We start from the raw sequence: 57671 nt of genomic DNA, 5'->3' as shown, positions 1-57671 counted from the left end.
ATCGGCCAATTGCGCCAACACCGCACGCAACAAAGGCCCGGCGCCCAGGTCCAGGCTGCGCTGAGCCTCTTCGCCCAACGCATCCAGTTCCTCGACGGTCTCCAGGTTGGTCTGCCACAGCACCTGCGCGGCGTCAGCCTGTTGCGGCGCCCGATACGCCGCGTGCCAACCGGCCAGGCCTTCGACAAACCCGGTGCGCAAGGCGTCGTGATGCGCCATCAGTGCCTGCAACGCCGCCACCAGGGCGGCCACCTGCAAAGGCTGGTGCGGTTGCAGCACCACGGACTGGTTCCAGTGGTGACGTTGGGGAATGTCATCGGCAAAAAATGCCTGCTGGATCGGCAGCAGCAACAACGCGCCGGTCTGTGCCGACTGGTCCAGCACCACCGCGCCCTCGCCTTCGCGCGCCACGGCCGCCAGGCTCTGCACGGTCTGGTGCTGGAACAAATCCTTGGGCGTGAAGCGCACACCGGCCTGGCGGGCGCGGCTGACCACCTGGATCGAAATGATCGAGTCGCCGCCCAGTTCGAAGAAGTTGTCATGCAGGCCGACCTGCGGCAGGCGCAGCACGTCGGACCAGATCGCGGCGATCTTCTGTTCCAGCTCGCTCTGGGGCGCCACGTAGACTTGCTGCATCTGGCTCACGTCAGGCAACGGCAAGCCCTTGCGGTCGAGCTTGCCGTTGGGCGTCAACGGCATCTGGGCCAGGAACATCAAGTGCGTCGGTACCATGTAGTCCGGCAAACGGGTTTTCAAGGCGCGGCGCAAGGCCTCTCGGCCGTTGGACTGGGCCACGGCATCGTCCAGCAAGGTCGGGTCCAGCGGCACAATATAGGCCACCAGTTGCTTGCCGGTCGGGCCTTCCTGGGCCACCACCACGGTTTCGCCCACACTCTCCTGCTCACGCAGGCGCGCTTCGATTTCGCCCAGCTCGATACGGAAACCACGGATTTTCACCTGATGGTCGACACGCCCCAAGTAATCCACCACCCCATCGGGACGGCCACGGGTCAGGTCGCCGCTGCGGTACACGCGGCTGCCGGGCTTGCCGAACGGGTCTGGGACAAAACGTTCGGCGGTCAACGCCGGACGCTCCAGGTAGCCGCGCGCGACGCCTTCGCCCCCCAGGTACAACTCGCCAGCCACGCCGATGGGTTGCAGGTTCAGTTGACTGTCCAGCACGTAGCCACTGCGGTTGCCGAGCAAGGTGCCGATGGGCGCATACACCGCGCCGCATGGGTCGCCTCTGCGCGCCTTCCACAGCAATGGCGTGACCACGGTTTCCGTCGGGCCGTAGCCGTTGAACAGGTAGGTCGGGCGCAGTGCGCGCCAGGCCAGGTCGTAGCTGGCCTGGGCCACCGCATCGCCGCCGAAGCAATACACGCGCACCGCCGGAGGGTTGCCGTCGCGCTCGGCGTGTTCGGCCAATTGCTGCAGGTACACCGGCGGGAACACCGCCATGGTGACGTTGTGCCGGTGCATCTGCTGGTAGGTGTACTCGGGCAGCCACAGGCTGTCGTCACGGATCAGCACGCTGGCACCGTTGATCAACGGGTGCATCCAGCCTTCGTGGGAGCCGTCGAAGGCGAACGACATGAAGTGCAGTTCACAGTCGGACGGCGACGTTTCATAACGTTCGCCAGTGGCGATGATGTGCGCCACCAACGGGCCGTGGGACACCGCCACGCCTTTAGGCATGCCGGTGGAACCGGAGGTGTAGATCACGTAGGCGAGGTTGTCGCCGTCCAGTGCAACCTGCGGCGCTGCATCGCTGTAATCGGACCACGCCGCTGCATCATCGACCGCCAGCGCTTGCAGGCCTTCCGGAATCGGCAGCCGCTGCTGCACCGCCGAATGCGTCAGCAATAATTGCGAGCGGCTGTCCTGCATCATGTACAGCAGGCGGTCGCGCGGGTATTCGATGTCCAACGGTACGTACACGCCGCCTGCCTTCATGACGGCAAGGAACGCCACCATGATCTCGGCACTGCGCGGCATGGCGATGGCCACCCGCACTTCCGGGCCGACACCCCGGGCGATCAGCGCATGAGCCAGGCGGTTGGCGCGGCTGTCCAACTGGCCATAGGTCAGTTGCTCATCGCCGAACTTGACCGCCACCGCCTCCGGGGTTTCCCGGGCGCGGTCGGCCACCCGCTGGTGTACCAGGCGCTGGGCCGAGAAGCCGGAATCGGTGCAGTCCCACAATTGAAGAATCTGCTGCTGCTCGGCAGCGTCCAGCAACGGCAACTGGCTGAGCGGTTGTTGCGGGTTGGCGACCATGCCCTGCAACAGGTTCTGCCAATGACGGGCCATGCGCTGCACGGTGGCGGCTTCGAACAAGTCCTGGGCATACCCCAAGGTGGCCCAGATGCCTTCGGTGGATTCCTGGATATCCAGGTCCAGGTCAAAATGCGCGGTCTTGCTCTCCCACTCCAGGCCTTCGACCCGCAAGTGCGGCAGTTGGTGCTGGACCTGCGCCTGGCCGACGTCGGTCTGGTGGTTGAACATCACCTGGAACAGCGGGTTGTGGCTCAGGCTGCGCTCCGGTTGCAGGGCTTCCACCAGTTGCTCGAACGGCAGGTCCTGATGGGCCTGGGCATCCAGGGCGCGTTGACGGGTGTGTTGCAGCAACTGCTCGACGCTCATCTGGCCGTGCAGGTCGGCCTTGAGCACCTGGGTATTGACGAAGAAACCGATCAGGCGTTCGGTCTCGCTGCGGTTGCGGTTGGCAATCGGCACGCCGACACGGATTTCTTCCTGGCCGCTGTAGCGGTGCAACAGGGTCTGGAACGACGCCAGCAGCAGCATGAACACGGTGACGCCTTGCTGCTGCGCCAGGGCCTTGAGTTCAAGGGTCAAGGTGGGCGCCAGCTCCATGGCCAGGCGCGCACCGCGATGGCTTTGCACCGCCGGGCGCTGATGATCGAACGGCAATTCCAGCACGCTTTGCTCACCGCCCAGCACGTCGCGCCAATAGGCCAGCTGGCGTTGTTTCTCGCCGGCGTCCATCCAGTGGCGTTGCCATACCGCGTAATCGGCGTACTGGATCGGCAGCGCCGGCAGTTGCACGTCCTGGCCCTGGCTGTAACCGGCATACAGCTGCACCAGTTCCTCGACCATCAATTGCATCGACCAACCATCGGAAACGATGTGGTGCTGCACCAGAACCAGCACATGCTCCTCTTCAGCCACGCGCATCAAGGTAACGCGCAACAGCGGGCCCTGCAGCAGATCGAACGGCTGGGCAATCAGCGCTTCCACCTGCGCCTGCAAAGGCTGCTCACCGGCATCGACCACCGTCATCGGCAGCGACATCTGCGGCTCAATCACCTGCACCGCGCCGGCATGTTCCTGGCGGATACGGGTGCGCAGGCTTTCATGGCGCGCCAGCAAGGTGTCGAAACTGCGTTGCAACGCCGGCAGGTCCAATGTGCCTTTCAAACGCAGGGCGCTGGGGATGTGGTAGGCGGCGCTGTGTGGCTCCAACTGCCAGAGAAACCATTGGCGTTCCTGGGCATAGGACAGCGGCAGCAATTGCTCGCGCCCTACGGGCAACAGGGCCGGCGCCTGGGGCGTCAAAGTCTGCGGGGCTTGCAACAGCGCGACAAAACCCTCCAGGCGCGGGCATTCGAACAGCGCCTTGAGCGGCACCTCCAGGCTCAGCGTCTGGCGAATCCGCGACACCACTTGCATCGCCAACAACGAATGCCCGCCCAGCTCAAAGAAATGCTGGTTCAGGCCGACCTGCTCCACCCCGAGAATGTCCGCCCAGATCGCCGCAACTTGTTGTTGCAGCGGCGTGACCGGTGCCAACCAATCCTGCTGCACCGCGCTGACACCCGGTTTGGGCAGCGCCTGGCGGTCCAGCTTGCCGTTGGGGTTCAGCGGCATGCGCGCAAGGAAAATCAACTGCGCCGGCACCATGTAATCCGGCAAATGCTCGCGCAACGTCGCCATCAGCTGTGCACTGGCCGCAGCGTGCTGGCTGTCGTCGAGCGGCTGCGCCGGCACCAGGTACGCCAGCAGTTGGTTGTCGGCAGCCAGCAACAGCGCTTCGCGCACGCTGTCCTGGGCGAGCAGCAAGGCTTCGATTTCACCCAGCTCGATACGGAAGCCACGGATCTTGACCTGATGGTCGACGCGCCCCACGTACTCCACCACGCCGTCAGCGCGGTAACGTGCCAGGTCGCCACTGCGATACAGACGCTCCCCGGTGGTGCTGAACGGGTCGGCGACAAAGCGCTCGGCGGTCAGGCCAGGGCGCTGCAAATAGGCACGGGCCAAGCCACTGGCGCTGGCGATGTACAGCTCACCCACGGCCCCTGCGGGCAGCAGGTTCAAATCGCGGTCCAGCACATACAAGCCACGCCCGGGCAGTGCACGGCCGATAGGGCTGGCGCCGACACCGGCGACGGCACTGACGTCCGTACAATCGAGCACACTCGACACCACGGTGGCCTCGGTCGGCCCATAGGTGTTGAGCAAGCGCACATGCCCAAGCCCGGCGCGTTGCCACAACAGCGGGCCATCCAGCGGCATGGCTTCACCGCCGATATGGATCTGTCGCAAGGCACCATAAGGGCGCGGGCCGGCGGCCAGGCAATCCTGCAGGAACAGCTTCCAGTAAGCGGTGGGCAAGTCGGCCAGGGTAATGCCTTGGGCGACGATCTGTTGGTACAGCTCGGCGCCGTCCCACAACTGCGGCCCACGCAAAACCACGCTGGCGCCCAGGGTCAGGGCCGGGTACAACTGCTCGACGAACCCGTCGAAGTTCAGGGTGGCAAACTGCAGCACGCGGTCCTGCGGGACCAGGCCCGAATACTGCGCCGCAATCCCGGCGAACTCGCTCAAGGCTGCATGGCTGATGGCAACGCCCTTGGGTTTGCCGGTGGAACCGGAGGTGTAGATGACATACGCCAGGCTCTGGGGCTCGAACGCCCGTTGCGGGTTGTCTTCGCTGCACTGCGCCCACGGCGCGTCAACCTGATCGATCTCCAGGGTCGCAAGCCCCGATGGCAATGGCAGCCGATCGCGCAGGTGCGATTGGGTCAGCACCCATTGCACGCCGCTGTCTTCGAGCATGTGCGCCAGGCGTTCGCGGGGGTACTGCGGGTCCAGCGGCACGTAGGCACCGCCGGCCTTGAGTACCGCGAGCAAGCTCACCACCATGGCAAAGGAGCGCTCGACGGCAATCCCCACCCGCGCTTCCAGGCCGACACCCTGGGCCATCAAGTAATGCGCAAGGCGATTGGCCTGGCTGTTCAGCTCGCCGTAGCTCATCACCTGGTCGTCCAGCACCAACGCCGGATGCTCGGGTTGGCGCAGCGCCTGGGCCTCGAACAACTGATGCACCGCGTGCAGGGTGCCGACCGTGGCCGGGCTGTTCCACGCCTGCAACAGCGCGTGGGCCTGCGGTGCGCTCAACATGGCGAGGTCTGCCAGGCGGCTGTGAGGCGCGCTGACGATGCCCTGCAACAGGTGCTGCCAGTGCTGCGCCAGTCGTTCCATGGTACTGCTGTCGAACAGGTCGGTGGCGTAGGTCAACGCCGCCCACAAGCCTTCGGCGGATTCATGGGTGTCCAGGCTCAAGTCGAAGTGGGTGGTCTGGTTGTCCCAGTCCAGCTCCACCACGCGCAGGCCCGGCAATTGCTGGCCATCGCGACTGCCCTTGGCGTCGGTCTGGTGGTTGAACATCACCTGGAACAGCGGGTTGTGACTGAGGCTGCGCTCTGGTTGCAACGCCACCACCAACTGTTCAAAGGGCAGGTCCTGGTGGGCCTGGGCTTCCAGCGAGCGGCGCTTGGTCTGTTGCAGCAACTGGGCAAAGCTCATCTGCCCGTCGAGGTCGGCCTTGAGCACCTGGGTGTTGACGAAGAAGCCGATCAACCGCTCGGTCTCGACCCGGTTACGGTTGGCAGTCGGCACGCCGATGCGGATATCCGACTGCCCGCTGTAGCGGTACAACAGGGTCTGGAACGAGGCCAGCAACAGCATGAACGGGGTCACGCCCTCTTGCTGCGCCAAACGCTTGAGCCCGGCCACCAATGCCGGTTGCAGGTGCACCTGCAAGCTGGCGCCGCGATGACTTTGCTGCGCCGGGCGTGGGCGGTCCAGCGGCAATTCCAGTACCGGCTGCTCACCGCCAAGCAAGGCCTGCCAGTAATCCAGCTGGCGCGCCTTCTCCCCCGCTTCCATCCAGCCGCGTTGCCACAAGGCGTAGTCGGCGTATTGAATCGGCAACTCGGGCAATTGCAGCTCGCGCCCCGCGCTGAAGGCGGCATAGAGCTGCACCAGCTCCTCGACCATCACCTGCATCGACCAACCATCGGAGACAATGTGGTGCTGCACCATCACCAGCACGTGCTCGTCTTCAGCCACTTGCAGCAAGGTCACACGCAACAGCGGTGCCTGGTGCAAATCGAACGGCCGCGCGACTTCCGCTTCCACCCGCGCCATCAACTGCGACGCTTCAATGCGCGCTTGATGAATGTCGACTCGCGCCTCAGGCAGCACCACCTGCAGCAGGCGTTCACCGTCCTCGACCAATTGGGTACGCAGGCTCTCGTGGCGGACCAACAGGCTGTCGAAACTGCGCTGCAACGCGGCCAAGTCCAGCTGCCCGTGCAGGCGCAAGGCGCCGGGGATGTGGTAGGTGGCGCTGCCCGGGTCCAGTTGCCAGAGGAACCATTGGCGCTCCTGGGCGTAGGACAGCGGCAGTGCCTCGGTATCGTGGCGTGTAGGGGCAATCGGTAATTGAGCGAAACTCATTCCACGGCCTTGCAGGCGCTGGTAGAACTGCTGGCGCTGCTCCAGAGGCAAGCGAAGAAAGCGCGACACCAGGTCGATATTAGGGTTGGAAAGCATGGTTCAAATCGCCTCTAGTTCGCTCAAAAAGTCACGAAGATCATCAAAATCTTCCGCGCTGCCGGCGCGGAAGGTGGCTGCGGCCTGTACATAGGCGCGCAGCGATTCGGTCTGGAACAGTTCCATCAGCGGCACCTCCAGGCCCAGTTCGGCCTGGACCCGCGACGTGATCTGGATCGCCAACAGGGAATGGCCGCCGACTTCGAAGAAGTTGTCGTTCAGGCCCACTTGCGGCAGGCGCAGCACATCCGCCCAGATCGCAGCGATCTGTTGCTCCAGCTCGGTTTCCGGGGCCACGTACTGTTGCTGCATCAGGCTCGCGTCCGGCTCGGGAAGGCCTTTGCGGTCCAGCTTGCCGTTGGGCGTCAATGGCATCTGGGCCAGGAACATGAAGTGCGCGGGCACCATGTAGTCCGGCAGGCTGGCTTTCAGGGCGCGGCGCAGTGCATCGCGGAACTCGCCTTCGTTGGCCAGGTTGGCGTCTGCCGGCACCACATAGGCCACCAGTTGCTTGCCGGTCGGGCCTTCCTGGGCCACCACCACGGTTTCGCCGACGCTGTCCTGTTCGCGCAGGCGCGCTTCGATTTCGCCCAGCTCGATGCGGAAACCACGGATTTTCACCTGATGGTCAACACGCCCCAGGTAATCCACCACCCCATCGGGACGGCCACGGGTCAGGTCGCCGCTGCGGTACACGCGGCTGCCGGGTTTGCCGAACGGGTCTGGGACAAAACGCTCGGCGGTCAACGCCGGACGCTCCAGGTAACCCCGCGCGACACCTTCACCGCCCAGGTACAACTCGCCAGCCACGCCGATGGGTTGCAGGTTCAGTTGACTGTCCAGCACGTAGCCACTGCGATTGCCGAGCAAGGTGCCGATCGGCGCATACACCGCGCCGCATGGGTCGCCTCTGCGCGCCTTCCACAGCAATGGCGTGACCACGGTTTCCGTCGGGCCGTAGCCGTTGAACAGGTAGGTCGGGCGCAGTGCGCGCCAGGCCAGGTCGTAGCTGGCCTGGGCCACCGCATCGCCGCCGAAGCAATACACGCGCACCGCCGGTGGGTTGCCGTCGCGCTCGGCGTGTTCGGCCAATTGCTGCAGGTACACAGGCGGGAACACCGCCATGGTGACGTTGTGCCGGTGCATCTGCTGGTAGGTGTACTCGGGCAGCCACAGGCTGTCGTCACGGATCAACACGCTGGCGCCGTTGATCAACGGGTGCATCCAGCCCTCGTGGGAGCCGTCGAAGGCGAACGACATGAAGTGCAGTTCACAGTCGGCCGGCGACGTTTCATAACGTTCGCCAGTGGCGATGATGTGCGCCACCAACGGGCCGTGGGACACCGCCACGCCTTTAGGCATGCCGGTGGAACCGGAGGTGTAGATCACGTAGGCGAGGTTGTCGCCGTCCAGTGCAACCTCCGGCGCCGCATCGCTGTAACCCGCCCAATCTTCGGTGCGATCAATCGCCAGGGTCTCCAGGCCTTCGGGAATCGGCAGTTGCTGCAAGCCGCGGGTGTGGCTCAACAGCAGCTGGGCGCGACTGTCTTGCATCATGTACAGCAGGCGATCACGCGGGTACTCGATGTCCAGCGGCACGTACACACCGCCCGCCTTCATGACCGCAAGGAACGCCACCATGATCTCGGCGCTGCGCGGCATGGCGATGGCCACCCGCACTTCCGGACCGACGCCCCGGGCAATCAGGGCATGGGCCAAACGGTTGGCCTGGCGGTTGAGTTCAGCGTAGCTCAGTGTTTGTGTATCGAACTTCACTGCCACCGCCTGCGGGTTTTCCCGGGCGCGGTCGGCGACCAACTCGTGCACCAGGCGCTGGGCCGAGAAGCCTGCATCAGTGCAGTTCCACAATTGCAGGATGTGCTGCTGCTCGTCCTGGCCCAGCAGGTTCAAGTGGCTGATGCTCTGCTGCTGATCGGTAACCATCGCCTGCAGCAGGTTCTGCCAATGCCCGGCCATGCGCTCGATGGTGGCGGGGGCAAACAGGTCGGTGGCGTAACTCAAGGAAGCGCGCAACGCCGTGTGGCTTTCCTCCACATCCAGCGCCAGGTCGAACTGGGCGACACCTTCATCCCAGCTCAAGACTTCCACATGCAGGTCGGTGAGGCGTTGCAGATGGCTGTCGGCAGACGTCATGCGGTGGTTGAACAGCACTTGGAACAGCGGGCTCAGGCTCAGGCTGCGCTCCGGTTGCAGGGCTTCCACCAGTTGCTCGAACGGCAGGTCCTGATGGGCCTGGGCATCCAGGGAACGCTGGCGCACCTGGTCGAGCAACTGCTGCACACTCATCTGCCCATGGATATCAGCCTTGAGCACCTGGGTATTGACGAAGAAACCAATCAGCCCTTCAGTCTCAAGGCGGTTGCGGTTGGCGATCGGTACGCCAACACGCACGTCTTCCTGGCCACTGTAGCGGTGCAGCAATGCCTGGTAGGACGCCAGCAAGACCATCGGCAACGTCACGCCAGCGGCCTGCGCCAGGTTGCGCAAACCGGCCAGCAGTTCAGGTGCCAACTCGATGCCATGGCGTGCGCCGCGATGGCTTGGCAGCGCCGGGCGCAGGTGGTCGAACGGCAACTCCAGTACTGGTTGCTGCCCCCCTAGCTGCTCACGCCAGTAGGCCAGTTGACGGGCTTTCTCACCGGCTTCCATCCAGTTGCGCTGCCACACGGCATAGTCGGCGTACTGGATCGGCAACGCCGGCAGGTCGGGCATTTCGCCTGTGCTGAAGGCGGCATACAGCTGCACCAACTCTTCGACCATCAGTTGCATCGACCAGCCGTCCGAGACGATGTGGTGCTGCACCAGCACCAGCACATGCTCGTCTTCGGCCAGGCGCAGCAACTTGGCCCGCAGCAGCGGCCCGCGCAGCAGGTCGAACGGGCGGGCCACCTCATAGGCCACCCGCGCCTTGAGGTCGGCGAACTCACAGTCGGCGCGCTCGACGTCAATCAGGCCCGAGTCTTCAATGACCTGCACGGTACCCGCAGCCGTTTGGCGCAGGTGGGTGCGCAGGCTTTCATGGCGCGCCAGCAAGGTGTCGAAGCTGCGTTGCAACGCCGCCAGGTCAAGCGCGCCTTGCAAGCGTAGCGCGCTGGGGATGTGGTACGCCGCGCTGTCGGGATCCAGTTGCCAGAGGAACCATTGACGCTCCTGGGCATAGGACAGGGGCAACGGTTGCAGACGGTCGGCCTGGCATATCGCCGGCACCTGTGCGTCCTCCTCGCCCAGGGCCGCCACGAAATCGCCGAGCGCCGGGTGTTCGAACAGGGCCTTGAGGGCAACGTCCAGCGCAAGCGCCTGGCGTACCCGCGAGATCACCCGGGTGGCCAGCAATGAGTGACCGCCCAGTTCGAAGAAGTGGTCATCGAGCCCCACTTGCGGTACGTCCAGCACCTCGGCCCAGATCGCTGCGACCTGCTGCTCACGCAGGGTCACAGGCGCCACATAGCCTTTGAGCAACACGGTTGCATCCGCCTTGGGCAAGGCCTTGCGGTCGAGCTTGCCGTTGGGGGTCAGGGGCAAGCTGTCGAGAAAGACCCAGTGCGCCGGCACCATGTAGTCCGGCAGGCGCTCGCGCAAGGCGGCCTTGTACGCGTGCGGCTCCTCGGGGGTGGCGGTAACCAGATAGGCGATCAGATGATCGTTATCGGCCAGTACCACAGCCTCGCGCACGCCCGGCTGTTCACGCAGGCAGGCTTCGATTTCACCCAGTTCGATGCGGAAACCGCGCACCTTAACCTGATGGTCGACCCGACCGATGTACTCCACCACGCCGTCGGCGCGGTAACGGGCCAGATCACCGGTGCGGTACAAGCGTTCGCCCGGCGCACCGAATGGGTTGGGCACAAAACGTTCGGCGGTGAGCGCCGGCCGTGCGTGGTAACCACGGGCCAGGCCGACACCGCCGATCAACAGCTCCCCCGCCGCGCCCTGCGGGCAGGGCGTGAGGCCGGCATTGAGGATAAACAACGACGTGTTGGCGATCGGCCGCCCGACAAAAGGCTGGGCCTCCAGCAAACGGTGCGCCGCCGACCAGATGGTGGTTTCGGTCGGCCCATAGAGGTTCCACACCGGGCCTTGCAGGTCGAGCAGGCGCTGGGCCAGGTCGGCCGGCAGTGCCTCGCCGCCACACAGGCATTGGATACCGCGCAGCAACGACACCCGTGGGCTGTCGAGCAGCATGCGCCAGGTCGATGGCGTGGCTTGCAGCACACTGGCGGATTGAGCCTGGACCCGATCAAGAATGGCATCCGGGTCCAGCGCCATCGCCTGGCCGCTCAACAGCACGGTGGCGCCAACGCTCAGCGGTACGTAAAGCTCCAGGGCAAAGATGTCGAACGAGAAGGTGGTCAGTGACAACACCCGCGCCTCGGCGCCGATGTGCAGGGTCTGCGCCATGCCGTGGGTAAAGCTGCACAGTGCCTCGTGCCGCACCATCACGCCCTTGGGCTGGCCGGTGGAGCCGGAGGTGTAAATGACGTAGGCCAGGTGTTGCGGCGTGACCGCAACCTGCGGGTTGTGCGCGTCACCTTCGGCATCGTTGACCAGCAGCACCTGCAAGCCTTCGGGCTGGGCCAGCCGACCGATCAGGTGCGGCTGGGTCAACAGCACACGGGCGCGGCTGTCGTCGAGCATGAAGGCCAGTCGCTCCGCCGGGAACTGCGGGTCCAGCGGCACATAGGCGCCACCGGCCTTGAGGGTCGCCAGCAACCCCACCACCATCTCCAACGAACGCTCGACGTGCACGGCCACCAGCACATCCGGCCCCACGCCCGCCGCGATCAAGCGATGGGCCAGGCGGTTGGCGCGCCTGTTGAGCTCGGCGTAGCTGAGGTGTTCACCCTCAAAATGCAGCGCGATCGCATCCGGGTGGGCAAGCGCTCGCGCTTCGAACAGTTCATGGACACAGCGTTCGCTCGGGAACTCCACAGGGCTGTTGTTCCAGTCGTGTACCACTTGTTGCCATTGCCCTGCACTGAGCATCGGCAATTCGTCCAGGGCCTGGGCGGCATCCTGTACCACGGCGCGCAACAGGTTTTGCCAATGCTCGGCCAGACGCTGTGCGGTCGCCGTCTCGAACAGGTCGGTGGCGTAGGTCAGCGAAGCCCAGAGACCATCGGCCGACTCTTCGGTTTCCAGGTTCAGGTCGAACTGGGTGGTGTGACCGGCCCAATCCACCGGTTGCAGGTGCAGGCCGGGCAACGCCAGCGGGGCTGTGCGCAGGTTGTCCTGGTGGTTGAACATCACCTGGAACAACGGGTTGTGGCTCAGGCTGCGTTCCGGTTGCAGGGCCTCTACCAATTGTTCAAAGGGCAGGTCCTGATGGGCCTGGGCTTCCAGGGCTCGCTGCTTGATCTGGCCAAGCAACTGCTCGAAGGTCATTTGCCCGTGCACATCGGCTTGCAGCACCTGGGTGTTGACGAAGAAGCCGATCAGGCGTTCGGTTTCCAGACGGTTGCGGTTGGCAATCGGCACTCCCACACGGATCTCGGACTGGCCACTGTAGCGGTGCAGCACGGTCTGGAACGATGCCAGCAGCAGCACGAACAAGGTCACGTCCTGGCGCTGGGCCAGGGCCTTGAGGCTGGCCACCAGCGTGGCGTCGAGGTGGATTTTGCGGCGGGCGCCACGCTGGCTTTGCACGGCCGGGCGCGGGTGGTCCAGCGGCAGTTCGAGCACGGCATGTTCGCTGCCCAGGCGCGCGCGCCAGTAATCGAGCTGGCGTTGCTTCTCTCCGGCCGCCATCCAGTCGCGTTGCCATTGTGCATAGTCGGCGTATTGGATCGGCAGCGCGGGCAGTTGAGCGCGGCCCTGATAGAGCGTCATCCACTCATCGACCATCACCTGCAGCGACCAGCCATCAGAGATGATGTGGTGCTGGGTGATGACCAGCACATGGTGATCCGATTCGACCTCCAACAGCTTGACGCGCATCAGCGGGCCGCTGCGCAGGTCGAATGGGCGCAGGATTTCTTCTGACACGGCGTGTTCGATGGCCGAAGCCTCGACCTGTTGGTGCTCGATCAGCACCGGCAGGCTCGGGTGAATCACCTGCAGCGTCTGCTCGCCCTGCTCCACAAAGGTGGTGCGCAGGGGTTCGTGGCGCTGGATCAGGGCCTCAAGCGAGTGCGCCAAGGCGGCGGTGTCCAGTGGGCCACGCACGTGCAAGGCGGTGGGCACATGGTAGGCCGCGCTGGCGGGATCCAGCTGCCACAGGAACCATTGGCGCTCCTGGGCGAAGGACAGTGCCAGCGGCTGATCACGCTCCACGACCACCAACGGCGGTGCCGTGTCGGCTTGCAACCCTGCGCAGGCCGCGGCGAACGCCTGCAACGTCGGCTGTTCGAACAACGCACGCAGCGGCACTTCCAGCTTGAGCGTGTGGCGCACCCGGGAAACCACTTGGGTGGCCAACAACGAATGGCCGCCGCGCTCGAAGAAGTGATCTTCAAGCCCGACCCGCTCGACCTGCAACACCGCTTGCCAGATGGCCGCCAATTGCACTTGCAGCGGGCTCTGCGGCGCCACGTACGCCTGCGGGCCGACGTTCATGTCCGGCGCTGGCAGCGCACGACGGTCGAGCTTGCCGTTGTTGTTCAGCGGCAATGCGTCGAGCACCATCCAATGGGCCGGCACCATGTAATCCGGCAGGGACTGGCGCAAGGCCGCCGCCAGGACTTGAGCTTCCACCGCGCAGCCTGAGGTGGGCACCACGTACGCCACCAGTTGTGCGCCAGTGGCACTCGGTTGCGCGATGACCGCGGCTTCACGCACTTGGGACAAGGCTTGCAGGGCGGCTTCGATTTCGCCCATTTCGATGCGCAGACCACGGATCTTCACCTGATGGTCGATACGCCCGACGTACTCCAACGCCCCCACCTCGTTGTAACGGGCCAGGTCGCCGCTGCGGTAGAGCCGCGCACCGGGTACGCTGGAAAACGGGTCCGGCAGGAAGCGTTCGGCGGTCAACGCCGGGCGGTCGAAATAACTCTGGGCCAGGCCCGCTTCGGCGCCAATGCACAGCTCACCGACGCCGTCGGTGGCCAGCAGTTCGAAACCGCTGTCGAGCACATACAGTGAACGCCCGGCAATCGCGCGGCCAATCGGCACGCCGAAGGCATCGCTGGCATCAGCCAGTTGGCAATCGTGCACGCTGGACACCACGGTGGCCTCAGTCGGGCCGTAGGTATTGACCAGGCGAACCGCGCCCAGGCCCGCCGTGTGCCAGTTGCGCAGGCCTTCTACCGACATCGCTTCGCCGCCCACATGCACTTGGCGCAGATTGCCCAGGGAACGCGGCTCGGCCAGGCACTCTTGTGCCAACAGGTACCAGTACGCGGCGGGCAGGTCGGCCAGGGTCACGCCCTGCTCGACGATGACCCGGGCCAACTGGCCGGCGTCCCAAAGCTCATCGCCGCGCATGATCAGCGCGGCCCCCACGCACAGTGGCGGGTAGCATTGCTCGACGAAGCCGTCGAAGCTGAAGGTCGCAAATTGCAGCACGCGGTCTTCGGCACTCAAGCGGCTGTAGGCCTCGGCGCTGTCACAGAATTGACCGAGGGCGGCGTGGTCGATGGCCACGCCTTTGGGCTGGCCGGTGGAACCGGAGGTATAGATCACGTAGGCAAGATCGGCGGCGCTTGCGTGGCTGGACGGGTCTGTCGCCGGGAAGCCGGTCAACTCGCCACCGAGCGCCGTGAATTCCACGCGTTCGAGCCCTTGTGGCAACACCAGGTCGGCGAGCAGCCCGCTTTCGCTGAGTAGCAGGTCCAATCGGCTGTCCGCCAGCATGTAGGCCAAGCGTTCGTTGGGGTATTTAGGGTCCAGCGGCACATAGGCCGCACCGCTTTTGAGCACGGCCAACAGGCTGACGATCAACTGCGGGCCACGTCGCGACGCCAGGCCCACGCGCTGCCCGGGCCCAACACCGAGTGCTTGCAGACGATGGGCCAGGCGGTTGGCCCGTGCGTTCAGTTGGGCATAGCTCAAACGCGACTCGCCGCACTGCACGGCCAGCGCGTCGGGCGTGGCCTGGGCCTGGGCCGCAATACGCTGGTGCACGCGCTCGGGGCGCTGAGCCGCACCAGGCGCCTGGCTGAGGGCAAGGACTGCGCCTTGCGCATGATCGTCCAGCAGTTGCAGACGCCCGAGCGGAATCGAGGCATCGGCGACCAGTTGCGCCAACAGGTGTTGCAGGTTGGCACTCAAGCGCGCGACCTGCTGCGCGCTGAAGCGCGTGCAGTCGTAGCTGAATTCCAGACGCAGGCTGGTACCCAACTCAACGCCCAGGGTCAGCGGGTAGTTGGTGCGCTCATGGTTGTGCATCTGGCCGAAGGTCAGGCCAGCCGGCGCACCTTGTTTCAGCGCTTCGGCGACCGGGAAGTTTTCAAACACCAGCAAGGTGTCGAACAGCACGCCGCCCTGCTGGCCGGCCCAGGCCTGGATGTTGTAGAGCGGCACATGCTCATGGTCACGCAGGCTGAGGTTCAGCGCTTGCAGTTCGCCCAACCAGGTAGCGGCCGGCAATGCAGGCGAAGCGGCGCTGATGATCGGCAAGGTGTTGATGAACAGGCCCAGTTGCTCTTCGATACCCGGCAGCGGCGCCGAGCGCCCCGCCACGGTGGCACCGAAGGCCACGCAATCCTGGCCGGTGTAGCGTTGCAGCAAGAGGCTCCACGCGCCTTGCAGCACAGTGTTGAGCGTCACCTTGTGTTGACGGGCGAATTCACCGAGGGCCTGGGTGAACCCATCACCGAGCGACACGACAGAGTCCGCCACGCCTGCCCCGTTAGCGGGCGCACGTAAGGCATCGGCCAGCAACGTGGGCGCTTGCAGCGGTGCCAAGGCAGTCTTCCAGAACGCCTCGCCCGAACCCTGCTGCTGCAACCAGCCCAGGTAATCGCGGAATTGACCAACCGGCGCGGGCAACGCTTGGCCTGCATACAGGGCAATCACTTCACCGAGCAGTTGGGCGTTGCTCCAGCCATCCATCAGGATGTGGTGGCTGGTGAAGATCAGGTGCCAGGCCGAGCCCGCACCCCGTACCAGCATCAGGCGGAACAGCGGCGCGTTGCTCAGTTCGAAGCCACGCTCGCGCTCGGCCTGCGCCAGGGCGTCGAGATCGGCGCCCGCGTCTTCAATCACCTGCAACTGCACGTCGGCCTGGCGATGGATCACCTGATGGGCGCTGTCCAGGCCCAGCCAGTGGAAACTGCTGCGCAGGATGTCGTGGCGGTCCAGCACAGCCTGCCAGGCGCGACCGAAGGTCAGCAGGTCGAGGCCCTCGATATCGAGGCGCAGCTGGTTGATATAGGCCTGGGCTTCAGGCTGGTACAGGGTGTGGAACAGCATGCCCTGCTGCATCGGCGATAACGGGTAGAGATCGGCAATGGCCGGCCCGGCCACCGGCAGCGCGTCCAATTGCGGTTGGGTGATGCGTGCCAACGGGAAGTCCGACGGCGTCACCTGCCCTGCCGGCGTGGCGCAGCAATGTTCAATCAGCGCCTTGAGTTCTGCCCGGTAATCATCGGCCAGGCGCTGGATGGTCGTGGTGTGGAACATGTCGAGGCTGAAGCCCCATTGCAGTGCCAATTCACCGCCGTACACCTGCCCTTCTACGGTCAGCCAATTGGCCAACGGCGCCTCGGCGTCCTGGGCCTGGCCGCTGCCTTGAGCGGCCGGCACGAACAGCGCCGAGTCATCGAACTGACGGTCGAACTGCCCCAGGTAGTTGAAGGTGATACGCGGAGCCGTCAGGCCCGCCAGGGCCTCACGGGCATCGGCGTTGCCCAGGTAGCGCAGCAGGCCATAGCCCAGCCCCTTGTCGGGGACCGCGCGCAGTTGCTCCTTGATCGATTTGATCGCGCTCGACAATTCGCCCTCGGCCTGCAAACGCACCGGGAACAGGCTGGTGAACCAGCCGACGGTACGGGTCAGGTCGACGTCGTCGAACAGGTCTTCACGGCCATGGCCTTCCAGCTGGATAAGCGCTGCCTCTTGGCCATTCCAACGGCTGATGACACGTGCCAGCGCCGTCAACAACAGGTCGTTGACCTGGGTGCGATAGGCGGCCGGCGCATCTTGCAGCAGTTGGCGGGTGTCTTCGGCGTTGAGGCGGATTTCGAGCTTGGTGCCCAGGCGATTCTGCAAGCCGCCTTGAGGGTTGTCGCATGGCAGATCGGCGTCGATGGACTGCGCCTGCCAGTAAGGCAGCTGGGCGTCGAGGGTCTGCGCATGGGCCTGCAACCGCTGCGCCCAGTGCTGGTAGGCGCTGGTCTTGGCCGGCAGTGCCACGTTGCGATACGCCTGTTGCAGGTCCTCCAGGAGGATGCGCCACGACACACCGTCGACCGCCAGGTGATGGACCACCAGCAACAGGCGCTGACCGCCATCGGCTTGGGTGACCAAGGCGGCACGCATCAGCGGGCCTTGCGCCAGATCCAGGCTGCGCTGGGCTTCATCGCACAAGGCGGCCAGCTCTACATCGTTGTGCGCATGCGACTGCCACAACCCGAACGCGGTGACCGGAGCCCCGTGGGTTTGCTGCCAGCCGTCAGACTGCTCCACAAAGCGCAAGCGTAGGGCGTCGTGATGGTTGATCAATTGGATCAGGGCCGCTTCCAGGCGCACAGGGTCGAGTGCCTCGCGCGGGGTCAGCAGCAACGACTGGTTCCAGTGATGCCGCGCCGGGATCGCCTCGCTGAAAAATGCCTGCTGCACCGGCGTGAGGATCACCTCACCGCAGACCGGGCCCTGGTCGATCACGATGGCCTGTTCGACACTCGCCACCCGCGCCAGGCTGCGCACGCTCTGGTACTGGAACAGGTCACGCGGGCTGAGGCGAATGCCCACCTGACGGGCGCGGCTGACCACCTGGATCGAGATGATCGAGTCGCCGCCCAGCTCGAAAAAGTTGTCGTCCAGGCCGACTTGCCCAAGGCCAAGCACGTCCTGCCAAATCGCCGCCAAGGCGATTTGCAAGGGTTCTTGCGGCGCCTCATAAGCCTGTTGCGGCGCAGCATCCGGCACCGGCAGGGCCTTGCGATCGAGCTTGCCATTGGCGGTAACCGGCAGCTTGGCCAGGTACACCAGGTGGGTCGGCACCATGTATTCCGGCAGGCTGTCGAGCAGCCACGCCTTGAGGTCGGCAGGTTCTTCGTGTTCGAGTACCAGGTACGCGACCAACTGCTTGCCACCCTGCACCAGCACCACGGCTTCGCGCACATGCGGGTGCTGCATCAGGCGCGTCTCGATTTCGCCGAGTTCAATCCGCAAGCCGCGCAGCTTGACCTGATGATCGAGGCGGCCCAGGTATTCGATCACCCCGTCGGCGCGCTGACGCACGCGGTCGCCGGTGCGGTACAGGCGCGCACCGTCGGCAAAGGGGCTGGGCACAAAACGCTCGGCGGTCAGCCCCGGGCGACGATGGTAGCTACGGGCAAGGCCGACGCCGCCCAAGTACAGCTCGCCGGACACACCAGCCGGCACCGGGTTGAGCTGAGCGTCGAGCACGTAGGTGGCGAGGTTGGCGATCGGGCGGCCGATGGGCACGCTGTCGGCACCTTCGTCGACGCAGGTCCAATGGGTCACGTCGATGGCGGCTTCGGTCGGGCCATACAGGTTGTACAGACTGGCACCCGGCAACTTGGCGAACACCTGCAGTTGCGCATCCAGCGCCAGGGCTTCGCCGCTGCACACGATGCGCTTGAGGCTCGTGCAGGCTTGCACACCCGGCTCATGAATAAACGCCTGGAGCATCGACGGCACGAAGTGCAACGTGGTGATGCCGTGGCGACCAATGGTTTCGATCAACCGCGCCGGCTCACGGTGCTCACCGGGAGCGGCGACCACCAGGCGTGCGCCGGTCATCAGCGGCCAGAAGAACTCCCACACCGACACGTCAAAACTGAACGGCGTTTTTTGCAACACCGCGTCACTGGCATCCAGGCCATACGCCTGTTGCATCCAGCACAGGCGGTTGACCAGCGCACGATGGCTGTTGCCGGCGCCCTTCGGCTTACCAGTGGAACCGGAGGTGTAGATCACGTAGGCAAGGTTCAGCGCATGGAGGGCGACGGCGGGTGATGCATTGCTGTAACCGTCGAGCCACGACGCGGACTGATCCAGCACAATCACGTCAATCCCTTCGGTCGGCAGCAGCGCCAGCAGGCTTTGCTGGCTGAGCAGCAGCTGGATGCCGCTGTCTTCGATCATGTAGGCCAGGCGCTCCTGGGGGTACTCCGGGTCCAGCGGCACATAGGCACCACCGGCCTTGAGAATCGCCAGCAGGCCCACGACCATTTCCACGGAACGCTCGATGCAGATACCCACCAGCCCATCCGGGCCAACGCCCCGCTCGCGCAAGGCGTGGGCCAGTCGATTGGCGCGGGCGTCGAGCTGGGCATAGCTCAAAGTGGTGGCGCCAAATACCAGCGCCGGGGCGTGCGGCGTGCGTTGCGCCTGGGCCTCGATCAGTTGATGGATACCCTGCTCGGTCGGGTAGGCCTCGGCGGTCTGGTTCCAGTCGTGGATCAGCACCTGCTGTTCGTCGGCAGCCACCATCGGCAATTCGCCGATGCGTTGCTCACCGTCGGCGACCATGGCGTGCAACAGGCGGGTCCAGTGCTCGGCCATGCGTGCGATGGTGGGCGCGTCGAACAGGTCATTGGCGTAGGTCAGCGCAGCGTGCAGCGTGCCGGACTTCTCAAAGGTGTCCAGGGTCAGGTCGAACTGGGTGGTTCGGCTTTGCCATTCCACCAGGGCCAATTCCAGGCCGGACGCGGTGCTCACCGAGCTGATGTCGGCCACCACCGGCTGATGGTTGTACATCACCTGGAACAGCGGCGTATGGCTGAGGCTGCGCTCAATCTTCAGCGCTTCCACCAAACGTTCGAACGGCAACTCCTGGTGGGCCTGGGCGCCCAGTGCATGCTCCTTGATGCCTTGCAGCAATTCGCTGACGCGGGTCTGCCCGGTCAACTCGGTGCGCAGCACCTGGGTGTTGACGAAAAAGCCGATCAGCCCTTCGACTTCACTGCGGTTGCGGTTGGCAATCGGCACGCCGACACGGATATCGCCTTGCCCGGTATAGCGATGCAGCAGCACGTTGAACGCGCCGAGCAGCAGCATGAACAAGGTGACGTTGTGTTTTTGCGCACAACTGCGCAGCTGCGCCGCCAGGCCCGGGTCGATGGCGAAGTTATGGCGGGTGCCCTGGTAGCTCGGCATGGCCGGGCGCGAACGGTCTGTGGGTAGCTCCAGGACCGGGTGCTCATCCCCCAGGCGCGCCTGCCAGTAGTCCAGTTGACGCGCCTGCTCCCCCGCTTCCAGCCAGCGCCGCTGCCACAGGGCGTAGTCGCTGTACTGGATCGGCAGCGCCGGCAATTGTGGCTGTTCGTTGCGTTCGTGGGCGTCGTAGCAGCGGATGAACTCGTCGATCAGCACGTTCATCGACCAACCGTCGGAGACGATGTGGTGCAGGGTCAGCAGCAGCACGTGTTCTTGTTCGTCGAGTTTGAGCAACTGCACGCGCAGCAGAGGGCCGTGCTCCAGGTCGAAGGGCAGCAGCGATTGACGGGTCGCGGCCTCAACGACAGCCTGCTCACGCTCGGCGGGCGCCAGCGTGCTCACATCCAGTTGCTCGATCGCCACGTTCGGCTCGATCGCCACCTGCAACAGGCGCTCATCGGCCTGGCGCTGGAACACCGTGCGCAGGGTTTCATGGCGTGCCACCAGGCTGTCGAACGCCTGCGCCATGGCGCCCAGGTTCAGCGCACCCTTGAGCCGTACCGCGCCCGGCAGGTTGTAGGCACCGCTGGCCGGGTCCAATTGCCACAGAAACCACATGCGCTGCTGCGCGTAGGACAGCGCCTGGCGATCCTGTGCCTCCACCCCTGCCGGGATCGGGAACCGGGAAAAATCCACGCCCTCTTTCTGCAAGGCCTGCAGGAACAGTTGGCGTTTTTCCAGGGGCAACCCGATAAACCGGCGAGCAAGTTTCAAGGAGTCTTCAGCATTCATTTCTTGGAGTCCGGAGCAATAGGCAGGAAGCACAAAGGCACGTCGTCCCTATAAAACGAACCGGACAGCGAAAAATTAGCGGGGGATGGGAGGCGCGCAGCGGCGTGTCATCAAGGGTTACACCAATTTCGGCACGACAGATGAGTCGGGGCTAGCATTGACGTAAACCACTTTTTGCAACTACATTTAGTTACACGCAGGGAACGCCGTGTCCAAAAATGAAAAATTGCTCGCCAAACTGCTCAATCCGCAGACGGGATTTACCTGGCCGGAGCTGGTCACGCTGCTGTGCCGGCTGGGCTACACACAGATTGAAGGGGCTGGAAGCCGCGTCAAATTCGACAACGGCGCCCCAGTGCAATGATTACGCTGCACAGGCCCCACCCCGGCAACGAAGTGAAACACTACATTCGGCGCCAGATCATCGAACAATTGAAATCAGGAGAACTGATTCAGTGAACAACCAACTGAAACACCAAGGCTACATCGGCTCCATCGAAGCCAGCCTCGAAGACAACTGCCTGTTCGGCAAAGTGCTGTTCATCAAGGCACTGGTCAGCTACGAGGGCAAGACCGTCGCCGAACTGGACGCGGCCTTTCGCGAAGCGGTGGACGACTATCTCGCCACCTGCCAGACCCTCAGGCAAGCGCCGGAGAAACCCTGCAAGGGCTCATTCAACGTGCGCGTCGGCCACGACCTGCATCTGGCGGCAGCGCTGGAGGCAAGCCGCAAGAAAGTGACGCTGAACGATTTGACGCGCCAGGCGCTGAGCGAATTTCTACAACACCACCGCACGGATGCTTCCCCGGCGATTGGCTGATTATCCCAACCGCCGATAGCCCAGCAACGCCGACCCCAACACCACCGCGCCGGCCGCCAGCGCCACCCAGAACCCGCTGGGGGCGCCGAAGTGGTCGATCATCCACCCGGAGCTGGCAGCGCCGATGGCCACGCCGATGCTCAGGCCGGTGATCAGCCAGGTCATGCCTTCGGTGAGGCGGCTCGGCGGCACCACCCGCTCCACCAACGCCATGGACACGATCAGGGTCGGGGCAAAGAACAGCCCGGAGATAAACACCGCCACGGCCAGCCCGGGAATATTGGTCACCAGCAGCAAGGGCAAGGTGGTCAACGCCGTGGCCACGCCGCACAACAGGAACTGACGTGGCAACGGTGCCTTGAGCTTGAGCGTGCCAAAGGCCAGGCCGGCCAGGCAGGAACCGATGGCGTACACCGACAACACGATGCTGGCCGCCGCAGGCTGGCCCTGGTGCTGGGCAAACGCCACGCTGACCACATCCACCACGCCGACAATCACGCCCATGGCCAGCAGCAGGATCATCAGGATCAGCACCGAGGGCGAAGCAATCAGCCAACCGCCGTGGTGCTCGTGGTGTTCGTGCACCGCAGGCTCGGTTTCGCGTTGCAGCACAAAGGTGGTGACCCCGACCGCCAGCAGCAGCGCCGCTACCAGCGGCCCGGCTTCGGGGAACAGCACCACGCTCAGGCCCACCGAGATCGGCGGGCCGATGATGAAGCACACCTCATCGAGCACCGATTCCAGGGCAAAGGCGGTCTGCAATTTGGGTTGGCCGCGGTACAACTCGGTCCAGCGTGCCCGCACCATGGCGGACATATTGGGCATGCAACCGGCCAGGGCGGCGAACACGAACAGGGTCCAGTTGGGCGCCTGCAATCGGGTGCACAGCAGTAACATCAACAACGCTCCGCCGCCGATCAGTGCCGCGATCGGTAGCACCCGGCCCTGGCTGTAGCGATCCACCAGACGCGACACCTGCGGCGCACAAAACGCCGTAGCCAGGGCAAATACGGCCGCCACCGACCCCGCCAGGCCATAGCCGCCATGCACCTGCGACAGCATGGTGATCAGGCCGATACCGGTCATGGACACCGGCATGCGCGCCAGCATGCCGGCCAACACAAATGCACGCGCGCCGGGCACCTGGAATAACTCGGCGTAGGGGTTTGCCATCCTGCTGAACCTCATTCTCAGTGCCTTGCAGCTTGCTATCTGAAGCGCCCAAGGCAAAATACATACGGTGCGTATGTGACAAATCATGATTAACATACGTAACGTATGTCAATCTATTACTGACCCTCAGCGAGACTTAACCATGAGCCGAGCCCGAGCCGAAATGATCGAGGACACCCGCGCCCGGCTGATCGCCAGCGCCCGCCAAGCCTTTGCCAGCCAGGGCTATGCCAATACATCGATGGACGACTTTACCGCGCGCGCCGGGCTGACACGGGGTGCGTTGTACCATCACTTTGGTGACAAGAAGGGCTTGCTGGCGGCGGTGGTGGCCCAACTCGACGGTGAGATGGATGCGCACTTGCAATGCATCACCGATCAGGCAAGCGACCCATGGGACGGGTTCCGCGAACGTTGCCGTACTTACCTGCGTATGGCACAAGATACCGAAATACAACGGATTGTTTTCCAGGATGCGCCTGCGGTTCTGGGCGTCACCGAATCAAGCCACTCGCAACACTGCGTGGAGTCCCTGGCCGCCTTACTGGAGAGCCTGATGAGCGCGCACATTATCGTACCGGCCGCCAGCCAGGCGTTGGCGCGCCTGATCAATGGCAGCCTGGTGAGCACCGCCTTGTGGATTGCCGCAGACGAACACTCCAACCTGCGACTGGAAGAAGGCCTGCAAGGGCTGGAGCTGCTCTTGCGAGGGCTGAAACAATAACCGGAAGCACATCCATACAACGCGTGCACACTTAGACTGCCCGCCTGCCCTTTTCCCGGAGCTCATCATGCAGCGCATCGGTTTCATTACCTTTCCCGGTTTCGGCGTCATGAGCTTCGCCGCGTTGTCTGTCTTTGAGAGTGCCAACAGCGCCGTGGGCAAGGCTCATTACGATGTCAGGCTGCTCTCCGAAAATGGCGGGCCGGTACGCAGCTCCCTGGGTGTAGTGGTGCACACCGAAGGCTTCGATGACACCGCGTTCGACACGGTGATCATCGGCGGCGGCAGTGATCGCGAATTTACCGCGCCACTGCTGGCTTATCTGCGACACGCCGCCGTGCACAGTCGCCGCCTCGCGGCCACCTGCTCCGGTACTTTCTTTCTGGCGCAGGCGGGGTTGCTCGACGGTATGCGGGCGACCACCCACTGGTTTTTTGCCGGCGAATTTCGCGCGCGTTATCCAGAGGTCCAACTAGAAGAAGAGCGATTGTTTGTGATCGACGGATCCATCTGGACCAGTGCGGGCATGACCGCAGGCATTGATCAGGCATTGGCCATGGTTGAAACCGACCTGGGGCCGGAAGTCGCCCGCGCCGTGTCGAAAACCTTCGTTCTTCAGAGCCGCCGCGTCGCAGGCCAGCCGCAACGCTCAGTGCTGCTGGACATGGAGCAGAAGACCGATCGTATTCAGGCCGCCATGACGTATATGCGCAATAACCTGCATCGCGCGCTGCCGTTGAGCGAGCTGGCAGATGCCGCACACCTGAGCCTGCGCCAGTTCAGCCGGGCGTTTCATGCACAAACCGGGCTTTCACCGGCCAAGGCTGTGGAAAAGCTGCGGATCGAAGCGGCCGTGGTGTTGATCCAGGATGGGCGTCACCCCCTCGACAACATCGCCCGCCAAACCGGGTTTGGTGACAGCGAACGCATGCGTCGGGCGTTCGTTCGCCAATTCGGCGAGCCACCGCGGGTGATTCGGCGCACGGCTAGAAACCCCGCCGAGGCAAGCGCAATGTCCCGAAACGAGGGTTAAATGGCCTTTGTCGGCATGTGAGCTGGCCTAAGCTTGACCTCAGCGACCATCCCTGAGGAATCCTTATGAAACGCTGTGCACTGGCCTTCGGCACCCTGTTTTCACTCTTCACCCTCACCTCCGCATTCGCGACCCCGCAAGAGGACGAAACCCGAGCGTTCTTTACTCGATTTGTCGAGGCTCAGAATGCCCATGACCTCAAGCAGATCAAGGCCATGCTGTGGGATTCACCAAAAATGCTCTGGTTTGCCCGTGGTGAAGCCAGCTGGGGGCCGGATGCCGTCGTCAGCAAACTCAAGGAATACTACAAGGGCACCTGGCAACTACAGCCGAACATGAGCCACTTCAGTGTGGTGATGGTGAACGACGAGGTTGCCCAACTGATGGTCCCGGTCGCCTTTACCCGAGGCCACCCAGGCGAGCCCGCGCAGGTGGACACTTTCCTGATCAGCCAGACGTTATTGAAAGGCAAGGACGGCTGGCATGTCGCAAGCATCCTGCCGGTCGCCGATACCCATTTCAAATAATCACACCAACCGCTTGATCTGCTTGTGCCGCCACACCAACCGGTAATACGCGGTCTGCAACACCAGCATCGCCAGGTAGGTCACCGGAAACGCCATCCACACCCCTTCCAGGCCAAAGTGCGCGTTGAACAGGTACGCCATCGGCAACTCGACGCACAGCACACAGAAGATCGAGATGGCCACCGGCATCAGCACCACGCCACTGGCGCGCATGATCCCGCCGACCACCGCCTGGAAACCGAACACCAGGATGCTCCACAACATGATGTGCAACAGGTGCTTGGCATTGCTGCGCGCCGTGTCGTCGGTGATAAACAGGCCCAGCAACCAGTGCGACAGCAGGTAACCGAGCACGATCAGGCCACCGGTCAGGCAAGTGTTGATCATCAGCCCTGTGCGCAGGATCGGCCCGATGCGTTCCAGGCGCCCGGCACCGATGGCCTGGGCGCCGAGAATCGAGGCGGTGATGGCAATCGACAGCGCCGGGAACTGCACGTAGTTGACGATCTGCGTCACTGCGCCATAGGCCGCCGTGGCTTGGGAGCCGTGCCCGTTGACCAGGGCGAGGATGACCAGTTCCGACAGCGACAGCACCACCATCTGCAAGCCGGTGGGCAAGCCGATACGCAGGACCTTGCCGAGGATCACTCGGTCCAGGCGCAAGGCGGCGAGCAATTCGCGGTCCGGCGCCATCACGTGGTTCTTATGGCGCAGGCGCAGGATCAAAAACAGCATTGCCAAGGCGTTCCCCACCAGCCCCGCGTACACCGCACTCTGGATGCCCATGGGTGGCAGGCCGATCCAGCCGCGAATCAGTGCCGGGGTCAGCAGCAGGCCGGCCAGTGTGGACACCATCAGCGCCAGCAACGGCGAAATCGTGTCGCTCACGCCGCGCAACAGCTGGGTGTAGAGGATGAACACCAGCAGCAGCGGCATGATCAACATCATCATCTGCGCATAGCCGACCGCATCGTCCAGCACATCGACCGGCGTGCCCAAGGCTTGTAATGCCGGGCGTGCAAACAAGCTGCCGAGCACCGCCGCGATCAGCCCCACCAGCGCGCCCAGGGTCAGGGTGGCGCCGGTGATGACCTTGACCATCGCGGTCTCCTGGGCGCCCCACGCCTGGCCGATCAGCACCGACGCGCCCGCCCCCAGGCCAATCACCAGGGCGATAAAGAAAAACACGATGGGAAACATCCCCGACACCGCCGCCAGTGCCTGGGTGCCGAGCATTTGCCCGACGTAAATGCCGTTGAGCGTGCCGGAAAAACTTTGCAGGAAGTTGGACAGCACCATCGGTGCCAGAAAGATCAAATAGATCTGCCACAACGGCCGTTTCTGGGTGACTTCCATGAAGATTCAGGTCCGTGAATTATTGTTAGACGGGAAAAGCATTGCGCGACAGCCACGCCAGGTACGTCTGCACGTCCGCCGGCCACTGCGCGATCTTGTGGGAAAAGTCTGCAGCGTCGTGGGCAAACAGTGCGCGGGAAGCCTCCTCGAAGCCTGGCAAGTCACCGCCGATGGCACTCATGAAACGATAGCTGGCTTCCTTGGCCTGGCGTATCTGATCACGGGAAGCACTGGCGGTGCGAGCGTCATCTACCAAGCGACGCAACGCCGCCGACGCGCCACCACGTTGCTGGCCCAGCCATTCCCAATGGCGCGGCAGCAGGGTGACTTCCCGCGCCACCACCCCCAGTTTCGGGCGACCCACCGATGGCGCTGCCGGAGGCTCGTCATCCGCCTCGGCCGATGCCGGTTGCGCAGGGGCATACCCCGCTGGCCAGGGGTAATCCACCTGGCTGCCGGTGGCGTCATCAAACACCAGAAAGCTGCCAGGCGCCAAGGCGGATTGGGCAAGGTTGTGAGCAACGTCGGCATAGGTGCCCGCCGCCACGCGCTGGTGATGGACAAAGGCGGTGCAGAGCGAAAGGTTGTGCGTAGGCATGATTTATTACCCGGGTGTTATTTGTTTTACCCGGGCTATATTAGCCAAAATTGTGCAACGCGCAAGCCTATTGACGTGAAACGTGCAACTGCTCATCCCGCAGGGTCGCCCGCATGCCTTGCACGCCGGGATCGTGCAACACGCATTCGGCGATGGCCGGCTGCAGCTCGACCCGCAGTCGCCTGCCCAAGGCCCTGGCGCCAAAACGTGCATCGTGCTGGCGGCACAACCATGCCCGCGCGGGCTCATCCACCTCCAGCCAGCGCTGGTGTGCCGCCAGGCGCCCGTTGAGCTTGCCCAGCTCCACTTCCAGCAGCGCCTCCAGCCACTGGCCGTCGATGGGTTCGAACACCAGGATGCGGTCGATACGGTTGAGAAACTCCGGCTCGAAGTGACCGTGCAACGCGTCTTCCAGCACCGCCGCCTCGTCCCGGGCAAACACCCGCAGCACGCGGCGCCAGCCGTAGGCGAAGCGTTGGCGATGACGGCGCGCCTGTTGTGCGCCGATGTTGCTGGTCATGAAGATCAGGCAATTGCGAAAGTCCAGGGTGCGCGTGCCACCGGCCAGGGTCAGCTGGCCGTTTTCCAGGATGCCCAGCAGGCTGCGCACCACCTCGTGGCTGGCCTTCTCCAACTCGTCGAACAACACGATGCCCGGGCAACTGTAGGTGCCCTGGATCAATTCGCTGTTGAACAGGCTGATGCCTTCCTTGCTCCCCACATACCCCGGCGGTGCGCCGGTGAGTGCGGCGGCGTAATGCTCCTGCGCAAGGGTGTGCATGTCGATGCGGCAAAAACCATCGGCACGGCCATGCAGCGCCTGGGCCAGCAGGCGCACGATCTCGGTCTTGCCCACGCCGGTCGGCCCCATGAACAGGTTGACGCTCAAGGGCCGCTCGCGCTCACCGATATCGGCCTTGACCACCTTGAGCAGGCCCTCGACCTGCGCCAGCGCGGCGTCCTGGCCGACAATACGGCTGCGCAGCAGCGTCATCACCCGGGCCGGCTCAAACGTAAAGCGCATGCCCTACTCCGCCGTCCGCGCTTTACCGCCATGGGGCAGTTGGCCCACCGGGCACTCGGCAACACCAACGGTGCTGCGGGTGATGTTCTCGACATTCTCCTGGGCCTTCTGCGCATCCAGCACCCAGGTGCGGTAGAACTCGAACGGGCAGTCCGCCACCCCCTTGTCGCCATCGCCCGAGGCGTGCATGCCGGTGTAGCCCCGGTGCAGCAACTTGAACAGGTGGTTCTGCGACTGGTCATTGGCCCGCGCATCGCGGATCTGCGACACCGACAATTGCGCGTACTGGATGCCCATCTCCTCCTCGCCGCATTCGCCCAAGGTGCGCCCGTCAAAACCGATAATCGCCGAGTGGCCGAAGTACGAATACACCCCATCGAAACCCGCCGCGTTCGCCACCGCCACATAGCAGTTATTGGCCCAGGCCATGCTCTTGGACATCTGCACCTGCTGCTCCTTGGCCGGGTACATATAGCCCTGGCAACGCACGATCAGTTCGGCGCCCTTCATTGCGCAATCGCGCCAGATCTCCGGGTAATTGCCGTCGTCGCAAATGATCAGGCTGATCTTCATGCCTTTGGGCCCCTCGCACACATAGGTGCGATCGCCCGGGTACCAGCCTTCGATGGGGCACCAGGGAATGCACTTGCGGTAGCGCTGTACGATTTCGCCGAGGTGGTTGATCAGCACCAGCGTGTTGTACGGCGCCTTGTGCGGGTGCTCTTCGTGGCGCTCGCCGGTCAGGGAAAACACGCCCCAGGTGTTCGCCTGGCGACAGGCCGCCGAGAAAATCGCGGTCTCCTCGCCGGGAATGCTTGCGGCGGTGGCCATCATTTCATCGTGGTCGTACATGATGCCCATGGTGCTGTACTCGGGGAACACCACCAGGTCCATGCCGGGCAGGCCCTGCTTCATGCCGACAATGATCTCGGCAATCTTCTTCGCGTTATCGATGACCTCGGCCTTGCTGTGCAGGCGCGGCATCTTGTAGTTCACCACCGCGACACCCACGGTGTCCGGGCTGCTGGAAATGTCGCCATGACGCATAACAACGCTCCTGTTCTAGTGGCTGATCATCCACGGCCGTGGGCCGGTCTTGGTCTTGAGCCCCAAGGGGTTGGCTTTGCTCGGCAGCACCTTTTTGCTCGTCCCACAGCAACTGCAACCGGCCGGGTGCTTGCGGCTTTCCTGGTATTCGCCGACGGTTTGCGGCGCGTGGCGGCTGCGCTCGTTGCCTTCGATGGCCTTGCGCTGGTTGCCCGACAGCGTTTGCAACGCCGGCGCGCAAATCAGCAACTGCCCGCCCGGCCCGTCGCAATAGGGGCACCTGCTCGGTTCGTTGCGCTGGGAGATAGGCCGCAACATCGTGAAGGTGCCGCACGCCGCACAGGCGTATTCGTAGGTCGGCATGGCTACAGGTCCGGGGCGATCGGCAGGTCGATGCTGCCATCGAGGAATTGGGTGGGGCCGTTGGCGTTGGGGTTGATGTCGAACTCGAAGATTTCCGTGGGCAACCACAAGGTCGCGCAGGCATTGGGGATGTCCACCACGCCGCTGATATGCCCTTGTACCGGCGCCGAGCCGAGCAGCGCATAGCCCTGGGCCGGCGAGTAGCCGAACTTGGTCAGGTAGTTGATCGCATTCAGGCACGCCTGGCGGTAGGCGATATTGACGTCCAGGTAGTGCTGCTGGCCCTGTTCGTCCACCGAGATGCCTTCGAAGATCAGGTAGTTCTTGTAGTTCGGCGTGATCGGGCTCGGCTTGAACACCGGGTTCTTGATCCCGTACTTGGCCATGCCGCCCTTGATCAACTCGACTTTCATGTGCACCCAGCCGGCCATTTCGATAGCACCGCAAAAGGTGATTTCGCCGTCGCCCTGGCTGAAGTGCAAGTCGCCCACCGACAGCCCTGCGCCCTTGACGTAGACCGGGAAGAAGATCTTCGAACCCCGGGACAAATCCTTGATGTCGCAGTTACCACCGTGCTCGCGTGGCGGTACGGTACGCGCGCCAGTGGCAGCCGCATCGTCACGGGCCTGGCCCTTGAGCTTGCCCATGTGCGCGGTGGCGGCCAGGGGTGCGTTGGCCAGCGGCGGGACGCGGGTGGGGTTGGTGTCGATCAGTTCCTGTTCGCGGCGGTTCCAGTCGGCGAGCATGACCGGGTCGGGCAGGCAGCCGATCAAGCCGGGGTGGATGAGGCCAGCGAAGTTCACCCCCGGAATGTGCCGGGAGCTGGTGAACATGCCCTTGAAATCCCAGATGGCTTTTTGTGCGCTGGGGAAGTGATCGGTGAGAAAACCGCCACCGTTCTGGCGCGAGAAGAAACCGTTGAACCCCCACTGGGAGTCGGCCTTGGCGCCGATGTCGAGCAGGTCCACCACGAGCAAATCACCCGGCTCGGCGCCGTGCACGCCTACAGGGCCCGACAGGTAATGCACGGTGGACAAGTCCACGTCGCGCACATCGCTGGCGTCGTCGTTGTTCTTGATGGCGCCGGCGGTCCAGTCGTAGGTTTCGAGGATGAAGTCATCGCCCGGCTTGACCCAGCAGGCCATCGGAATGTCCGGGTGCCAGCGGTTGTGAATCTGCTCGTTTTCGGTGACAGGCTGGTTGAGGTCGACTTTGATCAGCGTTTCGGTCATGGACAGGCTCCTGGACGGATGACGGGTGCGTGCGATCCAGTCTCAGGGGACCAGGGAAAACGGGGAATACGTTGGATGACGTATAAAACCCGGGCGTGCGGTTTTATTCCATCAATTCGCTCAATGTCAGGATCAGCAATTAGTGATTGGACGCAACGTCGAGGGCTGATTAGATTCCGCGAGACAGATAGCTTTTAGCCATCACTCCTTAGCCCCCTGAATATCGAGCTTTCCATGAAAAAACCTGTCTCGTTGGCAATGCGTATCGGACTGGGCTTTGCGTCCACCCTGTCGTTGCTGGTGCTGATCACTGCCGTCGGTATCCAGCGAGTGGGGTTTATCGACGGCACCCTCAAGGAGGTCGGTGAAAAAGCCGCCGTGGTCCAGCGCTACGCGATCAACTTCCGGGGCAGCGTGCACAACCGCGCCATCGCCATTCGCGACGCGGTGCTGGTCAAGGATGAGCCGGCGCTTAACCGCCACCTGGCCGAGATCGACCAGCTCAAGCGCGACTACCAGGATTCCGCCGTGATGCTCGACCGCCTGTTCGCCAGCGCCGCCCCCAGCGCCGAAGAAGCCCGCCTGCTGGCCGATATCAAAGCCATCGAAACCCAGGCCCTGGCCTCCAGCGAACGGGTGATTGCCCTGCGCCGCGGCAATGACATCGCCGGCGCCCAGGACCTGCTGCTGGCCCAAGCATCGGCCCATTACACCGAGTGGCTCAAGCGTGTGAATTCGCTGATCGACTTCGAGGAAGCCCAGATCAAACAACGCCTGGACACGGTGCAATCGGCCGCCAGCAACTTTGCCGTGCTGATGGTGCTGGCCAGCGCGGTGGCAATCATCCTGAGCGTGCTGGTGTCGCTGCTGATCATCCGCAACATCAAGGCCACCCTCGGCGCCGAGCCGGAGGAAGTGGCCGAAGCGATTCGCCGCCTGGCCAAGGGCGAGTTGAACCAGCCCATCGAAACCCGCTACCCCGACAGCGTGATGGGCATCCTGAAAAACGCCCTGGCGCGCCTGGGCGACACCATCACCGAAGTGCGCGCCGCCGCCCAGGCCCTGCGCCACTCCTCGGTCACCCTGCTGTCGGTAGCCAGCGATAACCGCCAGCAAATCACCCTGCAAACCAGCGAAGCCCAGCATGTGGCCGCCGCCATCACGCAAATGGCGGCCTCGGTCAGCGAGGTCTCGGGCTACGCCTCGGCGGCGTCGAAGGCCACCATCCTGGCCGACGCGGAAGTGGACAGCGGCCACCGCCTGGTGGGCGAAGTGACGGTGGCCATCGAAGAGTTGGCGACGATCCTTGAGCACGCCACCACCCGGGTCAACCAGGTGTCCAGCGACAGCGAAAACATCGAAACCGTGATCGAGGTAATCAATGCCATCGCCGCCCAGACCAACCTGCTGGCCCTCAACGCGGCAATCGAAGCAGCGCGGGCCGGTGAGCACGGGCGCGGCTTTGCGGTGGTGGCCGATGAGGTGCGCTCCCTAGCCACGCGCACCCAGGAATCCACCCAGGAAATCCGCGACATGATCGGCAAGCTGCAAAGCGGCACCCAGGACGCCGCCGACATCATGCAGCGCAGTCGCGACCTGGCCCAGGTCACCGTGGCGCAGACCCGCGACTCTCAGGTGGCATTGGGCAAGATCAGCCAGGAAGTGGGCGCGATCAACGCAATGAACGCGCAGATCGCCAGTGCCTCGGTGCAGCAGAGCGCCGCAGCCGAAGAGGTGGCGCAGAACGTCACGCGCATCCACAGCTCCACCGTGCAATCGGCGGCCGGCTCCGAAGTGGTGGAAAACTCCAATCAGGAACTGGCCGAGCTGGCGGACCGCTTGAGCACCAAGGTGGCGTTCTTCAACGTGGCCTAGAGCTTGTCGCGCTTCATTTGCATGGTCAGGGTGAAACGGTCTGCCGGGTAGACCGTTTCCGACACGGCAATCACCTCACCGGCTTCATCCCGGTACTGGCGGATGATGTTCAGCCCCAGTGCACCGCTCTGGGCTTTCAGGCTGGCGGCCAGTTCGGTACTCAGTTGCACCGGCCGCACCTGCTGGTCGACCACATCGATGTGCCGCGCAAACGCCTTGCCGATCAACGCAGCGATCAATTCATCAGGGTGTTTGCGCGCCTCGGGGATCACCTCGGCGAAGGTCTGTTCGGCGTACACGTCGGTCCAGCACAACGGCGCATTGCCGTCGCCGGCATCCACCTTGATGCTCGACACGCAGAAGTAGTGCCCACCCGGCTCCAGCCCCAGGCGGCGAGCCAGGGCGATGTCGGCGACGAATTCACGCACGCCCTGGATATCACGAATGTGGGTTTCGGCCACTTGCACCAGGTCGGCCACCGACGCCATCGCCTGGGAATAACCGCCCTTGGGTGACGACGCCTCGACCCGCGTGCCCACGCGCTTGCGCCGCGAGACCATGCCCTGCCCCTGCAACTGGTCGATGGCCGCGCGCACCGTGTGCCGGCTCACCGCATACAGCGAACACAGTTCGAACTCCGTCGGCAACAACGACCCCACCGGGTAATGGCCGCTGCCAATCCTGTCAATCAAGTCCTTGGCCACCGCCGCATAACGCCTCTGGCTCACGCTTTCCATTTTTACCCTCGTTGTCGAGTTGACAGTGTATCAGCACAGGCGTAATCATAATGTACGGACATATTAAATATGTATGGTTTAAAAATAACAAATAGGACTTCGCCATGTCGAGTACCGTTTTTGATTCCGCCCTGTTCCGCGACATGTTCGGCACCGCCGAAATGCGTGGCGTGTTCTCTGACAAAGCGCTGATCGAGCGCTACATCGAAGTGGAAGTGGCCCTGGCCCGCGCCGAAGCCCGTTGCGGCGTGATCCCAAGCGAGGCCGCCGAGCAGATCGCCGCGCTGTCACGCTACGAAGCCCTGGACCTGGCGCTGATGCAGCACGAGACCGAGATCGTCGGTTACCCGATCCTGCCGCTGGTGGAACAACTGTCGAAGATCTGCGGCGAAGCCGGCCGCTATGTGCATTGGGGCGCCACCACCCAGGACATCATGGACACCGCCGTGGTGCTGCAGGTGCGCGCTGCCCTGGCGATTGTCGAGCGTGATATCCAGGCAGTACGCGGCCTGCTCGCCGGCCTGGCCGAGCGCTATCGTGACACGCCCATGGCGGGCCGTACCCACCTGCAGCACGCGCTGCCGATCACCTTCGGCTACAAGTGTGCGGTGTGGCTGAGCATGTTCGACCGCCACGCCGAACGCCTGGTGGAGTTGCGTCCACGGGTGGAAATCGGCCAGTTCGCCGGGGCTGCCGGCACCCTCGCCTCCCTGGGCGACAAAGGCTTGGAAGTTCAGGAAGCGCTGATGGCCGAATTGGGCCTGGGCGTGCCGCAGGCCACCTGGCACGTGGCCCGCGACGGCCTGGCCGAAACCCTGAACTTCCTCGGCCTGGTCACGGGCTCTTTGGGCAAGATCGCCCTGGACATCATGATGATGATGACCAGCGAACTGGGCGAAGTGTACGAGCCCTTCGTCAAGGGCCGTGGCGCCAGCAGCACCATGCCGCAGAAGCGCAACCCGATTTCGTGCGAGCTGATGTACGCCGCCGCCAAGGGCGTGCGCCAACACGCCGGGCTGATGCTCGACGCGATGATCCAGGACTTCGAACGCTCCACCGGCCCGTGGCAGGCGGAATGGATCGCCATCCCCGAAGCCTTCGCCCTCAGCGCCGCGTCCCTGGGCCAGGCGACCTTCATGCTCGCCGGCCTCGAAGTGCGCCCCGAGCGCATGCGCAAGAACCTCGACATGACCCAGGGCCTGATCGTTGCCGAAGCCGTGATGATGGGCCTCGCCCCGGCCCTCGGCCGTCAGGTGGCCCACGACGTGGTCTACGCCGCCTGCCGCATGGCCAACGACCAGGGCACCAGCCTGCTCGACGCCCTGCTCGCCCAGGGCGAAGCCACCGCGCAACTGGACGTGGCCGACCTGCAACGCCTGACCGACCCAGCCAACTACCTGGGGCTGGCGCCGCAGATGGTGGATATCGCGCTGGCGCGCCAGGGTGCAGTCCCCCGCTGATCCAGAACCCAGTGGAAATCCAAATGTGGGAGCGGGCTTGCCCGCGATTGCGGTGTATCAGTCACCGGATGCATCAGTTGACAGACCGCTATCGCGGGCAAGCCCGCTCCCACATTAGATCTACGGCGCTACACCGAACCATAACAACAACGAGATCACAGACATGTCATCCACCCCCGCCAAAAAACCGCTCTACAAGGACCTGACCTTCCAGGTCGTCGCCGCCATGTTCCTCGGCATTGCCTTCGGCTTTCTCGCCCCCGAACTGGCCGCCAGTTTCAAGATCCTCGGCGATATCTTCCTCAAGCTGATCAAGACCGCCGTCGCGCCGCTGGTGTTTTTCACCGTGGTCCACGGCATCGCCTCGGCCGGTGATATCAAGCGCGTCGGCAAAGTCGGCCTGCGCGCACTGATCTACTTCGAAGTGGTGTCGACCATCGCCCTGGCCATCGGCCTGCTGTGGGGCAACCTGCTGCAGATCGGCTCCGGCATGCACGACGCCCACCCGAGCAGCGCTGCCGCTGCCGCGGCGAGTGCCGCCGTTGCCAAGGGCCATGCGCCGGCGTCGACCATGGACTTCATCTACGGCATCTTCCCCGACAACTTCGTCGGTGCCTTTGCCGGTGGCCAACTCCTGCAAGTGCTGGTGATCTCGGTGCTGTTCGGCTTTGCCCTGCTGGCCCTGAAACCCGAGCGCCGTGAAGTCATTGAAGACGGCTTGAACCGCATCTCCGAATGCTTCTTCGAGTTCATCAACCTGATCATGAAGTTCGCGCCCCTGGGCGCCTTCGGCTCGGTGGCTTACGCCGTGGGTAGCAACGGCACTGCCGTACTGATGTCCCTGGCCAACTTGGTGCTGATGTTCTACGTGGGCATCGCGTTCTTCATCTTCGTGGTGCTGGGTGCGGTGTGCCGCTTGAGCGGTTTCAGCCTGTGGCGCTTCCTCACCTACATCAAGGATGAAATCTTCATCGTGCTCGGCACCGCCTCGTCGGAAAGCGCCCTGCCCCGACTGCTGCAAAAGCTCGAGAAGTTCGGCTGTTCCAAGCAGAGCGTCGGCCTGGTGCTGCCCACCGGCTACGCGTTCAACCTCGACGGCACCTCGATCTACATGTCGCTGTGCGTGCTGTTCATTGCCAACGCTTATGGCGTGCCCCTGAGCTGGGAGCAACAACTGGGCATCATCGCGATCATGCTGGTGACGTCCAAAGGTGCGGCGGCGGTGTCGGGTGGCAGTTTCGTGGTGTTTGCCGCCACCGTCACCGCCATCGGCGTGCTGCCGGCCGAAGGCCTGGCCCTGCTGTTTGGCGTGTACCGCTTCATGTCGATGGCGATTGCCACCTGCAACACCATCGGCAACAGCGTGGCCACCGTGGTGGTGTCCAAGTGGTCCGGCGAGTTCTCCCAGCAGACCGCCCAGAATGAATATCAACGCGTGCTCGGCCGTGCGGCCGGCGCGGCACTTTGACGGAGCAGCACGATGCCCACTCTGCGAATCGAACACGATGCGTTTGGCCCGGTGTCCATCCCGGCCGAGCGCTACTGGGGTGCACAGACCCAGCGCGCACTGGAGGTGTTCGGCGCCAAGCAGCCGTTCCCGCCCAGCCTGATCCGCGCCTTTGGCCAGCAAAAACGCGCCTGCGCCCGCGCCAATGCACGGCTTGGCGCACTCGCGCCCGCCCTGGCCGAGGCCATTGAGCTGGCCGCCCAGGACCTGGCCAACGGTCACTTTGACGCGCACTTTCCGCTGTCGATCTGGCAGACCGGCTCCGGCACCCAGACCAACATGAACGCCAACGAGGTGATCGCCAACAGCGCCAACCTGCGGCTCGGCGGCGACCTGGGGAGCAAGTCGCCGGTGCACCCCAACGACCACGTCAACCGTTCGCAGTCGTCCAACGACAGCTTTCCCACGGTGATGCACCTGACCACCGTGCTCGAATTGCGCGGGCGGCTGCTGCCTGCGCTCGGCCACTTGCGCAACGAGCTGAACGCCAAGGCCGACGCCTGGCAGGACGTGCTGAAAATCGGCCGCACCCACCTGATGGACGCGGTGCCAATGAGCCAGGGCCAGGCGTTCGGCAGTTTTGCCCAGCAGATCCACCACGGCATCGCGCGCATCGAGGCCTGCATGCCGCGCCTGCGCCTGCTGCCCCAGGGCGGCACGGCGGTGGGCACGGGGCTTAATACTCCCGTGGGTTTTGATGTGGCGTTCTGCGAGGAGATCAGTCAACTCACCGGTGAAACCTTCCAGACCAACCCGTGCAAATTCGAAGGCATGGGCACTCACGATGCACTGGTGGAGGTCTCCGGCGCGTTGAATGTACTGGCGGTGTCGCTGACCAAGATCGCCAACGACATCCGCCTGCTGGGCTCAGGCCCGCGCTGCGGCCTGGGCGAATTGATCGTGCCGGACGACGGCCTCACCTCCTCGATCATGCCCGGCAAGCGCAACCCGACCATCGCCGAAGTGCTGGTGCAGGCGGCCATGCAGGTGATGGGCAACCACACCACCATCACCCTGGCGGGCGCGTCCAGCACCTTCGAATTGAACGTGGCCAAGCCGGTGCTGATCCACAACCTGCTGCACTCGATCGAGGTGCTCACCGACTGCGTCAGCCTGTTCACCCACAAGCTGCTCAACGGCTTGGAGGTGAACCGCCCGCAACTGGCGCGCAATGTGGAGCACTCGCTGTTGATGGCCACCGTGCTCAACCCGGTGCTGGGTTATGACCGGGTGGCGCAGATCACCCGCAAGGCCGCAGACGAAGGCTTGTCGCCCAAGGAAGCGGCAGTGCAACTGGGCTTCATGACCGCCGAGGAATACGCGCAACGCGTGCAGCCGGCCGCCATGATCCGCCCTACTCCATAGCCCCCGGCGCCTGGAACCCACCGACCACCTCGGCCAGGCATTCGGCGAACTTGATCGTAGTGCGATCGGCAAACGGCGCACCGATGATCTGCACACCCACCGGCAACCCCTGGCGTGTCAGGCCAATGGGCGCGCTGGTGGCCGGCAAACCCATCAGGGTGGCCGGCGCAATCCACTTGTACAGGTCGGCGTAATGACGCTTCTGGCCGTCGACCTGCAGGGTGCGCAGGCTGATGACCCTGGATTGGTCATGGGCAAACGCTGTGGTGAAGGTGGGCGGCGCCAGGATCACGTCAACGTCGTCGAAAGTCTTGAGGAACGCTTCACGCAAGCGCAAGCCCGCCTCATGGGCCTTCAACCAATCGGCATGGCCCATGGCGCTGCCCTGATAGAACTTGTCGGCATGCTGCGGCGTGTCCATCACCCGGCCCAGTGCCCGCAACACCGGAGCCATCAACCCCATGAAGCAACGCTTGGACGCCGGCAACGACACGCCCAGCTCGGCGCCCAGTTGCAACAGGTAGGCGGCAAACAAACGCTCCAGCGACGCGCCCCGGGGCGCGCCCTGTACCACCTCCACACCCGCCGCTTCCAGGCTCAGGCGCAATTGGCGATAGGCCTCGGTCATGCCCTGGTCGAGCGGGCAATCGACATCGTCGGTCCACAGCAACACACGAAAGGTCTTCAGGGACACAGGGCGCGGCGCCGGCAGCTGCAACTGCCAACCGGGCTGCCCGGCCGGTGGTGCGGCGGCGAGCACGTCCAGCATCAACTGCAGGTCGGCGGCACTGCGCGCCAAGGGCCCGACCACGTTCAACGCCCCTTCCGCCAGGTCGCCCGGCGCCCCGGGAATATGCCCGCGCTGGGACACGATGCCGTGGGTGGGTTTGTGCCCATATACGCCGGTAAAGTGCGACGGGATGCGGATCGAGCCGCCAATGTCGCTGCCCAGCTCCAGCGAGGTGAAGCCCGCCGCCAACGCAACGGCCGCGCCCCCTGAAGAGCCGCCCGGTGTCAGCGCCAGGTTCCAGGGGTTGTGGGTGGTGCCGAACAGGCTGTTGTAGGTCTGGATATCCCCGGCCATCGTCGGCACGTTGGTCTTGCCGAACACAATCGCACCCGCGTCTTCCAGGCGCTTGACCGCCACCGCCGACTGCGCCGGCCGATGCTCGCGCAACGCGGCGGCACCCGCTGTGCACGGCATGCCGAGCACTTCGAAAGTGTCCTTGATAGTGATCGGCAAACCGTGCAGAGGCCCCAGCGACAGGCCGTTGCGTACCGCCGTGTCGGCCAGGTCGGCCTTGAGGCGCGCTTGTGCCAGGTCCAGGGTGACCACACTGTTGAGCGCCGGGTTGAGGCTGTCCAGGCGCGCCACGTAACTGTCGAGCAAGGCGCGGCTGCTTTGACGGCCGGCCGCGATGTCGGCGAGCAACTCGGTGGCGCTGCGGTAGGTGATGTCGGTGGTCATGGCTTGCTACCGGCGGGGTGCAGCGCATCCAGATGGGGCATCAACACCACGCTCTCCTGCTCATTGGGGTCTGAGCGCGCCACCAGCACCGACACCGGTTCATCGGTGTCGTTGTAGGGCTGATGGGGCATGCCCGCCGGAATGTAGAAAAAGTCGCCGGGATGGAGGGTCTCGTGACTTTCCAGTTGCTGTCCGTACCACACGCGAGAGATGCCACTCAGGGCATAGATCGCGGTTTCATGGCCTTCATGCATGTGAGTTTTGGCACGGCCACCCGGGGGGATGGTGACGATCTGCAAGTTGATGCCGGTGGCTCCGACCGTTTCGGTGGAGATGCCCACGGCATTATGCAGGCCTTGCTTGCCGATCACGGCAGCACGGGGACGAAGCAGGCGGCAGGTATTAGGTTCGGTCATCCGGGCGGGCTCGGTGGTTGTCAGGGTATAGGGTGAACACCCGAGCCCGCCCGGTTATTCCCTGGGTTACTGCACGTTGCGCTCCTGGAAGGTCAGGCCGACAAAGCGCAGCAAGGGTTCGGAGCCCGGCACCCAGAAATCATAATTGTGCGCCCCCGGCCGGGCCTGGAACTGATGGGCGACTCCCAGTTTGTTGAACGCCAGGTGCAGCAGCACATTGCCGAGGAAGAACGGGTCGTTGGTGCCCACATCCAGGTAATAACGGGTCTTGCGCAATTCGGCCACCGGCGTGTGCTTGACCAGGTCCAGCACGTTTTTCTCGTGGTATTGCAGGTTCAGGCGCTGCTCGCCGGTCAGGCCCTCGCCCCACGCATGCCCGTAGCGGCGTTCGTAGCCGGCGGGGTCCATCTGGGTGATCTGCTCATCGGTGCGCACCGCCGCGCTCATCACCGCCGCTGCACTGAACAGCTCTGGGTATTTGAACGCGTACATCAGCGAGGCGAACCCGCCCATGGACAGGCCGCCCATGGCACGAAAGCGCTTGTCATCGAGGATGCGATAACGCTTCTGCATGGCCGGGATGAACTCCTGGATAAACATGGTCTCCCACTGGAACTTGCCGTCGGCATCGTTCATGAAATAGGTGGCGTACTTGTTCTCGGGGTTGCGCAGGCCATCGGGGGTGATGACGATCATGGCCGGGATCTCGCCGGCGTTGATCAGCCGGTCGAGCAAGGCGCCGAGGTTGTCTTGCACGAACCAGTCGTTGTAACGGCCATCGTCGCCGCCGTGCATCATGTACAGCACCGGATAGGCACGCGTGGAACGGCCGTAGTCGGGCGGCAGGTAAAGGGTGTATTTGACGTTCTGGCCGAGGATGCTGCTCTTGATCGAGGCGGTGTCATCGACCGTGCCGGTGTCGGCGCTGGCGGCCGGGGTAACCAGCGCCAGGGCGGTGAGCAGGGCCAGGCTGGCCCAGAAACGGTGCAGGGTATTCAAAAACATCGGGCGTTCTCCGTAGGGGTGGGACTGCCCGGTAGATCAGGCAGGTCCCACGCCAGTGTGGGAGTGGGCTGTGGAGGTGACCGAGTGCCTGCCTCCTGCCAGGAAGAATAGGCACTCGGCAGCCCATTACCGCACCGGTGGCGCGTACTGGATACCGCCGTTGTTCCACAGGTTGTTCAAGCCCCGGTCGATGGCCAGCGGCGTCCCCGGCCCGAACGCACGGTTGAACACCTCGCCATAGTTGCCCACCTGCTTGACCACCTGCACCACCCAGTCCCGGGGCAGTTTCAGGTCTTTGCCGTACTCGCCATCGGCGCCGAGCAAGCGCGCCACGTCCGGGTTCTTCGTGGCCTTGGCTTGAGCCTCGACATTGGCCGAGGTCACCCCGGCCTCTTCGGCGTTGAGCATCGCAAACAGCGTCCAGCGCACGATGCTGAACCATTCATCATCGCCGCGACGCACCGACGGCCCCATGGGCTCCTTGGAAATCGTCTCCGGCAGGATCACAAAGTCGGACGGCGTGGTCATCTGGCTGCGCTGGGCATTGAGTTGCGACTTGTCCGCCGTGATCACGTCACAACGCCCGGCCTGCAAGGCCTTGGCGGTTTCTTCAGAGGTGTCGAAGGTGATCGGCGTGAACTTGAGCCCACGGCTGCGGAAGAAGTCCGAGGTGTTCAGTTCGGTGGTGGTACCGGCCTGGATGCAGATTGACGCGCCATCCAGTTCAGTGGCACTGCTCACGCCCAGCTTCTTGTTGACCATGAAACCGGCACCGTCGTAGTAAGTGACGCCGGTGAAAACCAGGCCCATGCCGGCGTCGCGGGAGCTGGTCCAGGTGGTGCTGCGCGACAGGATATCGATCTCGCCGGACTGCAACGCGGCCAGGCGCTCCTTGCCGTTGGTGGGGGTAAACCGCACTTTGCCCGCATCGCCGAACACCGCAGCGGCCACCGCGTGGCAGACGTCCACGTCGATGCCCTGTTGCTTGCCATTCTTGTCCGGCACCGAGAACCCCGGGATGCCGTCGGACACCCCGCATTGGATAAAGCCTTTCTTGTGAATCGCATCCAGGGTGGCGCCAGCCTGTACCAGGCCACTGGCGCCCAGGACGGCGCCCGCGATCATCAAACGCGTGAAGGTTTTCATTGCCCATCTCCGTGGTTATCTGCTTGGGAAAATGCGTGTTCAAGGTCGGCGATCAGGTCGTCGACGTGCTCCAGGCCGATGTTGAAACGCACCAGCCGATCGCCGTACTGGCGCACATCGCGGTCGAGGTTGAAATGCGGCGCCACCAGGCTGGTCACGCCGCCCCAGCTGTAGCCGAGGTGGAACAGGTTGAGGCGGTCGATGAAGTCCAGCAGCGCTTCGCCCGACAGCGTCGGGCGGAACACCACCGAGAACACACTGGTCGAGCCGGTGAAGTCGCGCAGCCACACCCCGTGCCCCGGGCAATCAGGCAGCGCGGGGTGCAATACCCTTTCCACTTCGGGGCGAGCCTTGAGCCAGTGCGCCACCTGCAGGGTGCTGGCCTGCAACTGCGCCAGGCGCACCCACAGGGTCTGCAGGCCACGCAGGGCCAGGCTGCAATCGTCGGGCGAGACCGCCATGCCCAGCAGCGAACGCGCCTGGCCGAGGGCCTGGTAATGCACATCGCTGCAGGTGGACACCGAGCCCAGCAGCAGGTCGCTGTGGCCGCCGATGTACTTGGTGAGGGCTTGGATCGACACGTCCACACCGTGGGCATAGGCGTCGAAAAACACCCCGCTGGCGTAGGTGTTGTCCAGCGCCAGCACCACGCCGGCCGCCCGCGCCACTTCAGCGATGGCGGGCACGTCCTGGATTTCCATGGTGGCCGAGCCTGGGCTCTCGCACCAGATCAGGGTGGTGTTGGGACGGATCAGCGTGGCGATCTCGGCGCCGATCATCGGGTCGTAGGTCTGCACCGCGATGCCCAGCCTGGCCAGCAGGTCGCGCGCCAGGTCGTTGTTGGGGCCGTAGGCACTTTGTGGCACCAGCACATGGTCGCCCGCGCCGCAGAACGCGAAGTACACCAGGGCAATCGCCGCCTGGCCGCCGGGGGTGATAAAGCAGTGCTCGGCGCCCTCCAGTTGCGCAACGCGCGCGGCCAGCTCCAGGCTGGTGGGCGTACCGTGCAGGCCGTAGGCATAGGGCACGCGCTCGGGACACCAGTCGTCGCGCACCTCGCGGGCACTGGCAAACAGGGTGGTGGAGCCGCGATGAGTGGCCGTGGCCAGTGAGCGAAAACCGACCGGGGCGCGGGGTGTGGGGTCGAGCAAGGTGGTTTGGATATGGCGAGGCATGACAGGGGTTCCACTTCCAGATGATGGAAAAATCATAGGGAGTGGCACAGCGGCGGCGATTGAACGTTCTTGCGCTTTAAGAAAATAAACTCAGCGCCAGCGACCCGGCGTCACGCCAAAGCTTTTCTTGAAATGCCGGGTGAAATGGCTGAGGTCGGCAAAGCCGCTGGCACTGGCTACATCCGTGGCGGGCACGCCGTCGCGCAGTAGGTGCAGGGCCAGGTTCAAACGGTATTGATTGCGCCAGGCATGGGGTGCCAGGCCGGTTTCGCGGCTGAACAGGCGCGCCGCGTGAAAGGTCGACAAGCCGACCTCACCCGCCAGTTCACTCAAGGTCAGGGGCTCGGCCAGGTCGCTCATCAAGCGCGCCTTGAGGGTCTCGACACGCGCCGCATCGCGCAGCACCTGTGCCACCGGAGGACGCTGCCCGGCATGGCGGATCAACAGGGTGGACACCGCATCGAGCAACGCGTGCTCGGCGCCAAGGGCGTCGTCCGGCTGCTGCAGGGCGCGGTGGGCCCGCAGCATTTTGCGGGTCAGGTCGGGGTCACGCAGGATGTCGTCGCGAAACCACGGCAGGTCGCACGGGCGCTCGCACAGGTCATTCATCACCTGTTGCACGAAGTCGATCGGCAGGTAGAACACCCGGTATTGCCAGCCACCGTCCATGGCCGGCGAACCGGTGTGCACCTCACCCGGGTTGAGCACCGGCACGCAGCCCGCATCGGCCACGTGACGGCTGCCACGGTAGTCGTAACGCTGGGCACCGGCTTCGATCACCGACACGGTGTAGGTGTCGTGCCAGTGCGCCGCGAAACGCTGTCGATGGTAGGTGGCACTCAGCAGGTCGGCGTCCGGCAGGATCGGCGAACGCCAGTACCTCACGGAATCGGCGGTGGTCATCGGGCAGCCCTCCTCTGAGCAAATACCGAGCACCGCCACCACCGATCAGGCTTTGCCGAACGGTGCGAGCGCCCTGGCGATGGTGCCGGCCAGGCCGCGACCACTGAGGTGGCCCGGGTCCATATCGGGGTTGTAGATGGTGAATTGAATGCCAATGGCCTGTGGCGACTGCATGGCGGTGCGCAGCGTGGTGGCCAGGTCGTCCCAGGAGAAACCGTCCGGCTGCGGGTGGTCACAGGCCCACATGATGCCCTGGTCCAGCACGTCGACGTCGACGTGAATCCAGAAACCTTCCGGGCCGTCGACACGGGTCAGATGGGCCACCGCTTCTTCAGCAGCAGTTTGCGTGCCGAGTATGCGCACTTCGTTGCGGTTGAACGCCAGCAGGTCTTCGGGGATCGGCTGGCAACGGTTGCGGGCCTGGATCGCACCGTCGCGGTAGCCGAACAGCACCACATCGTCGTCACGCAACAGCGGGCGGCGACCTTCGATATCGGCCACCACTGCCGGGCCACGGCCGGTGGCGTAGCCCAGGTCACTGGCCGAGGCAGCGCCGGAGATCGGGTTCTTTTCGGCTTCATAGAAGTCTGCATGGCCGTCCAGGTAAAACAGCCCGAAGCGCCCACGTCGGCGCAGCGCCAACAAGGTGCCCAGCAGGATCGAGCAGTCGCCGCCGATCACCACCGGGAACTCGCCCTTGTCCAGCACCTCCCCGACGGTGTTCGCCAGGGTGATGGAGTATTCGTTGATGGCGTGGGGGTTCATGATCTGGGTTTCCGGGTCGCGCTCCTCGCGCCACGGTGGCGACTCCACGCGGCCGGCATGGCGCGCTCCCAGCCGCTCGGCCAGGCCGGCCTTGAGCAGCGCATCCGGCATGCGGGCCACGCCCAGGTGAGTGGGGATATGCCCGAGCACGGACGGGGCTTCAATGATTGCGAAGTTACGCATGGAACATCCTCTCTGGTGTGTTCAACGGCATGGCGGCTGGTTTTTATCGATGTGCCGCTACACCGTGACCTTCGCAGGGAGTGCGCCAGTGTTGGTTTTAAACGTGGGTATTGGTTTTTTTAACCGCCCTTTCGGTCATTTATCAACGGTTATTTGACCGAATCACTTTTGCTCCAAAATATCACCACACACCTTAGTTGCCCTGCAACTTAGTCATAGTGGGTACGCAACTAAGCGAACGCCTCACTTGAGTGCACTTGTAACGTTACTTCGCCCCACTGTGTCGCAAAGTAGCAGTGTTAAAACGTTCAATAAGCCTCGCAGAAAACCAATAAAACCAATGCTCTATAGGTTTAAGGCGTGCTTTATCCTTTTATGACCGAATAGAACGCCTTAAAAACAACAACCCCACACTCAATACCTCGACTGGCACAGTCACTGCTCCGTTACCGGCATTCAAGTCACGTTATCGACACAAGGACTACGCCGCACAATGAGCCCATCATTTGCCCATCCCACCGACATTTATGATGTCGCTATCATCGGCGCCGGCGTCGTGGGTTGCGCCATGGCGCGGCGCTTCACCCTCGAAGGGGCACGGGTGCTGTTGCTGGAAAAAGGCACCGACATTCTCTCGGGTGCGAGCAAGGGCAACAGCGCCATCTTGCACACCGGTTTCGATGCGCCGACGGGCAGCCTCGAGCTGGCGTGCATGAAAGCGGGTTACCAGGAATACCTGGAGATCCATGGGCACATGAACCTGCCGCTGCTCAAGACCGGCGCCATGGTGGTGGCGTGGAGTGACGACGACCTGGCCAAGCTCGATGGCATCCTGCAACAGGCCCATGAAAATGGCGTGGCCGATGCTCACCTGATCGGCCCAAAGCAGCTTCAGCACGCCGAACCCCACCTGGCCCACGGTGCCCTGGGGGCCGTGGCGGTGCCGGGGGAATACCTGATCGACCCGTGGTCCGCGCCCCTGGGTTACCTGCAACAGGCCATGGCCCACGGCGCCCGCGTGCACACCGCCACCGAGGTCGAGGCCGGGCACTTTGACGGCCAGGCGTGGCAGCTCTGCACCTCGCGCGGCAGTTTTACCGCCAACACCGTGATCAACTGCGCCGGGCTGTTCGGCGACCACTTGGAACACCGCCTGCTGGGCGACAGCACCTTCAGCATCCACCCGCGCAAAGGCCAGTTCGTGGTGTTCGACAAGGCCGCGTCCGCCCTGCTCGGCAACATCATCCTGCCGGTGCCCAACGAGCGCACCAAAGGCATCGTCATCACCCGCACCGTCTTTGGCAACCTGCTGGTGGGGCCCACCGCCGAAGAACAGGACGACCGCGTTCACGCCGGCCTGACCCCCGCCATCCTCAACCAATTGATCGACGCCGCCGTGGCACGCATTCCGGCGCTGGAGGGCATGCCGGTGACCGCCACCTACGCCGCCCTGCGCCCCGCCAGCGAGAAGAAGGAATACCGCATCCATGAAGTGGCCGGGCAGCAGTGGATCACCGTCGGCGGTATCCGCTCCACCGGACTGACGGCCGCGCTGGGCATTGCCCGGCATGTGTTCGAGCTGTACAGGCAGCGCGTCCAGCACGCGCCCGTCACGCACCTGAGCTGGCCGCACTTGCCCAACCTCGCCGAGCACCTGCCACGGGACTATCAACAGCCGGGCTTTGGCGAAATCGTCTGCCATTGCGAGTGGGTCACCTCGCGGGAAATCCAGGCCACCTTCGCCAGCCCCCTGCCCCCCGGCGACCTCGGTGGCCTCAAGCGTCGCACCCGTGCATGCATGGGCCGCTGCCAAGGTTTTTACTGCGGCGCCCGCGTGGCTGAACTGAGCGCCGGGCACCTCGCACTGCCACTGGCCACAGGAGCCGCCCATGAAGACTGAGTACGTAGGCGTGGCGATTATCGGCAGTGGCCCGGCCGGCTTGTCGGCGGCCGTTGAACTGCGCCGCCAAGGCGTAGACAACGTGGTGGTGATCGAACGCGACAGCGTGGCCGGTGGCGTGCCGCGCCATTGCGGCCACCCGCCGTTCGGTGTTCGCGAATACGGCCGCCTGTATACCGGGCCCGACTATGCGCGCCGCAACGTCGCCGAAGCCCTGGCCGCGGGTGTGCACCTGCGCCTGGGCCACACCGTGACCCAACTGGGCCACGGCGGTTGCCTGCAGCTGGTGAACGACGACGGCGCCTTTACCCTGCAAGCCAAGCGTGTGCTACTGGCCACCGGCGTGCGCGAGAACCCGCGCTCGGCGCGCCTGATCGGCGGTGACCGGCCTCTGGGGGTGACCAACACCGGTGCCCTGCAAGCCTACCTGTACCTGCAACACCTCAAGCCGTTCGAACGGCCACTGATTGTCGGCACCGAACTGGTGAGTTTGTCCTCGGTGTTCAGTTGCCGCCGTGCCGGGATCAAGCCGGTGGCGATGATCGAGTCGAACTTCCGTGCCACCGCGCGTTGGCCGTTGTCGCTGTTCCCATGGCTGTGCGGCGTGCCGGTGCATTACGGTGCCGAGCTCTTGGAGATCCACGGCACCGGTCGTGTAGAGGCCGCCAGCGTGCGCCTGGCCAACGGGCAAGTGCAGCGCCTGGCCTGCGACGGCGTGTTGCTCACCGGGCAGTTCCTGCCGGAAGCCAGCCTGGTGCGCCAGAGCCACTTGATGCTGGACCCGGGCAGCCGTGGCCCGGTGATCGACCAATACGGCCGCTGCTCCGACCCGGCCTACTTCGCCGCCGGCAACCTGCTGCGCCCGGTGGAAACCGCCGGCTGGTCGTGGCGCGAAGGGGCCCGCGTGGCACGCCTGCTGGCCAAGGACCTGCGCGGTGAAATCCCCGCGGCCCACCGCACCCTGGCCATCCGCTGCCGCCCGCCGCTGAAACTCTGCGTGCCGCAACGCTTTGCCCCGACCGGCGTGGCCGGCCTTGAACACCTGCAATTGCGCGTCAGCACCGCCTGCGAAGGCGAACTGACGGTGTATGCCGACGGTGTGCCGATCTGGAGCAAGGCCCTGGCCTGCCTGCCGGAACGACGCATCCTTATCCCCATCGCCGCACTCAAACTCAACGCCCGTATCACGCAACTGGATGTCGACTTTGTCGGCCATGAACACCCCGCGCCGAACAAAGGAGAAACGCCATGAGAATTGCCGCCCTGGACCAAGGCACCACCAGCACCCGCGTGCTGGTGGTCAGCGATGACGGCTCGGCCGATATCCAGCTCGCCTTGCGCCACCAGCAACACCACCCGCAGCCGGGCTGGGTCGAGCATGACCCGCTGGAGCTGCTGGCCAACCTGCAACGCTGCCTGGAGTCCACCGGGCGCGTGGATGCCATCGGCCTGGCCAACCAGGGTGAAAGCTGCCTGGCATGGGACGCGATCACCGGCAAACCGCTGTCGCCGGTGATCGTCTGGCAAGACAACCGCACCGGCCCGGCCATCGAACGGCTGCGCGCCGAAGGTGGCGAAGGCCTGACCCTGGCCCGTGCCGGGCTGCCGCTGGACCCGTACTTTTCGGCGAGCAAGCTGAGCTGGATCATCAACCACCTGCCCGCGGCCCAGCAGGCGCTCAAGGCCGGACGCCTGCGCCTGGGCACCAGCGATGCGTGGTTTCTCGACCGCCTAACCGGGGTGTTCGCCACCGATGTCACCACCGCGTCGCGCACTTCGCTGATGAACCTGGCCACCGGGCAATGGGACGCCGAACTCTGTGAACTGTTCGGGGTGCCCATCGAGACCCTGCCGCCGATTCTCGACACCGTCGGCCATTTCGGTGAGATCGGCGCCACGCCGGTCACCGCCGCCGTGGTCGACCAGCAAGCCTCGTTGTACGGCCACGGTTGCCGTAAGGCCGGCGATGCCAAAATCACCTTTGGCACAGGGGCGTTTGCCCTGACCCTGACCGGTGACGAGATCATCCGCGCCCCGGACAAAGGCCTGCTCGCCACCATAGCCTGGCAGATCGACGGCAAGCCGGTGTACGTCATGGACGGCGGCGTGTACGACGCCAGCGCCGCCGTGGAATGGGCCGGCCGGTTGGGCCTGTTCAGTGACTTTTCCGAACTGGCCGGCTTCGACCAGCCCCCGGCGATTGCCCGCCAGCTGGCGTTCGTGCCGGCATTGTCGGGCCTGGCCTGCCCGCACTGGGACCGCAGCGCGGCCGCCTTGTGGGTGGGCATGCACGGCGGCACCACGCGCCAGGACATGTGCCAGGCCGTGCTGGAAGGCGTGGCCCTGCGCAGTGTCGAGGTGATCAGCGCCATGGACCAGTTCCTCAGCGTCACCGACCGCCTGTCCATCGATGGCGGCCTGGCGCGCAGCCCCTATTTCGCGCAGTTCCTCGCCGACGCCTTGCAACGGTGCATCGTGACCCAGCGTTTCGACGAACTCACCGCCTTTGGTTGTGCAGCACTGGCCGCCCGTGGACTGGGCAAAACCCTGGTGGCACCGCGCAACACCTGCACCGAGTTTCACCCCAGGGTCAGCGCGGCCACCGCCCGCGCGTGGAGGGACACCTTCAGCGACGCGGTCAGCCGCTGTCGCACCTGGCGCTAGCCGCAGGCAACCGGTGACAACAGGCAGGTTGTCACCCGCTACACCGCCAGGGAGTTGACCGGCTCGCAACGCCGAAAAAGGCAAAACCACAACAAAAAACACGCTGGCATATGAAGTGCGTCACCCCGTCGGGCCCCAGGCGTCTCAGGTTGCCCTGTCAACCCGTGCGCCGAGCCTTGTCCTGTGCATTTTTGAAGGAGACATTCCCATGTCTGACACTCTTTCGAGTCCGCAAACCGTTTTACCCGATAAAGGTGCCGACAGCGGCACCGGCTACAAGGAACAGTTCGAACGCTCCCTGGGCAAGTTCGAATCCTTTGCCGTGGCGTTTTCGTTTATCTCGATCACCACCGGGCTGTTTTCCACCTACGGTTCGGTGCTGGTCTCCAGCGGCCCCATCGGCATGTGGACCTGGCCCATCGCAACCCTTGGCACCCTGCTGGTGGCGCTGGTGTTCGGGCTGCTGGCGAGCAAGATCCCGCTGTCCGGTTTCAGCTACCAGTGGGCCAGTCGCCTGGTCAACCCGGTGCTGGGCTGGTGGTTTGGCTGGATGAGCTTCGCGTTCATCGCCGTAGTGCTGCTGGCGGTGGACTACGGGCTGGCCCAGGTGGCGCTGTTCCCCTTGCTGGGGCTTGAGTACTCCCCGGCGGCGGGCGCCATCACCACCGTGGTGGTGCTGTTTATCCAGATGCTGCTGATCATCTGGTCGACGCCGATCCTGACCAAGATCAACAACATGGCCGTGGGGGCGGAAGTGATCGCGATGATCGGCCTGATCGTCGGCATCGGCATCGCCGTGACGTTCTTCGGCAAGGGCCAGGCGTCCAACCTGCTGTCCACCGGCATTGCCCCCACCGAGCATTACTACGGCTGGCTCGGCCCGTTCATGCTCTCGGGCCTGCTCGGCGCGTTCACCCTGGTGGGTTGGGAAGCGGCGGCCAACCTGGCCGAAGAGACCCTTAACCCCAAGCAGGTGGTTCCTCGGGCGATGGTCCATGCGGTACTGGCCAGTGGTGTGATGGGCACGTTGTTCCTGATGGTGATCGGCATGGGCCTGGGCGATCAGGTGGCCGAGTTGAGCAAGAGTTCGGCACCGGTGGCAGACGTGATCCGCATCACCCTGGGTGAAACCCTGAGCAAGCTCATCCTGTTGGTGGTGTGCGTGGCGATCTTTGCCTGCGGCCTGGTGATCATGACCAGCAACAGCCGTCTGGTGCACGCCATGGCCCGCGACGGGCGCCTGCCATTCGCCGAAGCCTTGAGCTACGTACCACGCCCCACCGGCGGCCCGCTGTGGGCGACCATTGTGGCAGCGCTGATCCCGATGATCATTGTGCTGAGCTTCTACAGCGACCCCGATGCCCTCACGCAAATCCTCGGTGCGGCCACCCTGCTGCCGGCCCTGCTCTACAGCGCCACCGTGCTGCTGTACATCGGCACCCGCCACAAACAGCTGCACCACGCCGACGATTTCACCCTGGGCAAATGGGAGTGGCCGGTGGTGGCTGGCGCGTGCCTGTGGCTGTTCGTGGAGCTGTGCGTGTTCATGATCCCGGCGGACTTTCGCGTGGCGCAGATGTACGTGCTGGGCCTGATCGCGGTCGGCGCCGTGGTGTTTGCCTGCGTGTGGGTCACCCGTCGCAAGCAACTGGAACAGATGCCGCCGATCCAGCATTACCTGTAAGCCACACCCCCTTTCGCCCACCTGATACGGCAGAGGCTGCACCCCAGCCTTGCGGCATCCGGCTGCGCGCGATTCCTCGGCTGCCCCTGGGCAGCCGGGGGTTTACCAATCGGTTTTCGGAGTGACCTGCGCCTCATGCACGTCCACATTGGCCCGCGCCAACGCACTGCCCAGCTCGCCCACCGGCTTGCGATCGATGATCAAGCGGTCGATGCGTTCCAGGGGAAACACCTGGAACAACGCACTGCGGCCGAGCTTGGACGAGTCGGCGATCACCGTGAGGTAGCGCGCCCGGGCAATCATCGCACGGGCGATCTCGGCCTCTTCGATGGAGAAGTCGAACGCACCGTCCACGCTCAGGGCACCGATGGTGACCACCGCGTGCTCGGCGTTGAAACGGGCGATCTGCTCCAACGCCAGGGGCCCGCTGTTCTGGTTGGATTCGGGGCGGTACTCGCCACCGATCATGAACACCCGGTTGCCACTGGCGCCGATGCTGTCGGCGATCTGCAGGGAATTGGTGATTACCGTGATGCGGTTGAGCCGCGCCAGTTCGCGGGCGAAAAACAAGGTGGTGGTGCCGGTATCGATCAGCAGGCTGTCCCCCGGCGAATACAGGCCGGCGGCATAGCGCGCCACTGCGCGTTTTTCCTGGGAGAACTCGTTCATGCGGGTCTGGAACGCGTTCTCGTGTTCGCCACGGGGTGGCAACGAGGCCCCGCCATGGAACTTGGTGACTTGGCCGCTATCGGCGAGGTCCGCCAGGTCGCGGCGGATGGTTTCCTGGGAGGCGCTGAGGGTACGGGCCAGTTCGTCGACGGAGATGCGCTCGCGCTGGCGAAGCAGTTCAAGGATGTGCTGGCGGCGCTCGTTGGGGCGCATGGCGATCTCCGTGTCGGTGTTGAGGTGACGGCAAAATTAAGTGGATTCGGTCACCAATTCAACAGATAAACCACAGTTTTTTATTTATTCATCAAAAAAAACAGAGGTATTTATGCGCAAGATTTTTCTCGCCTGCCCTTACAGCCACGCCGACGCGGCCGTGGTCGAGGAACGGTTTATCGCCTGCAACACGGTCGCGGCCGGGATTATCGAGGCGGGTCATGCCGTGTTCAGCCAGGTGTCGATGTCCCACCCGATCAACCAGGCGTTCGTGGGCAAGGACAACGCAGCCATCGGCAAGCTATGGGCGCCGGTGGATGCGGTGTTCATGGAATTGCTCGACGAGCTGATCGTGCTGGACCTGCCGGGGTGGGAATTGAGTGGGGGGATCAAGCGCGAGATCGCGTTTTTTGAAGCCAGGGGGCGTCGGGTAAGCCTGTGGTCGAACGTTGCAGCACAATTCACCTGACCCTGACGGCTAATTCCTATCCCCCCTGTAGGAGCTGGCTTGCCGGCTCCTACAGGTCCAACCCACCAGTAATAAAGGTGGGTGGTGGGTCAGACGGACAGGTAGCGGCTGATGGTCGCCTCGTCCACGCGGTCGCGGGTCTCTTCGATCACGAAGCGGCCCTTCTCGATGACGAGGAAGCGGTCGGCAATTTCCAGGGTGAAGGACAGCACCTGCTCGGACACCACGATAGTCAGGTCCCGCAAGTTGCGGATCTCCTTCAAGGTGCGGGCGATGTCCTTGATGATCGACGGCTGGATGCCCTCCGTCGGTTCATCGAGCAACAACACCTTGGGGTTGGTCGCCAGCGCGCGGGCGATTGCCAGCTGCTGTTGCTGCCCACCGGACAGGTTGCCGCCCTTGCGCGACTGCATGTCGTGCAGCACCGGAAACAACGCATACAGATCCTCCGGCACCTTGCCCCGTGCCGAGGCCGGCAGGCCGGTCTGGATGTTTTCCAGCACGGTCATGCTCGGGAAAATCATGCGGCCCTGGGGCACATAGGCGATGCCCCGCTCCACCCGCTCGTGGGTTTCCAGCGCCGACACATCGTGCCCGTCCACACTCACCTGGCCTTTCCATTGCGGCAGGATGCCCATCAGGCTCTTGAACAAGGTGGTCTTGCCCATGCCGTTGCGGCCCATTACCGCGACAATCTCGCGCTTGGCCACGTTCAGGTCCAGGTCGTGGAGGATCTGGCTCTGCCCGTAGCCGCAGGACAACTGGTCGATCTTGAACATGCCTGCTTCCTCAGTGGCCCAAATACACTTCGATGACTTTAGGGTTGCTTTGAACCGACTCCATGCTGCCCTCGGCCAGCACCTTGCCCTGGTGCAGCACCGTGACCTTGTGGGCGATGCTTTTGACGAACTCCATGTCGTGCTCGATCACCAGCACCGAACGGCCCTGGCTGATGCGGTTGAGCAACTCGGCGGTCTGCGCACGTTCGTTGACACTCATGCCCGCCACGGGCTCGTCGAGCATCAGCAGCTCGGGGTCTTGCATCAGCAGCATGCCGATCTCCAGCCACTGCTTTTGCCCGTGGGACAACAGGTCGGCCTGCTGTTGCAGCAAGTCGCCGAGGAAGATCTCCCGCGCCACCTCCTCCACCCGGGCGATCACCTGGGCGTTGCGCTTGAAGAACAGCGCGCCCCACACCTTGCGCCCGGCCGGGTAGGACATCTCGAGGTTCTCGAACACCGTGAGGTTTTCGTAGATCGACGGGTTCTGGAACTTGCGCCCCACGCCTGCGCGCACGATGTTGTATTCGCGCATTTTGGTCAGTTCCTGCCCGTCGAACTGGATGCTGCCGCTGGTGGCGCGGGTCTTGCCGCAAATCAGGTCGAGCACGGTGGTCTTGCCGGCGCCGTTGGGGCCGATCACCACGCGCACTTCATTGCGGTCGATATACAGGTTGAGGTTATCGACGGCCTTGAAGCCGTCGAACGACACGGTGAGGCCTTCGATGGCCAGCACCGGTTTTTTCATCTCAAAACCGACGGCAGTCATGGCTGGGTCTCCAGGATTTTGGTGTTGGCCTTGGCTTTGACCGGGGCTTTCGCCACCGGTGTGCGCCGCAGCAGTTTGGCCAATGCCTGGCGGCCATGGCTTTCCCACAACCCGGCCAGGCCGTTGGGGAAGTACATGACCACGGCAATGAACAGCCCGCCCATCAGGTACAGCCACAGTTCGGGAAACGATTCGGAAAAGTAGGTCTTGCCGTAGTTCACCAGCAACGCGCCATACACCGCGCCCAGCAGCGACATGCGCCCGCCCACGGCGGCAAAGATCACCATTTCGATCGACGGCACGATGCCCACGAACGACGGCGACATGAAGCCCACCTGCAAGGCAAACATGGCCCCGCCAATCGCCGAGAACGCAGCGGCCACGCAGAACACGAAGATCTTGAAGCTGGCCACGTCATAGCCGGAAAAACGCACGCGCTCTTCCTTGTCGCGCATCGCCATCAGCAACCGGCCGAGCTTGGACGCGAGGATGAAACGGCCAATGAAGATGCAGCCAAACAGCAAGCCCGCGTTGATGAAGTACAGGATCAACTTGGCGCTGTCGGTGCGCAGGTCCCAACCCAGTAGGGTCTTGAGGTCGGTGATGCCGTTAACCCCGCCGGTCAGGCCTTGCTGGCCGACGATCAGCACGGTGAGGATCAGTGCAATTGCCTGGGTGACGATGGAGAAATACACATCCCCCACCCGCCGTTTGAACAACGCCAGGCCGATCACGAACGCCAGCAAGACCGGCACGGCGATCACCGCCACCAGGGTAAAGCTGAAACTGTGGAACGGCTGCCACAACAGCGGCAGTTCGGTGATCTGGTTCCAGTCCATGAAGTCCGGGATGCCGGGGGTGGACTGGATCTTGGTGCTCTCCGGGTCCGATGCCTCCAGCTTGAGGAACATCGCCATGCAGTAGCCGCCGACGCCAAAGAACACGCCCTGCCCCAGGCTGAGAATGCCGCCATAGCCCCAGCACAGCACCAGGCCCACCGCGACGAACGCATAGGTCAGGTACTTGCCGACCATGTTCAGGCGGAACGCGTCCAGGGTCAGGGGGAATACCACCAGGATCAACAGCGCCAGCAGCACGATGCCGATCAGGTTTTGCTGGCCGCCCAGCAGCTTGTCTAAAGCCTTCATCTGCTCGCCTCTACTTGCGCACTTTGATGGAGAACAACCCTTGCGGGCGCAGCATCAGGATCAGGATCACCGAGGACAAGGTGAGTACCTTGGCCATCGAGCCACTGAGGAAAAACTCCGACAGCGATTGGGTCTGGGCAATTACGAACGCCGAGGCGATGGTGCCGAACAGGCTCTGCGCACCGCCGAACACCACCACCAGGAAGGTGTCGACGATGTACTGCGAACCCGCCGTGGGCCCGGTGGAGCCAATGGTGGTGAACGCCGCGCCCGCCACCCCGGCCACGCCGCAGCCCAGGGCGAAAGTCATGCGGTCGACCTTGCGCGTATTGATGCCCACCGCCCGGCTCATCAGGCGGTTCTGCACCGTGGCGCGCACCTGCAAGCCCCAGCGCGAGCGGTAGAGCATGATGAAGATCGCACCGGTCAGCAGCAGGGTCAGGCCCATCATGAACAGGCCGTTGCGCGGGATCTCGATGGCGTCGGTGAAGTTCACCGAACCCATCAGCCACGCGGGCGGTTCGGCGCTGACTTCACGGGCGCCGAACACCGAGCGAAAGGTTTGCTGCATCACCAGGGACAGGCCCCAGGTCGCCAGCAAGGTGTCCAGCGGGCGCTTGTACAAGCGGCTGATCATCGCCCACTCCACCAGCCAGCCGATGGCGCCGGCAACGAGGAACGACAGGGCGATGGCAAAGAAGAAGTAATAGGGTTGGAAGCTTGGCGCAAAATGCGCGGTGAGGCTGGAACACACGTAGGTGGTGTAGGCGCCGATGGTCAGGAACTCGCCGTGGGCCATGTTGATCACGCCCATCTGACCAAAGATGATCGCCAGCCCCAATGCCATCAGCAACAGCACGCAGAACACGGACAAGCCGTTGAACCCCTGCATTGCCGCGATGGCTCCAAATTCCGATAGCCATTCCATGATGATGGTCTCCTGAGAACCAGGTGATAATTGAAATGCGGTCTGCTGTTGCTTTATGTGGGAGCTGGCTTGCCTGCGATGGCATCACCTCGGTTTAACTGCAAGACCGAGTCGTCTGCATCGCAGGCAAGCCAGCTCCCACACAAAGCCCGTTCCCACAAGTGGATCGGTGTGTTGCGCAGGGTTATTGGTAGCCTTTGGGGAACGGGTTCGGCTCGATCAGATCCGACTCGTAGATCACCTTGAACTGGCCGTTGGGCTGCACTTCGCCAATGCGCGACTTGCTCCACAGGTGATGGTTCTCGTGAATCTTCACGTAGCCTTCCGGCGCGGTTTTCAGTTCGATGCCTGGGGATGCGGCGACGACTTTATCCACGTCGAAACTGCCGGCCTTCTCCACCGCGGCTTTCCACAGCCATGGGCCGAGGTAGGCGGCCTGGGTCACGTCGCCGATCACCGCATCCTTGCCGTACTTGGCCTTGAAGGCTTCGACGAAGGCTTTGTTGTTCGGGTTGTCCAGGCTCTGGAAGTACTTCATCGAGGCATAGAAACCGGCCATGTTTTCGCCGCCGATGCCGAGCAGTTCGTCTTCGGTGACCGACAACGTCAGCAGGGTCTGCTTGGACGCGTTCACGCCGGCCGCATTGAGCTGTTTGTAGAAGGCCACGTTGGAGCCGCCCACCACCGCTGCAAACACCACATCCGGCTTCTTCAGCTTGACCTTGTTGATCAGCGAGCCGAACTGGGTGTTGCCCAGTGGGTAGTAGTCTTCGCCGACCACGGTGCCGTGCAGCACGTTTTCAATGTGCTTGCGCGCGATCTTCATCGAGGTACGCGGCCAGATGTAGTCCGAGCCCACCAGGTAGAAGGTCTTGGCGCCTTTGGTCTTGGCGATCCAGTCGAGGCTGGCGAGGATCTGTTGGGTGGCTTCCTGCCCGGTGTAGATCACGTTTTTCGACTGTTCCAGGCCTTCGTAGAAGGTCGGGTAGTAGAGCAAACCGTTTTCTTTTTCGAAGATCGGCAACACCGCTTTGCGCGACGCCGAGGTCCAGCAGCCGAACACGGCGGCGACCTTGTCGTTGACCAGCAGCTTCTTGGCTTTCTCGGCGAAGGTCGGCCAGTCGGACGCGCCGTCTTCCTGGATCACCTTGATCTGCCGGCCGAGGATCCCGCCCGAGGCGTTGATCTGCTCGATGGCCAGGCGCTCGGCCTGGATCGAGCCGGTTTCGGAGATGGCCATGGTGCCGGTGGCCGAGTGCAACTGACCGACGGTGACTTCGGTAGGGGTCACGGCCAGGCCTTCGTTATCGGCCAGCACGCCCTGGCTGAACAGAGCGGCCGCCAGCAATGACAAGGCCAACAGCGGTGTGGAGCGGATCAATCGGTGTGCCATGGGGCGACTCCTCTGCAATGAGGGGTCCAGCATGGCGGCAGGGGGCAAGCGCGGGTATACGCAGCCTGACGTAAGCGGGTACGTCATTTGACGTATGCCGCTGCGCACCATTTTCGCGCAGGATCGCGCTCCCTCGAACACTAGAGATCCAATGTGGGAGCGGGGGGGGGGGGGGGGGGGGGGGGGGGGGGGGGTGGGGTGTGGGGAGGGGGGCCCCCACAGCCGGCCCGACCACCACCCCCCCAGAG

At 63.9% G+C, this 57671-nt stretch carries 36 protein-coding genes and 1 pseudogene (1 of these 37 running past the window's edge); 14 read left to right on the top strand and 23 right to left on the bottom strand.

What is annotated here, in order from left to right:
- Positions 1–6864 carry the 5' portion of a non-ribosomal peptide synthase/polyketide synthase gene (locus ACVWVP_RS29080; RefSeq protein WP_457409481.1) on the bottom strand. Its footprint begins 4983 nt before the window's first position, so only the first 6864 of its 11847 coding nucleotides appear in the window; it begins with the start codon at positions 6862–6864; the stop codon falls past the left edge of the window.
- A 3-nt stretch (positions 6865–6867) separates the two neighbouring features.
- Positions 6868–20904 carry a non-ribosomal peptide synthase/polyketide synthase gene (locus ACVWVP_RS29075; protein WP_457409479.1) on the bottom strand — a complete coding sequence of 4679 codons (14037 nt, stop codon included), beginning with the start codon at positions 20902–20904 and terminating at the stop codon, positions 6868–6870.
- A gap of 208 nt (positions 20905–21112) precedes the next feature.
- Here ACVWVP_RS29075 and ACVWVP_RS29070 point away from each other — a divergent pair.
- Together ACVWVP_RS29070 and ACVWVP_RS29065 are read left to right on the top strand one after the other, a co-directional pair.
- A pseudogene (locus ACVWVP_RS29070) lies at positions 21113–21363 on the top strand (type II toxin-antitoxin system HicA family toxin).
- Positions 21360–21725, top strand: a complete 366-nt coding sequence (locus ACVWVP_RS29065) for a type II toxin-antitoxin system HicB family antitoxin (RefSeq protein ID WP_457409477.1) — start codon at positions 21360–21362, stop codon at positions 21723–21725. The pseudogene ACVWVP_RS29070 and the gene ACVWVP_RS29065 overlap by 4 nt, the downstream one beginning before the upstream one ends.
- On the opposite strand, the gene ACVWVP_RS29060 is transcribed toward ACVWVP_RS29065, so the two are convergent.
- On the bottom strand, positions 21726–22898 hold the full coding sequence (locus ACVWVP_RS29060) for an MFS transporter (protein WP_457409475.1): 1173 nt from the start codon (positions 22896–22898) through the stop codon (positions 21726–21728).
- 142 nt (positions 22899–23040) lie between these two features.
- Here ACVWVP_RS29060 and ACVWVP_RS29055 point away from each other — a divergent pair, with 142 nt between their 5' ends.
- From ACVWVP_RS29055 to ACVWVP_RS29045, 3 genes are all read left to right on the top strand, one after another.
- Positions 23041–23622, top strand: a complete 582-nt coding sequence (locus tag ACVWVP_RS29055; protein WP_457409473.1) for a TetR/AcrR family transcriptional regulator — start codon at positions 23041–23043, stop codon at positions 23620–23622.
- A gap of 67 nt (positions 23623–23689) precedes the next feature.
- On the top strand, positions 23690–24655 hold the full coding sequence (locus ACVWVP_RS29050; protein ID WP_457409472.1) for a GlxA family transcriptional regulator: 966 nt from the start codon (positions 23690–23692) through the stop codon (positions 24653–24655).
- Between the two features lie 65 nt (positions 24656–24720).
- Complete coding sequence (locus tag ACVWVP_RS29045) at positions 24721–25182, top strand: Cif family virulence factor (protein ID WP_178919775.1); 462 nt, start codon at positions 24721–24723, stop codon at positions 25180–25182.
- Here the strand turns inward: ACVWVP_RS29045 and ACVWVP_RS29040 are convergent, their stop codons facing one another.
- The 6 genes from ACVWVP_RS29040 to fmdA all read right to left on the bottom strand — a co-directional run bounded on the left by ACVWVP_RS29040 (position 25183) and on the right by fmdA (position 30802).
- Positions 25183–26538 (bottom strand): MATE family efflux transporter, encoded by a 1356-nt coding sequence (locus tag ACVWVP_RS29040; RefSeq protein ID WP_457409469.1) that lies wholly within the window; start codon positions 26536–26538, stop codon positions 25183–25185.
- Between the two features lie 25 nt (positions 26539–26563).
- Positions 26564–27136 carry a DUF2239 family protein gene (locus tag ACVWVP_RS29035; RefSeq protein WP_259175714.1) on the bottom strand — a complete coding sequence of 191 codons (573 nt, stop codon included), beginning with the start codon at positions 27134–27136 and terminating at the stop codon, positions 26564–26566.
- Between the two features lie 67 nt (positions 27137–27203).
- Positions 27204–28160 carry an AAA family ATPase gene (locus ACVWVP_RS29030; protein WP_457409467.1) on the bottom strand — a complete coding sequence of 319 codons (957 nt, stop codon included), beginning with the start codon at positions 28158–28160 and terminating at the stop codon, positions 27204–27206.
- Between the two features lie 3 nt (positions 28161–28163).
- The gene (locus ACVWVP_RS29025) at positions 28164–29207 is read right to left on the bottom strand and encodes an aliphatic amidase (protein WP_178919771.1); all 1044 of its coding nucleotides are present in this window, start codon (positions 29205–29207) and stop codon (positions 28164–28166) included.
- A 15-nt stretch (positions 29208–29222) separates the two neighbouring features.
- On the bottom strand, positions 29223–29570 hold the full coding sequence (locus tag ACVWVP_RS29020) for an FmdB family zinc ribbon protein (protein WP_178919770.1): 348 nt from the start codon (positions 29568–29570) through the stop codon (positions 29223–29225).
- 2 nt (positions 29571–29572) lie between these two features.
- Positions 29573–30802 (bottom strand): formamidase, encoded by a 1230-nt coding sequence (fmdA, locus tag ACVWVP_RS29015; RefSeq protein WP_178919769.1) that lies wholly within the window; start codon positions 30800–30802, stop codon positions 29573–29575.
- Positions 30803–31036: 234 nt separating this feature from the next.
- On the opposite strand from fmdA, the gene ACVWVP_RS29010 reads away from it, so the two are divergent.
- Positions 31037–32677, top strand: a complete 1641-nt coding sequence (locus ACVWVP_RS29010; RefSeq protein WP_457409463.1) for a methyl-accepting chemotaxis protein — start codon at positions 31037–31039, stop codon at positions 32675–32677.
- Here ACVWVP_RS29010 and ACVWVP_RS29005 read toward each other — a convergent pair.
- The gene (locus tag ACVWVP_RS29005; protein WP_178919789.1) at positions 32674–33405 is read right to left on the bottom strand and encodes a GntR family transcriptional regulator; all 732 of its coding nucleotides are present in this window, start codon (positions 33403–33405) and stop codon (positions 32674–32676) included. The two genes, ACVWVP_RS29010 and ACVWVP_RS29005, sit on opposite strands and share 4 nt — an antisense overlap.
- Before the next feature lie 113 nt (positions 33406–33518).
- Between ACVWVP_RS29005 and ACVWVP_RS29000 the strand changes: the two genes are divergently transcribed.
- From ACVWVP_RS29000 to ACVWVP_RS28990, 3 genes are all read left to right on the top strand, one after another.
- Positions 33519–34874 (top strand): class-II fumarase/aspartase family protein, encoded by a 1356-nt coding sequence (locus tag ACVWVP_RS29000; protein ID WP_457409461.1) that lies wholly within the window; start codon positions 33519–33521, stop codon positions 34872–34874.
- A 163-nt stretch (positions 34875–35037) separates the two neighbouring features.
- Positions 35038–36342 carry a cation:dicarboxylate symporter family transporter gene (locus ACVWVP_RS28995; RefSeq protein ID WP_178919762.1) on the top strand — a complete coding sequence of 435 codons (1305 nt, stop codon included), beginning with the start codon at positions 35038–35040 and terminating at the stop codon, positions 36340–36342.
- Between the two features lie 12 nt (positions 36343–36354).
- A complete protein-coding gene (locus tag ACVWVP_RS28990) occupies positions 36355–37746 on the top strand; it encodes a class II fumarate hydratase (protein ID WP_457409458.1) in 1392 nt (463 codons plus the stop codon).
- Here the strand turns inward: ACVWVP_RS28990 and ACVWVP_RS28985 are convergent.
- The 7 genes from ACVWVP_RS28985 to ACVWVP_RS28955 form a co-directional block, all read right to left on the bottom strand.
- Positions 37736–39214: an amidase family protein gene (locus ACVWVP_RS28985; protein WP_457409456.1), complete on the bottom strand. Its 1479-nt coding sequence runs from the start codon at positions 39212–39214 to the stop codon at positions 37736–37738. The genes ACVWVP_RS28990 and ACVWVP_RS28985 overlap by 11 nt on opposite strands.
- Complete coding sequence (locus ACVWVP_RS28980) at positions 39211–39630, bottom strand: cupin domain-containing protein (protein WP_178919759.1); 420 nt, start codon at positions 39628–39630, stop codon at positions 39211–39213. The genes ACVWVP_RS28985 and ACVWVP_RS28980 overlap by 4 nt, the downstream gene beginning before the upstream one ends.
- A 66-nt stretch (positions 39631–39696) precedes the next feature.
- Positions 39697–40635, bottom strand: a complete 939-nt coding sequence (locus ACVWVP_RS28975; protein ID WP_457409454.1) for an alpha/beta hydrolase — start codon at positions 40633–40635, stop codon at positions 39697–39699.
- 126 nt (positions 40636–40761) lie between these two features.
- Complete coding sequence (locus ACVWVP_RS28970; RefSeq protein WP_457409452.1) at positions 40762–41781, bottom strand: amino acid ABC transporter substrate-binding protein; 1020 nt, start codon at positions 41779–41781, stop codon at positions 40762–40764.
- Complete coding sequence (locus tag ACVWVP_RS28965; protein ID WP_457409450.1) at positions 41778–42956, bottom strand: cystathionine beta-lyase; 1179 nt, start codon at positions 42954–42956, stop codon at positions 41778–41780. The genes ACVWVP_RS28970 and ACVWVP_RS28965 overlap by 4 nt, the downstream gene beginning before the upstream one ends.
- Before the next feature lie 90 nt (positions 42957–43046).
- Entirely contained in the window at positions 43047–43859 is an 813-nt protein-coding gene (locus tag ACVWVP_RS28960; protein ID WP_457409448.1) for an AraC family transcriptional regulator, read from the bottom strand.
- 45 nt (positions 43860–43904) lie between these two features.
- The gene (locus ACVWVP_RS28955) at positions 43905–44807 is read right to left on the bottom strand and encodes an arginase family protein (RefSeq protein WP_178919754.1); all 903 of its coding nucleotides are present in this window, start codon (positions 44805–44807) and stop codon (positions 43905–43907) included.
- A gap of 493 nt (positions 44808–45300) precedes the next feature.
- On the opposite strand from ACVWVP_RS28955, the gene ACVWVP_RS28950 reads away from it, so the two are divergent.
- The 4 genes from ACVWVP_RS28950 (at position 45301) to ACVWVP_RS28935 (ending at position 51055) form a co-directional block, all read left to right on the top strand.
- A complete protein-coding gene (locus ACVWVP_RS28950) occupies positions 45301–46707 on the top strand; it encodes an FAD-dependent oxidoreductase (RefSeq protein ID WP_457409445.1) in 1407 nt (468 codons plus the stop codon).
- Entirely contained in the window at positions 46697–47959 is a 1263-nt protein-coding gene (locus ACVWVP_RS28945) for an NAD(P)/FAD-dependent oxidoreductase (protein WP_457409444.1), read from the top strand. The genes ACVWVP_RS28950 and ACVWVP_RS28945 overlap by 11 nt, the downstream gene beginning before the upstream one ends.
- The gene (locus tag ACVWVP_RS28940) at positions 47956–49371 is read left to right on the top strand and encodes an FGGY family carbohydrate kinase (RefSeq protein WP_457409441.1); all 1416 of its coding nucleotides are present in this window, start codon (positions 47956–47958) and stop codon (positions 49369–49371) included. Before ACVWVP_RS28945 ends, ACVWVP_RS28940 begins: the two co-directional genes overlap by 4 nt.
- Positions 49372–49579: 208 nt before the next feature.
- Positions 49580–51055: an amino acid permease gene (locus ACVWVP_RS28935; RefSeq protein WP_259175696.1), complete on the top strand. Its 1476-nt coding sequence runs from the start codon at positions 49580–49582 to the stop codon at positions 51053–51055.
- A gap of 102 nt (positions 51056–51157) precedes the next feature.
- On the opposite strand, the gene ACVWVP_RS28930 is transcribed toward ACVWVP_RS28935, so the two are convergent.
- Positions 51158–51937 (bottom strand): DeoR/GlpR family DNA-binding transcription regulator, encoded by a 780-nt coding sequence (locus tag ACVWVP_RS28930; protein ID WP_176996535.1) that lies wholly within the window; start codon positions 51935–51937, stop codon positions 51158–51160.
- Positions 51938–52049: 112 nt separating this feature from the next.
- On the opposite strand from ACVWVP_RS28930, the gene ACVWVP_RS28925 reads away from it, so the two are divergent.
- Positions 52050–52406, top strand: a complete 357-nt coding sequence (locus ACVWVP_RS28925; protein ID WP_178919750.1) for a DUF1937 family protein — start codon at positions 52050–52052, stop codon at positions 52404–52406.
- Between the two features lie 89 nt (positions 52407–52495).
- On the opposite strand, the gene urtE is transcribed toward ACVWVP_RS28925, so the two are convergent.
- From urtE to urtA, 5 genes are all read right to left on the bottom strand, one after another.
- Complete coding sequence (gene urtE / locus ACVWVP_RS28920) at positions 52496–53185, bottom strand: urea ABC transporter ATP-binding subunit UrtE (protein WP_138815132.1); 690 nt, start codon at positions 53183–53185, stop codon at positions 52496–52498.
- Between the two features lie 10 nt (positions 53186–53195).
- A complete protein-coding gene (gene urtD / locus ACVWVP_RS28915) occupies positions 53196–53954 on the bottom strand; it encodes an urea ABC transporter ATP-binding protein UrtD (RefSeq protein WP_025855702.1) in 759 nt (252 codons plus the stop codon).
- Positions 53951–55102 (bottom strand): urea ABC transporter permease subunit UrtC, encoded by a 1152-nt coding sequence (gene urtC, locus ACVWVP_RS28910; RefSeq protein ID WP_178919749.1) that lies wholly within the window; start codon positions 55100–55102, stop codon positions 53951–53953. Before urtC ends, urtD begins: the two co-directional genes overlap by 4 nt.
- 10 nt (positions 55103–55112) lie before the next feature.
- A complete protein-coding gene (urtB, locus tag ACVWVP_RS28905; protein WP_176996539.1) occupies positions 55113–56030 on the bottom strand; it encodes an urea ABC transporter permease subunit UrtB in 918 nt (305 codons plus the stop codon).
- 184 nt (positions 56031–56214) lie between these two features.
- Positions 56215–57423: an urea ABC transporter substrate-binding protein gene (gene urtA / locus ACVWVP_RS28900; protein WP_178919748.1), complete on the bottom strand. Its 1209-nt coding sequence runs from the start codon at positions 57421–57423 to the stop codon at positions 56215–56217.
- Between the last annotated feature and the right edge of the window lie 248 nt (positions 57424–57671).

The sequence above is a fragment of the Pseudomonas sp. TE24901 genome (genome assembly GCF_054058375.1).
The sequence above is the reverse complement of the archived record's forward strand: the minus strand, read 5'-3'. Positions and strand labels throughout refer to the sequence as shown.

Excerpts from the sequence above, each read along its gene's own strand:
- ACVWVP_RS29050 (WP_457409472.1), top strand. The coding sequence starts at position 23,690 with ATGCAGCGCATCGGTTTCATTACCTTTCCCGGTTTCGGCGTCATGAGC.
- ACVWVP_RS29025 (WP_178919771.1), bottom strand. The coding sequence starts at position 29,207 with ATGCGTCATGGCGACATTTCCAGCAGCCCGGACACCGTGGGTGTCGCG.
- ACVWVP_RS28970 (WP_457409452.1), bottom strand. The coding sequence starts at position 41,781 with ATGAAAACCTTCACGCGTTTGATGATCGCGGGCGCCGTCCTGGGCGCC.
- ACVWVP_RS28950 (WP_457409445.1), top strand. The coding sequence starts at position 45,301 with ATGAGCCCATCATTTGCCCATCCCACCGACATTTATGATGTCGCTATC.
- ACVWVP_RS29040 (WP_457409469.1), bottom strand. The coding sequence starts at position 26,538 with ATGGAAGTCACCCAGAAACGGCCGTTGTGGCAGATCTATTTGATCTTT.
- ACVWVP_RS29075 (WP_457409479.1), bottom strand. The coding sequence starts at position 20,904 with ATGAATGCTGAAGACTCCTTGAAACTTGCTCGCCGGTTTATCGGGTTG.
- ACVWVP_RS28925 (WP_178919750.1), top strand. The coding sequence starts at position 52,050 with ATGCGCAAGATTTTTCTCGCCTGCCCTTACAGCCACGCCGACGCGGCC.
- fmdA (WP_178919769.1), bottom strand. The coding sequence starts at position 30,802 with ATGACCGAAACGCTGATCAAAGTCGACCTCAACCAGCCTGTCACCGAA.
- ACVWVP_RS28995 (WP_178919762.1), top strand. The coding sequence starts at position 35,038 with ATGTCATCCACCCCCGCCAAAAAACCGCTCTACAAGGACCTGACCTTC.
- ACVWVP_RS28975 (WP_457409454.1), bottom strand. The coding sequence starts at position 40,635 with ATGTTTTTGAATACCCTGCACCGTTTCTGGGCCAGCCTGGCCCTGCTC.
- ACVWVP_RS29000 (WP_457409461.1), top strand. The coding sequence starts at position 33,519 with ATGTCGAGTACCGTTTTTGATTCCGCCCTGTTCCGCGACATGTTCGGC.
- ACVWVP_RS28935 (WP_259175696.1), top strand. The coding sequence starts at position 49,580 with ATGTCTGACACTCTTTCGAGTCCGCAAACCGTTTTACCCGATAAAGGT.
- ACVWVP_RS29055 (WP_457409473.1), top strand. The coding sequence starts at position 23,041 with ATGAGCCGAGCCCGAGCCGAAATGATCGAGGACACCCGCGCCCGGCTG.
- urtE (WP_138815132.1), bottom strand. The coding sequence starts at position 53,185 with ATGTTCAAGATCGACCAGTTGTCCTGCGGCTACGGGCAGAGCCAGATC.
- ACVWVP_RS29030 (WP_457409467.1), bottom strand. The coding sequence starts at position 28,160 with ATGCGCTTTACGTTTGAGCCGGCCCGGGTGATGACGCTGCTGCGCAGC.
- ACVWVP_RS29060 (WP_457409475.1), bottom strand. The coding sequence starts at position 22,898 with ATGGCAAACCCCTACGCCGAGTTATTCCAGGTGCCCGGCGCGCGTGCA.
- urtC (WP_178919749.1), bottom strand. The coding sequence starts at position 55,102 with ATGAAGGCTTTAGACAAGCTGCTGGGCGGCCAGCAAAACCTGATCGGC.
- urtD (WP_025855702.1), bottom strand. The coding sequence starts at position 53,954 with ATGACTGCCGTCGGTTTTGAGATGAAAAAACCGGTGCTGGCCATCGAA.
- ACVWVP_RS29045 (WP_178919775.1), top strand. The coding sequence starts at position 24,721 with ATGAAACGCTGTGCACTGGCCTTCGGCACCCTGTTTTCACTCTTCACC.
- ACVWVP_RS28965 (WP_457409450.1), bottom strand. The coding sequence starts at position 42,956 with ATGCCTCGCCATATCCAAACCACCTTGCTCGACCCCACACCCCGCGCC.
- ACVWVP_RS28955 (WP_178919754.1), bottom strand. The coding sequence starts at position 44,807 with ATGCGTAACTTCGCAATCATTGAAGCCCCGTCCGTGCTCGGGCATATC.
- ACVWVP_RS28930 (WP_176996535.1), bottom strand. The coding sequence starts at position 51,937 with ATGCGCCCCAACGAGCGCCGCCAGCACATCCTTGAACTGCTTCGCCAG.
- ACVWVP_RS28940 (WP_457409441.1), top strand. The coding sequence starts at position 47,956 with ATGAGAATTGCCGCCCTGGACCAAGGCACCACCAGCACCCGCGTGCTG.
- ACVWVP_RS28990 (WP_457409458.1), top strand. The coding sequence starts at position 36,355 with ATGCCCACTCTGCGAATCGAACACGATGCGTTTGGCCCGGTGTCCATC.
- ACVWVP_RS28945 (WP_457409444.1), top strand. The coding sequence starts at position 46,697 with ATGAAGACTGAGTACGTAGGCGTGGCGATTATCGGCAGTGGCCCGGCC.
- ACVWVP_RS28960 (WP_457409448.1), bottom strand. The coding sequence starts at position 43,859 with ATGACCACCGCCGATTCCGTGAGGTACTGGCGTTCGCCGATCCTGCCG.
- ACVWVP_RS29020 (WP_178919770.1), bottom strand. The coding sequence starts at position 29,570 with ATGCCGACCTACGAATACGCCTGTGCGGCGTGCGGCACCTTCACGATG.
- ACVWVP_RS28980 (WP_178919759.1), bottom strand. The coding sequence starts at position 39,630 with ATGACCGAACCTAATACCTGCCGCCTGCTTCGTCCCCGTGCTGCCGTG.
- urtA (WP_178919748.1), bottom strand. The coding sequence starts at position 57,423 with ATGGCACACCGATTGATCCGCTCCACACCGCTGTTGGCCTTGTCATTG.
- ACVWVP_RS29035 (WP_259175714.1), bottom strand. The coding sequence starts at position 27,136 with ATGCCTACGCACAACCTTTCGCTCTGCACCGCCTTTGTCCATCACCAG.
- urtB (WP_176996539.1), bottom strand. The coding sequence starts at position 56,030 with ATGGAATGGCTATCGGAATTTGGAGCCATCGCGGCAATGCAGGGGTTC.
- ACVWVP_RS29010 (WP_457409463.1), top strand. The coding sequence starts at position 31,037 with ATGAAAAAACCTGTCTCGTTGGCAATGCGTATCGGACTGGGCTTTGCG.
- ACVWVP_RS28985 (WP_457409456.1), bottom strand. The coding sequence starts at position 39,214 with ATGACCACCGACATCACCTACCGCAGCGCCACCGAGTTGCTCGCCGAC.